This is a genomic window from Nannocystis punicea, from assembly GCF_026965555.1.
Lineage (GTDB): Bacteria > Myxococcota_A > Polyangia > Nannocystales > Nannocystaceae > Nannocystis > Nannocystis punicea.
In genome coordinates, this window is the sequence record NZ_CP114040.1 from 57,672 (window position 1) to 115,342 (window position 57,671).

43 protein-coding genes (2 of these 43 cut by a window edge) are annotated in these 57,671 nt (G+C 71.1%); 18 read left to right on the top strand and 25 right to left on the bottom strand.

Annotated features, from left to right (window positions below; genetic code table 11):
* Window positions 1-1,276, bottom strand: the 5' portion of a protein-coding gene (locus O0S08_RS00195) for an alpha/beta hydrolase family protein (RefSeq protein ID WP_269036889.1). 611 nt of this gene lie to the left of the window's left edge; the window shows 1,276 of its 1,887 coding nt (coding positions 1-1,276); its start codon is at window positions 1,274-1,276; its stop codon lies off the left edge, out of view.
* 516 nt (window positions 1,277-1,792) lie between these two features.
* On the opposite strand from O0S08_RS00195, the gene O0S08_RS00200 reads away from it, so the two are divergent.
* Entirely contained in the window at window positions 1,793-3,274 is a 1,482-nt protein-coding gene (locus O0S08_RS00200) for a hydroxymethylglutaryl-CoA synthase (RefSeq protein ID WP_269036890.1), read from the top strand.
* A gap of 201 nt (window positions 3,275-3,475) precedes the next feature.
* Here O0S08_RS00200 and O0S08_RS00205 read toward each other — a convergent pair whose 3' ends face one another.
* From O0S08_RS00205 to O0S08_RS00225, 5 genes are all read right to left on the bottom strand, one after another.
* Window positions 3,476-4,573 carry a hypothetical protein gene (locus tag O0S08_RS00205; RefSeq protein ID WP_269036891.1) on the bottom strand — a complete coding sequence of 366 codons (1,098 nt, stop codon included), beginning with the start codon at window positions 4,571-4,573 and terminating at the stop codon, window positions 3,476-3,478.
* A gap of 413 nt (window positions 4,574-4,986) precedes the next feature.
* Window positions 4,987-5,415: a hypothetical protein gene (locus O0S08_RS00210; RefSeq protein WP_269036892.1), complete on the bottom strand. Its 429-nt coding sequence runs from the start codon at window positions 5,413-5,415 to the stop codon at window positions 4,987-4,989.
* 11 nt (window positions 5,416-5,426) lie between these two features.
* Window positions 5,427-5,888 (bottom strand): hypothetical protein, encoded by a 462-nt coding sequence (locus O0S08_RS00215; protein ID WP_269036893.1) that lies wholly within the window; start codon window positions 5,886-5,888, stop codon window positions 5,427-5,429.
* 112 nt (window positions 5,889-6,000) lie between these two features.
* Complete coding sequence (locus O0S08_RS00220) at window positions 6,001-8,706, bottom strand: serine/threonine-protein kinase (protein ID WP_269036894.1); 2,706 nt, start codon at window positions 8,704-8,706, stop codon at window positions 6,001-6,003.
* Window positions 8,707-8,718: 12 nt separating this feature from the next.
* The gene (locus O0S08_RS00225; RefSeq protein ID WP_269036895.1) at window positions 8,719-9,339 is read right to left on the bottom strand and encodes an RNA polymerase sigma factor; all 621 of its coding nucleotides are present in this window, start codon (window positions 9,337-9,339) and stop codon (window positions 8,719-8,721) included.
* 137 nt (window positions 9,340-9,476) lie between these two features.
* On the opposite strand from O0S08_RS00225, the gene O0S08_RS00230 reads away from it, so the two are divergent.
* The 3 genes from O0S08_RS00230 to O0S08_RS00240 all read left to right on the top strand — a co-directional run bounded on the left by O0S08_RS00230 (window position 9,477) and on the right by O0S08_RS00240 (window position 11,732).
* A complete protein-coding gene (locus tag O0S08_RS00230) occupies window positions 9,477-9,875 on the top strand; it encodes a hypothetical protein (protein WP_269036896.1) in 399 nt (132 codons plus the stop codon).
* A gap of 419 nt (window positions 9,876-10,294) precedes the next feature.
* Window positions 10,295-10,810 carry a J domain-containing protein gene (locus O0S08_RS00235; protein WP_269036897.1) on the top strand — a complete coding sequence of 172 codons (516 nt, stop codon included), beginning with the start codon at window positions 10,295-10,297 and terminating at the stop codon, window positions 10,808-10,810.
* Between the two features lie 298 nt (window positions 10,811-11,108).
* Window positions 11,109-11,732, top strand: coding sequence for a hypothetical protein (locus O0S08_RS00240; RefSeq protein ID WP_269036898.1), 624 nt, complete (start codon window positions 11,109-11,111; stop codon window positions 11,730-11,732).
* 65 nt (window positions 11,733-11,797) lie between these two features.
* Here O0S08_RS00240 and O0S08_RS00245 read toward each other — a convergent pair whose 3' ends face one another.
* Both O0S08_RS00245 and O0S08_RS00250 read right to left on the bottom strand, forming a co-directional pair.
* Window positions 11,798-12,118 carry a hypothetical protein gene (locus O0S08_RS00245; protein WP_269032845.1) on the bottom strand — a complete coding sequence of 107 codons (321 nt, stop codon included), beginning with the start codon at window positions 12,116-12,118 and terminating at the stop codon, window positions 11,798-11,800.
* On the bottom strand, window positions 12,115-13,221 hold the full coding sequence (locus O0S08_RS00250) for an IS630 family transposase (protein WP_308477865.1): 1,107 nt from the start codon (window positions 13,219-13,221) through the stop codon (window positions 12,115-12,117). The genes O0S08_RS00245 and O0S08_RS00250 overlap by 4 nt, the downstream gene beginning before the upstream one ends.
* A 134-nt stretch (window positions 13,222-13,355) precedes the next feature.
* Here O0S08_RS00250 and O0S08_RS00255 point away from each other — a divergent pair, with 134 nt between their 5' ends.
* Window positions 13,356-13,559 carry a hypothetical protein gene (locus tag O0S08_RS00255; RefSeq protein ID WP_269036899.1) on the top strand — a complete coding sequence of 68 codons (204 nt, stop codon included), beginning with the start codon at window positions 13,356-13,358 and terminating at the stop codon, window positions 13,557-13,559.
* 233 nt (window positions 13,560-13,792) lie between these two features.
* Entirely contained in the window at window positions 13,793-14,476 is a 684-nt protein-coding gene (locus tag O0S08_RS00260) for a hypothetical protein (RefSeq protein ID WP_269036900.1), read from the top strand.
* Between the two features lie 52 nt (window positions 14,477-14,528).
* Here O0S08_RS00260 and O0S08_RS00265 read toward each other — a convergent pair whose 3' ends face one another.
* Both O0S08_RS00265 and O0S08_RS00270 read right to left on the bottom strand, forming a co-directional pair.
* Complete coding sequence (locus O0S08_RS00265) at window positions 14,529-16,199, bottom strand: hypothetical protein (protein WP_269036901.1); 1,671 nt, start codon at window positions 16,197-16,199, stop codon at window positions 14,529-14,531.
* 244 nt (window positions 16,200-16,443) lie between these two features.
* Window positions 16,444-17,226: an SDR family oxidoreductase gene (locus O0S08_RS00270; protein ID WP_269036902.1), complete on the bottom strand. Its 783-nt coding sequence runs from the start codon at window positions 17,224-17,226 to the stop codon at window positions 16,444-16,446.
* A 177-nt stretch (window positions 17,227-17,403) separates the two neighbouring features.
* Here O0S08_RS00270 and O0S08_RS00275 point away from each other — a divergent pair, with 177 nt between their 5' ends.
* On the top strand, window positions 17,404-17,742 hold the full coding sequence (locus O0S08_RS00275) for a hypothetical protein (protein ID WP_269036903.1): 339 nt from the start codon (window positions 17,404-17,406) through the stop codon (window positions 17,740-17,742).
* 76 nt (window positions 17,743-17,818) lie between these two features.
* On the opposite strand, the gene O0S08_RS00280 is transcribed toward O0S08_RS00275, so the two are convergent.
* A complete protein-coding gene (locus tag O0S08_RS00280; RefSeq protein ID WP_269036904.1) occupies window positions 17,819-19,960 on the bottom strand; it encodes a type VI secretion system Vgr family protein in 2,142 nt (713 codons plus the stop codon).
* 524 nt (window positions 19,961-20,484) lie between these two features.
* Here O0S08_RS00280 and O0S08_RS00285 point away from each other — a divergent pair.
* Window positions 20,485-21,972 carry a leucine-rich repeat domain-containing protein gene (locus O0S08_RS00285; RefSeq protein WP_269036905.1) on the top strand — a complete coding sequence of 496 codons (1,488 nt, stop codon included), beginning with the start codon at window positions 20,485-20,487 and terminating at the stop codon, window positions 21,970-21,972.
* Window positions 21,973-21,997: 25 nt separating this feature from the next.
* On the opposite strand, the gene O0S08_RS00290 is transcribed toward O0S08_RS00285, so the two are convergent.
* From O0S08_RS00290 to O0S08_RS00310, 5 genes are all read right to left on the bottom strand, one after another.
* Window positions 21,998-24,145, bottom strand: a complete 2,148-nt coding sequence (locus O0S08_RS00290; RefSeq protein WP_269036907.1) for a redoxin domain-containing protein — start codon at window positions 24,143-24,145, stop codon at window positions 21,998-22,000.
* A 394-nt stretch (window positions 24,146-24,539) separates the two neighbouring features.
* A complete protein-coding gene (locus tag O0S08_RS00295) occupies window positions 24,540-25,709 on the bottom strand; it encodes a Kelch repeat-containing protein (RefSeq protein ID WP_269036908.1) in 1,170 nt (389 codons plus the stop codon).
* A 50-nt stretch (window positions 25,710-25,759) separates the two neighbouring features.
* Entirely contained in the window at window positions 25,760-27,334 is a 1,575-nt protein-coding gene (locus tag O0S08_RS00300; protein WP_269036909.1) for a TolC family protein, read from the bottom strand.
* 145 nt (window positions 27,335-27,479) lie between these two features.
* Window positions 27,480-30,587, bottom strand: coding sequence for an efflux RND transporter permease subunit (locus O0S08_RS00305; RefSeq protein ID WP_269036910.1), 3,108 nt, complete (start codon window positions 30,585-30,587; stop codon window positions 27,480-27,482).
* Entirely contained in the window at window positions 30,584-31,573 is a 990-nt protein-coding gene (locus O0S08_RS00310) for an efflux RND transporter periplasmic adaptor subunit (protein WP_269036911.1), read from the bottom strand. The genes O0S08_RS00305 and O0S08_RS00310 overlap by 4 nt, the downstream gene beginning before the upstream one ends.
* 427 nt (window positions 31,574-32,000) lie before the next feature.
* Between O0S08_RS00310 and O0S08_RS00315 the strand changes: the two genes are divergently transcribed.
* The 4 genes from O0S08_RS00315 to O0S08_RS00330 all read left to right on the top strand — a co-directional run bounded on the left by O0S08_RS00315 (window position 32,001) and on the right by O0S08_RS00330 (window position 39,894).
* Window positions 32,001-32,588, top strand: coding sequence for a TetR/AcrR family transcriptional regulator (locus tag O0S08_RS00315; protein WP_269036912.1), 588 nt, complete (start codon window positions 32,001-32,003; stop codon window positions 32,586-32,588).
* A gap of 333 nt (window positions 32,589-32,921) precedes the next feature.
* Window positions 32,922-38,867 carry an AAA family ATPase gene (locus tag O0S08_RS00320; protein WP_269036913.1) on the top strand — a complete coding sequence of 1,982 codons (5,946 nt, stop codon included), beginning with the start codon at window positions 32,922-32,924 and terminating at the stop codon, window positions 38,865-38,867.
* Window positions 38,867-39,526: a response regulator transcription factor gene (locus tag O0S08_RS00325; protein ID WP_269036914.1), complete on the top strand. Its 660-nt coding sequence runs from the start codon at window positions 38,867-38,869 to the stop codon at window positions 39,524-39,526. The genes O0S08_RS00320 and O0S08_RS00325 overlap by 1 nt, the downstream gene beginning before the upstream one ends.
* On the top strand, window positions 39,523-39,894 hold the full coding sequence (locus O0S08_RS00330) for a response regulator (RefSeq protein ID WP_269036915.1): 372 nt from the start codon (window positions 39,523-39,525) through the stop codon (window positions 39,892-39,894). The genes O0S08_RS00325 and O0S08_RS00330 overlap by 4 nt, the downstream gene beginning before the upstream one ends.
* A gap of 229 nt (window positions 39,895-40,123) precedes the next feature.
* Here the strand turns inward: O0S08_RS00330 and O0S08_RS00335 are convergent, their stop codons facing one another.
* Entirely contained in the window at window positions 40,124-40,426 is a 303-nt protein-coding gene (locus O0S08_RS00335; protein WP_269036916.1) for a hypothetical protein, read from the bottom strand.
* A gap of 702 nt (window positions 40,427-41,128) precedes the next feature.
* On the opposite strand from O0S08_RS00335, the gene roxB reads away from it, so the two are divergent.
* Both roxB and O0S08_RS00345 read left to right on the top strand, forming a co-directional pair.
* A complete protein-coding gene (gene roxB / locus O0S08_RS00340) occupies window positions 41,129-43,405 on the top strand; it encodes a rubber dioxygenase RoxB (protein ID WP_269036917.1) in 2,277 nt (758 codons plus the stop codon).
* Between the two features lie 160 nt (window positions 43,406-43,565).
* A complete protein-coding gene (locus O0S08_RS00345; RefSeq protein WP_269036918.1) occupies window positions 43,566-45,437 on the top strand; it encodes an IgGFc-binding protein in 1,872 nt (623 codons plus the stop codon).
* A gap of 91 nt (window positions 45,438-45,528) precedes the next feature.
* Here O0S08_RS00345 and O0S08_RS00350 read toward each other — a convergent pair whose 3' ends face one another.
* The 3 genes from O0S08_RS00350 to O0S08_RS00360 form a co-directional block, all read right to left on the bottom strand.
* Window positions 45,529-46,872: a multiheme c-type cytochrome gene (locus O0S08_RS00350; RefSeq protein ID WP_269036919.1), complete on the bottom strand. Its 1,344-nt coding sequence runs from the start codon at window positions 46,870-46,872 to the stop codon at window positions 45,529-45,531.
* A gap of 706 nt (window positions 46,873-47,578) precedes the next feature.
* Window positions 47,579-48,007 carry a hypothetical protein gene (locus O0S08_RS00355; RefSeq protein ID WP_269036920.1) on the bottom strand — a complete coding sequence of 143 codons (429 nt, stop codon included), beginning with the start codon at window positions 48,005-48,007 and terminating at the stop codon, window positions 47,579-47,581.
* Between the two features lie 284 nt (window positions 48,008-48,291).
* Window positions 48,292-49,188 carry a LysR family transcriptional regulator gene (locus tag O0S08_RS00360; RefSeq protein WP_269036921.1) on the bottom strand — a complete coding sequence of 299 codons (897 nt, stop codon included), beginning with the start codon at window positions 49,186-49,188 and terminating at the stop codon, window positions 48,292-48,294.
* A gap of 224 nt (window positions 49,189-49,412) precedes the next feature.
* On the opposite strand from O0S08_RS00360, the gene O0S08_RS00365 reads away from it, so the two are divergent.
* Together O0S08_RS00365 and O0S08_RS00370 are read left to right on the top strand one after the other, a co-directional pair.
* Window positions 49,413-49,874 (top strand): MarR family winged helix-turn-helix transcriptional regulator, encoded by a 462-nt coding sequence (locus tag O0S08_RS00365; protein ID WP_269036922.1) that lies wholly within the window; start codon window positions 49,413-49,415, stop codon window positions 49,872-49,874.
* A 22-nt stretch (window positions 49,875-49,896) separates the two neighbouring features.
* Entirely contained in the window at window positions 49,897-50,688 is a 792-nt protein-coding gene (locus O0S08_RS00370) for a nuclear transport factor 2 family protein (protein ID WP_269036923.1), read from the top strand.
* 16 nt (window positions 50,689-50,704) lie between these two features.
* Here the strand turns inward: O0S08_RS00370 and O0S08_RS00375 are convergent, their stop codons facing one another.
* The 4 genes from O0S08_RS00375 to O0S08_RS00390 all read right to left on the bottom strand — a co-directional run bounded on the left by O0S08_RS00375 (window position 50,705) and on the right by O0S08_RS00390 (window position 54,358).
* Entirely contained in the window at window positions 50,705-51,928 is a 1,224-nt protein-coding gene (locus O0S08_RS00375) for an FG-GAP repeat domain-containing protein (RefSeq protein WP_269036924.1), read from the bottom strand.
* Between the two features lie 41 nt (window positions 51,929-51,969).
* Window positions 51,970-52,290 carry a hypothetical protein gene (locus O0S08_RS00380; RefSeq protein WP_269032845.1) on the bottom strand — a complete coding sequence of 107 codons (321 nt, stop codon included), beginning with the start codon at window positions 52,288-52,290 and terminating at the stop codon, window positions 51,970-51,972.
* The gene (locus tag O0S08_RS00385; protein ID WP_308477865.1) at window positions 52,287-53,393 is read right to left on the bottom strand and encodes an IS630 family transposase; all 1,107 of its coding nucleotides are present in this window, start codon (window positions 53,391-53,393) and stop codon (window positions 52,287-52,289) included. The genes O0S08_RS00380 and O0S08_RS00385 overlap by 4 nt, the downstream gene beginning before the upstream one ends.
* A gap of 188 nt (window positions 53,394-53,581) precedes the next feature.
* A complete protein-coding gene (locus tag O0S08_RS00390; protein ID WP_269036925.1) occupies window positions 53,582-54,358 on the bottom strand; it encodes a hypothetical protein in 777 nt (258 codons plus the stop codon).
* An 817-nt stretch (window positions 54,359-55,175) separates the two neighbouring features.
* Here O0S08_RS00390 and O0S08_RS00395 point away from each other — a divergent pair.
* Window positions 55,176-56,027 carry an MYXO-CTERM sorting domain-containing protein gene (locus O0S08_RS00395; RefSeq protein ID WP_269036926.1) on the top strand — a complete coding sequence of 284 codons (852 nt, stop codon included), beginning with the start codon at window positions 55,176-55,178 and terminating at the stop codon, window positions 56,025-56,027.
* A gap of 129 nt (window positions 56,028-56,156) precedes the next feature.
* On the opposite strand, the gene O0S08_RS00400 is transcribed toward O0S08_RS00395, so the two are convergent.
* Entirely contained in the window at window positions 56,157-56,795 is a 639-nt protein-coding gene (locus tag O0S08_RS00400) for a glutathione S-transferase family protein (RefSeq protein ID WP_269036927.1), read from the bottom strand.
* A gap of 387 nt (window positions 56,796-57,182) precedes the next feature.
* On the opposite strand from O0S08_RS00400, the gene nudC reads away from it, so the two are divergent.
* Window positions 57,183-57,671 carry the 5' portion of an NAD(+) diphosphatase gene (gene nudC, locus O0S08_RS00405; RefSeq protein WP_269036928.1) on the top strand. 462 nt of this gene lie beyond the right edge of the window, so 489 of the gene's 951 nt are visible here — the first part of the coding sequence; the start codon lies at window positions 57,183-57,185; its stop codon lies off the right edge, out of view.

Consider the following 57,671-nt stretch of genomic DNA (forward strand, 5'->3'; position numbering starts at 1 on the left):
CGGTGTTGTAGGCGCCCCAGATCGGCGCCGAGGCCGGGTCGAAGCCGGCGGCCTGCATCGCGGCCTGCGCGTTCGAGTACGGCGGGATCTGGGCGTAGTTGGCCGGCGTCGTCTCGGTCAGCGGATCGTAGGCGTAGCGCATCGTCATGGCCGCCGCCTCGTTGGTGCGGATCAGTTGGTCGCCCGCGGCCAGCTCGGCCGGGGTCACCACGTCGTCGGCGTCCTGGTCGAGCACGCGCGCGTCGGGCCAGTAGACGCCGGCCCAGTCGAGGCCGCCGGCGAACACCGCGGGCTCGCCCTCGAGCACGCGCAGGCGGTCGAGCTCGAGCGCGCGGCGGACCTGATAGCCGCCGTTCGACAGGCCGGCCGCGTACACGGCCGCGGGCGCCTCGCCGTAGGCGGCGGTCAGGCGCTCGCCGGCCCACTGCCCGAGGTCGAGCAGCATGGTGCCCCAGTGTTGCGACGGGTGCAGCTTGTTGAGCATGGTCGCGTTGCCGTCGAGGCCGCCGTTGGTCATGCCCTTGTTGCCGACCACCACGGCGTAGCCGCGCGAGACCAGCCACGCCAGCAGGACGCCGTGGCTCGACCACTCGTTGCGCGTGCCCGGCGTGCCGAGCACCACCAGGCGGCCGTTGTAGTCGGTCGGCACCGCCAGCACGATCTCCTGCGTGCGCTCCTCGATCGTCAGCGCGCCGGTGACCTCGACGCCGGGGGTCTCGCTGGTCGGCACCCGCTGCGCGCTGTGCAGCACGCTCGCCTTCATCGCGTCGACCTTCTTCTGCTCGGCCGGCGGGAGGGCGTTGTACTCGGCGCTGCCCTTGACGAGCCCCCAGTAGGTGCTGTGCTCGATGCCGCCGTCGCCGCCGCCGAGCCAGTCGACGCGCACGCCGCCGTCGAGGCCGACCACCAGCGCGTCGAGGTCCGGCGGCAGGTCGCCGGTCGTGCTGGTGGAGTCGCTGGTCATGGTGTCGGGCTCGGTCGAGCTCGACGTCGTGGTCTCGCCGGTGGTCGTCGTCGTGGTGTCGATCGGCTCACCGGTGGTCGTCGTGGTGTCGACGGGCTCGCCGGTGGTGGTGGTATCGCCGGTGGTGGTCGGCTCGCCGGTGGTCGGCGGCGTGACCGTGGTGTCGGTCGTCGTCGTCGTCGTCGTGTCGGCGTCGGTGCCGGTCGAGGTGTCGGTGCCGGTCGAGGTGTCGGTGTCGGTGGTCGTGACCGCCGCGTCGCCGCAGGCGACCAGCAAGGCGAAGGAAGTCGGAAGCGCGCTGCGAATGTGCATAGCGGAGCAGACCACATGGACCCGTGAAAGCAAAGCGCATAAAACCTGGGGCGCGTGGCCCGCTGCGGCAATCACCGCAGCGGCGATCGCTCGCGCGAGCGATGCGACGAGTTCGAAGCAGCCCCGGCGCGATCGCCCTCGCAGACTCGTTAAAAAAAGGAGGCGGCGGGTCGAGAGATATGTCCCTTCGGACAGAGGTAGCGCGAATTCGGCCTGGGCGGCGATTTTGCGAGCGGAGGGCTCGGCGGCGGTGCGAGGTGAACGACCGCGCGAGCGAGCTCGGGGAATCACTGCACCGCGCCGCGTGCCCCGTTGAAACGAGTTTCACCGCGATCGACGCGGCTGCGTCGCGGCGAGCGTTCGCGCGAGCGAGCTCGTGAAAAACCCTGCGCGGAGATTTTCACGCCGGAGCGGGGAATGTCATGAGCGATTAAATCGCAGCAGCGACGTGGCGCGGCGCACAGGCGTGACCGCGTGGGTCGGCGGGTCGCCGCGGACTCGCGTATGGTCCGCGCCATGTCCGAAGTCCTCGCCGCTGCGAATCCCGGCCTCTCGGGGCTCTCGTTGTACGTACCACGGCCGCGCGTCCCGCTGGCCGCGTTCGCCGAATGGACGGGCGCCGATCCGGGCAAGCTCGCGGCGGTGGTCGGCGACGCGTTCCGCGTGCCGCAACCCGACGAGGACGTCTATACGATGGCGGCCGCGGCGGTGCTGCGGCTGTTGCAGCAGCACGACGTCGACCCGGCGCGCGTCGGCATGCTCGCGCTCGGCACCGAGTCGAGCCTCGACAACGCCGTCGGCGCGGTGATCGTGCGCGGCATGGTCGACGACGCGCTGCGCCGCGCGGGGCGGGCTCCGCTGCCGCGCGACGTCGAGGTGCCGGAGGTCAAGCACGCCTGCCTTGGGGGCATGTACGCGCTCAAGAGCGCGCTGCGCTACGTGCAGACCGACGGCGCAGAGCGGGTCGCGGTGGTCGTCGCCGCCGACATCGCCCAGTACGAGCGCGGCAGCTCGGGCGAGCCGACCCAGGGCGCGGGGGCGGTGGCGATGCTGGTCGAGCCGCGGGCCCGACTGCTCGCGCTCGACCTGCGCGCCGCGGGCAGCTCGTCCGACGAGCGCGGCTGGGATTTTCGTAAACCCGTCGCGCGCCACTTCATGGCGGAGTACCCCGAGAGCTGCCGCGGCGAGCGCGACTTCCCGGTGTTCAACGGCAAGTACTCGACGGTGTGTTACGTCGAGGCGGTGGTGCGGGCGCTGCAATCGGCGCACGCGCGCGGCGGCGGCGATCCGCGATCGCTGCTGGGCGAGCCGGCGGCGCTGCTGCTGCACCGGCCCTACGATCGCATGCCGGTCGCGGCGCTCGGGGCCGCGTGGGTGTGGGCGTGCGTGCGGGCCGGCGATCGCGAGGCGCTCGGCGCTGCGTGCCACGCGGCCGACGTCGGCTTCGACGCTCTGGTCGCCGAGCTCGGCGGGGACAGCAGCGCTCGATACGGCGTGCTCGCTCATGGGCCCGAGTTCGATCCGCTCGCGCGCACCCAGGCGGTCGCGCGGCAGCTCGGCAAGGACGAGGCCTTCGCGCGCGTGCTGGCGGCGACCCGGCCCGGCCGCGCGCTGGTCCGGCAGCTCGGCAACCTCTACACCGCGTCGCTGCCGGCGTGGATCGCCGCGGCCTTCGCCGACGCCCACGCGCGCGCGCTCGAGTGGGACGGCGCGGCGGTGACGCTGGTCGGCTACGGCAGCGGCGACGCGGCCGAGGTGTGGTCGGGCCGCGTCGCCCCCGGCTGGCGCGAGGCCGCCGGGCGCAGCGACGTCGCCGGAGCGCTCACCGGCGCGATCGACCTCGGGCGCGAGGAGTACGAGGCGCTGCACGAGCGCCGCGCGCCCGCCCGCGAGCTGCCGCCGCCGGGTCCGTTCGCGATCGCGGGCCGCGGCCGCACGTACGGGCGCGACTGGCAGGACGTCGGGGTGGCGCACTACCGCGTGGTCGAGGCCGGCTGATTTTCAGGACATGTCGGAGCTCGTCTGCGGCGCCTGAAGGTTCTGGAGATGTCTCAATAAGCATGTCCTAAAGGACATGCCGGAGCTCGCCTGCGGCGTCTGAAGGTTCTTCATATGTCTCGATAAGCATGTCCTCAAGGAGATGTCACCCGCGGTCGCCGGCCGCGGGACACGAGCGGATATGGCGACAAGGACATGTTCCTAGCGCCGTGTCGTTCGCCGTCGTCGCCACCACCAGACCGCGCCGAGCACCCACGCGAACCCGGGCTCGCCCACGTTGCAGCCGCGGCTGGCCACGGGTGGCGGCTCCTGGGGCTGGGCGGCCGCGGGCGGTTCGTTCGCGGGCGGTTCGTTCGCGGGCGGTTCGTTCGCGGGCGGTTCGTTCGCGGGCGGTTCGTTCGCGGGCGGCGGGGCGCTGCGTGCGACCAGGGGCGGGGGCGGGGCGCACGCGAGCATGACGTCGATCGCCGGCGTGACGACGACCTGGCGGCGGTCGGGGGTGGCCACCTCGATCTCGACGCGATGGAGTCCGGGCGTCAGACCGTCGAGCGACAGCGCCGCCCTGTACTCGGACTGCGGGTCGCGCTCGCACACCGTGAACAACAGGTCGGTGCCTGCCTCGCGGGTCCACGTGCGGCCGGGATCGATCCATGTGCACGAGCCGGGTCGCGGCGTCCACGGCTTTCCGTCGACACGTGTCGCAAAGACCAGGTGATCGCGCATCGGCTCGACCTCGGGCGGGAGCTCGACCCGCAGCGGCACCACGGCGGCCGTGAAGGTCTCGGAGCAGACGGCCGGCGCGGAGACCGTGAGCGGCCGCTGCGCGGGGGCGCCGGCGTGCAGGCCCGGCTGCGCCAGCTTCAGCGGCGCCGCGGCGATCGTGACAGTCGTCGTCCCCACGGCCGGCGGCATTTCGTCCTGCAACGCGCTCCACTCCCTGCGCGACTGGGCGGCGTACTCCCCCTCGCGGACGGTCACCTCGTACACCTGGCCCGGCGCGAATTTTTTGGCGAGGACGATCCATTCGATGCGGTCCTCCCCGGCGGCGATCCGGTGCTTCACCGGCACCCTGCGCTTGGCCTCGATCCGCACCACCGAGACGCGGCCCGGGGAGCCGACCAGCGGCTCCGGGCCCCCCCAGGCGAACCCGCGCACGTCGGGCGGCAGCGAACCATTCGCGCCGAGGTACAGCCGGCCCGCGCCGGGGCCCCACCACACACACGAGCACGCCCGCGCCTCGCCCTCGCCGATCAGCGCCAGCGCCACGCTCGCCATGACCACGGTCCTCGCCCGCCGCACGAGGCGACCTCAGCACGTCCCGCGAGGTCCGTCAACCTTCGCAGGGGGGTCCGCGAGGTATCCTCTCTCTGGCGCAGCGGAGAGGATGTCTCAAGGGACATGTCGAGGATGCGCGGATCGTCGCGGCCGGTTGGTCGAAGACGTGGAGCTGGACGCGTCACTCGTGCGGCGATCATGGTCCGGCGAGGTCAGCGACGGCGCTCGCCAAGGACGGCATCCATGGTCGTCGAGCGGGGTCGAGCGTCACCGGCCGGGGCCCGTCGGGACCCGCCTGCAGGTCGAATCGGCCGAGCTCGCAGTCAGCCCGGCGAGCGTGATCCTCGACGGTCGCGGCGTGTACGACCTCGGCGCGATCGTCGTGGAAACCGGACGGTGAGCCTCGCGGGCCGCGGCGAGGCCCCCGGCCCGCGGCTCTACTGCCCCGGCTGGGGGGCCGCCGCCTGTCCCTTCGCGCTCGCGGCGGACGACGGGCGCGCGAGCGCGGCCGGGAACATGCCGAGCGCGATGCACAGCGCCTCGCCGGCCTCGATCAACTCGTCGATCAGCATCTCGTCACCGACCGAGGCGTAGACCATCCGGCCGGCGTAGTTGATCATGTCGGTCCCGGCGTAGAGCTGCTCCGTCACGATCTCCGCGTCGACGCCGTCGAGGTCGAGCGCGTTGGGGAGCAGGCGGTTGAACTCGGCCAGGTCCTCGCCGTTGTAGGCCATGTTGCCGGCGAGGTACTGCACGTGCTGGGTCTGGGTCCCGAGGTCGGCGCCGAGGAAGTTGTAGCGAATGTCGGTGTTCGCGACCTCGGCGACCCATTGACTGTCGATGATCTGAATCAGCAGAGCAGGCATGGTGATCCTCCTCAGGCGTCCTGAATGGTGACGGCCACGGACAGGGTGGAGTGGGTCGAAGTCGGCACCGCGGTGATCTTGAAGCCGAGGCTCGACGACCAGGTGTAGTTGTCCGACGGGTCGGAGAGCTTCACCCAGTTGATGTTGCTGTTGTTCAGCGACGAATCGTTCATGTGGTACCAGTCGGGCCGGTCGCCCATGCCGATGACCTGGAGGCCCGCCCACAGCTTGACGCCGAACCGCTGGCTGCCGTTGTTCCAGCAGCACCAGATCCCGGCGTCGCCGTCGGCGATCGCGCCGGCCAGGTCCTGCTCGTATTTCAGGGTCCCCGAGCCCGAGTAGGCCTGCAGCGAGGTCGGCGGCTGCTGGCTGATGCCGGACACGCCTGCCTGGGTCTGCCACCCCATCGTGTCGCGGTGCCACAGGGTCGACGAGTAATTGATGAACGTTGCGGTCAGAACGGTGTTGGACATGATGCGCTCCTGTTCGGCGCTGCGGTGATTCATCCGCCGCGCGCCGCCTCGCCTGGGGAGTCGCGGGTCCCTCCGTTTTGATCAGACCGCGATACGAATTTTTTTCAGCGCGTCAGCGGGCGCGCCCCAGCGCCGAGAGCCGGGCGTCGAGCTCGGCGACCGCCGCGGCGCTGCCGGCGACCCGGGCCGTGGCCGCGCGCGCCTCGACCAGCGCTGCCAGGGCCCGATCGGCCTCGCCCAGGGCCAGGAGCGCCGCGCCCTTGCCGGCCAGGATCAGGCCGAGCAGCTCGTCGTCGACCGTCGGGGCCGCGCGCGCGATCGGCTCGGCCGCGGTGAACTCCGCCAGCGCCTCGGCCGGCCGGTCCAGCGCCAGCAGGCTCTCGCCGATGTTGTTCGCAGTGATCGCGCGGTGCACGTGGCCGGCCGGCAGGCTGCGGTCCTGCAGCGCCGCGGCCTCGCGGTAGGCCGCCAGCGCGCCCTCGTGATCGCCGCGCCAGAACTCCACCACGCCGAGGTTGATCAGCGCCGCCGGCAGGTCCTCGTGGCCCGGCGGCAGCACCCGGCCGTAGATCGCCAGCGCCCGCCGGCTGTGGTGCTCCGCGCGCCCGAATTCGCCGGCCTGCACCGCCTCGTGCGCCAGCGTCGTGTGCACCCGCGCCGCCTCGAGCCCGGCCGCCCCATGCGCCTCGGTCCACACCGCCAGCGCCGCCTCGAGCAGCCCGCGCGCCCGCGCGCCCTCGCCCTGCTGGATCAGCAGCGTCGCCATGTCGTGCGCGACCCGGGCGTACTGAGGGTGGCGGGCGCCGTAGAACGCGTCGGCGGCCGCCAACGCCGCCTCGAAGGTCGCCCGCGCCTCGGCCTCGCGTCCCAGCGCCTCGTAGGCGTTGGCGAGGCCCTGCTGGGCGCGGATCCGCGCGGCCTGCGGCCCGTCCACCGCCTCCAGCCGGGCCAGCACCTCGCGCTCCAGCCGGGCCGTCTCGTCGTGATGCCCGGCGTGGTACGCGGCGATCGCCCGCGCGAACTCCAGCTCGGCCCGGCGCAGACCCTGGTCGCCGAGCCGGTCGAGCGCCGCCGCGGCCCGCCGCGCCCACAGCTGCGCGCGCTCCGGCGCGATCTGCTGGCGCGCCGCCAGGGTCGTCAGCGCCAGCCAGGTGCTCGCCGCCAGGTCGTCCTCGCCGGCCGCCTCGGCCGTGTCGACCGCCTCGAGCAGCGCCGCCTCGGCCGCCTCGATCTCGCCTCGCTCGGCCCGCAGCTCGCCGACTGCGAGGAGCGCGTCCGCGCGGGCCGCGGGGTCGACCGCCAGGTCCGCGCGCGCCAGCGCGCTCTCGGCCAGCCGCCGCGCCTCGGCCAGGTCGCCGGTGGCTGCGTAAGCGCGCGCGGTGATCAAGGTCCGCCGCAGTGCCTCGCCCCCGTCGCGCGCCGGCGCGCCCGTGGAGCGCGACACCAGCGCGGACGCGCCCGTCCCGGCGCACGCCTCCAGCCGCGGCAGCGCCTCGACCGCGGCGATCGAGCGCTCGACCGCCGCGCGCTCGCCGGCCGCCAGCCGCTCGATCAGGGCGGCGACGGCGGCAGCGCTGCGCTCGAGGCAGATCCGGCGCGCCTCGAGCCGGCCGGGCGAGTGCAGCGCCGAGGTCTCGCACAGCTGGCGACGCGCCGCCTGCCACGCCTGGACATAGGCGCCGAGGCTCGCGTCGACGCGCTGCCAGGCGCCGGCCGCCAGCGTCAGCCCCGAGCCGCGGAACGCCGCCGCCAGGGCGGCCCTTTGGGCGGGGTTCCAGGCGGCATCGAGCCCGCGGTCGACCGCCGCGCACGCGTCGATCGCCGCCGGCGGGTCCGGCAGCCACGCCCCGGCCGACCCGCCGAGCGCCAGCAGCCCGCCCGCCAGCCCGATCCGCCGCCGCGTCCGTCCCGGGTCGCGCTCCAGCGCCGCGCACAGCGCCGCGAGCGTCGGGTGCCGCCGCTCGGGCGCGGCCGCCATCCCGCGCGCCAGCTCGCGGTCGAGCCAGCGCGGGTGCTCCGGGCGTCGCCGGGCCGGCGGCGCCGGGTCGCGGCCCGGCACCCAGCCGTGCAGCGCCTCGAACAGCGAGCAGCACAGGCTGTAGATGTCGCTGCGAGCGTCCGGCGCGCGTCCGACCAGCTGCTCCGGCGCCGCGTAGCCGACCGTCCCGCCCAGCGTCGAGCCCACGCCCCCCGGCGACCCGTCCGTGCCCGCCTCCGGCGCCGGACCGGCCACGCGCGCCAGGCCGAAGTCGACCACGTACACGTGCTCGTCGGTGTCGACGAGCGCGTTGTCCGGCTTGAAGTCGCAGTGGACCAGCCCGGCCGCGTGCGCGGCCGCCAACCCGCGCGCGGCCGCCACGTACAGCCGCACCGTCGCCCGCCACGGCCGCGCCGCCTCGCGCTGCCACGCCCGCAGCGTCCGCCCGCGGATCAGCGCCATGGCGATGTACACGTGCCCGTCGACCGCGCCGACCTCGTGGATCTGGACCACGTGCGGGTGCGACAGCCGGGCCAGCAGCCGCGCCTCGCGGAGCAGCCGCGCCTCCTCGCCGGGGCCTGCGCGATCGGAGCGCGTCAGCTTGAGCGCGACCTCGCGGCCGAGCGCCGGATCGTGCGCGGCATAGACCTCGCCCATGCCGCCGGCACCCAGGCGCCGCCGCAGCTCGTAGCGACCGATCGACGGCCGCGGCTGCGGCTCGTCGAACAGCGCCGCCGCCACGGCCGCCTTGCCGCGCGCGTACTCGCGGTCGTGCACCAGCCGCGGAGCCGCCAGCGCGGCCGCCAGCCCGCCCGCGCCGTCGCTCTCGCTCGCCGTCACCTGTCCTCCGGGTCAGTCGATCGATTCGCGCTGGTCTCGCAGCTGCAGCGCCCACCGCTCGAGGTTCTCGCGCGTCGAGGCCAGCCGCGCCGGCGCCTCGCCGAGCCGGTCGAGCGACGCCTCGAGCAGCTCGAGCGCGCGGCGCAGGCGGCTGCGCGCCGTGGGGTGCGGCGTGCGCAGGACCTCCGCGATCTCGGCGGTCGTCATCGACTCCCAGAATCGCAGCTCGATGATCACCTGATAGTTGAGGGGGATCCGCCGCAGCGCCTCGAGCAAGAGCCGCTGGTCCTCGGCCTCGGCGCGCAGGGTGCTGACGCCCGGCGAAAGGTCCTGCAGGGTGGCCTCCTCGCCGATGTCGACCGTCTCGCCGACCCGCTGGCGCCGACGAAAGTGGTCGCGCAGCACGTTGTGGGCGATGGCGAACAGGTACGAGCGGAAGCTCGCGGCCGTGCGCAGGCGATCGCTGCCGGCCACGCAGGCGGCGAAGACCTCCTGCACGAGGTCGTCGCTGCCGTGATCGATCTTGCCGCGGAAGAAGCGGGCGATCGAATCATAGTAGCGCTCGAACAATTGCTTGCCCGCGCCGCGGTCGCCGGCCCGCCACGCGGTGAGGAGCGCGCCGTCGTCCGCCATCCCTCGCTGGGTTACCACGCGCCGCGCGGCCGCGGCAAGCGACCCCGGGTGCGCCGGGCGGGATCGCGCCGCTGCGCGATCCTGAGCCGCAGCGCGGCGCTTCCCCGCGATCGATCGCTTCACTATAGTCACCGTCGATGACCATCTATGAATCGAGCACTCCGGTCTTGATGGAGGTGCAGAGCGACGGGGCCGGCTATGCGCTGATCCTGCTGTCGGCGGCCGCCGGGCCCATGGCGCTCGGCGCCACCGACGCGGCCCGAGCCTCGACCGTGGGCGTCGGCGTCGAGGTCCGCGTCAGCCCCGCCGACCCCGACATCACGATCGACAGCGTCACCGCCACCCCGATCCGCGACGCCCCGAGCACGGTCGCGTGGACCGTCGACAGCGGCACCCAGGTCACCGCATTCCCGGCGCCGGAGACGGAGGGCGAGTACATGTGGGACCTCGTCGTCACCGTCACGGTCGGACCGAGCGTTCACCGCCGAGTCGTGCAGCTCGACCCGAAGATGATCGTCCGCAAGACCTTCCCGTGACGATCCATCCGGCGCGCAGCCCCATGGTGGTGGATGAGGGCTGGTCACCCGGTCGACGATGTCGATATCGGCAGGGCGGCAACCGCCACCGAATGGTGGTGGTTCGCTCGGGAGCAGGCAGACGGGCGCGGAGCGTTCGCGGGCCCTCACAGCATTCATGAGCTCGCCCGATTCGTATGACTTCTGACGGTTCGTCTCGCTCGATGCGCAGGACCGTCAGGTCGGCGGGGACGGCCGCTTCACCGCGAACTGCACACGGGCAGCTGCGAGTCGCGTGGGTCGAGCTCGCAGTGAGCCAGGCGAGCTCGACCCACGACGACCTCGGCACGCGCATCGTGGAGGCGAGGCGGTGAGCCGAGCGCGTCCCGCGGCGAGGCTCCGGTCGTTCGCTGCGACGAAGTTCGGGTACCATCCGCGGCGTGTCCGAGCTGTTCGCCGCAGCCGTCTCGATCGCCCCGACGCGGCGGCGTCGCTTCCTGTGGGCCGCCTGGTGGACCGCGCCGCCGTCGCGGGAGCCGTTTCGCCGGCCGGACGCCTCGGAGGGGGGCGCGCGCACGCGGGACGAGGCGCTGCGCCGGGCCGAGAAGGCGGCAGGGCGCACGTTGGTGCAGATCGAGCCGCTGTGGGCGCGCGCGTGGGGCCGCGTGCTGATGGGCGAGCCGCCGTTCACGCAGGCCACGAGCGAGACGACGCGAGCCGCGCCACGAGCGAGCCGCGAGCCGGAGCCGGCGTCGATCTGGCAGCTCCTCGGGCTCACGCCGCAGGCCAGTGTCGCGGAGATCCGCGCAGCCTTTCGCCAGCGCGCCCTCGTCACCCACCCGGACCGCGGCGGCGATCCGGAGGCCTTCCGCGCGCTCCGCGAGGCCCACGACGAGGCCCTCGCCCGCCGCGCGCGCACCGGCAAGCGACCGCGCCGCAAGCGGCCGGAGTCGTGACCACTTTTTTGAAATTTAAAAGGACGCTCCGTGGGTGAGAGGTCGAAGTCGCTGCTCGTAGTTCGCCCTGCGTGACTCGTCCTGGCTCGGCGCACTGTGCCGCCACATGTGTCAGCGGTGTGCCGGCACCGCAAGCGTGCCGCTTCGGGTGGACGCAGCGGATTCCGCGTCCAAGCCGTGGCACGACGCTTGCTCATACACCTGCGGAGGGCGGTCGTCGCCGCGGCGAATCGCGGCATTACGGCTGCGCCCTCTGAACGTGCTCCACCTGCCCGCGATGCGGGCCATCGAGGTTATCATGTCTCTTCATACCCAGAATGCGTGGTTTGTCCTGCCCCTGCTGGCGGTCTCGCTGCTATGCGCCTGCGACGACGAGCTCGACGTCGGACTCGAAGTGCCGGGCGACGATGTCGAGCTGCGCGACGGGGATCTGAGCCTGTGCGGGAGCGTCCCGGCCCACGCGACGGTGACGCTGAACGGTTCCGGCACCTACGTGGCGAATGCGCCCCAAGCGAGCATGGGCCAGTCCGGTTGTGACCACCGCTTCGTCGTCGACTTCATCAACGCCGGCGGCGGCACGGTCAACCTCATCCCCGACCTGCACCACTTCCTCTGGACGGATGCGAGCTGGCCGTACAGCGACGAGTCGTCCTGCATCAAGGCGTACGCGATCATGGATGTGTACACGATGCCCCAGGTCGGGTTCCTGTCCAAGGACAGCAGCATTGTATACCAGGGTGAGTGGATCGACGGCGCCTGCAAGCCCGTCGCGCTCGAGGGCACCCGAAGGACGAGCGTCCAGGGGGCCTGGAAGATCCGCCTGGCCAATCGCGCCTGGGTGGAGGTGGAAGAATGCACGATCAGCGGCTGCGTCGTCGCCGATCTCGACACGTGGGCCCGCGCGAAGGTCGTCGTCCCCTGAGCCGAAAAGAAACACCGGCGCCGCGTTGCGACTAGTACATCCGGCCCGAAGTTCTCCAGGGGTTGCTAGGCCCTCTCTGCAAGGGTCCAGCCGAAGTTGCCGAGGAGCAGCTCGAGCAGTTCGTCGCGAGAGGCGCGGAAGGGTGTTGGTTCCCAGCGCCCGGTATGGGTAGCCATCTCCAGCTGCCACAAGTTGGCGGCGAGACGGCGCAGGCGCGCGTGCGGGATCGGATCGTGGGTGGGACCGGACTCGAGGGTGATGAGCGGGGCGCGATGCCGGACACGGATATGTGCGAGGCCCTGGTGTTGGCGCAGGAACTGCTCGACAGCGCGAGCGTCATCGTCCGATTTCGCAGCGGCGTTGCGGGTGGTGCGTGGACGGCTCATGCGGCGTGGTGCCGCTGAGTGTGGACGAAGTGACCGCGGAAGGTCCAGTTGAACGGGTGCGCTTCGTCGCTGTTCCAGCGCCGGATGAAGCTCATCACGGCGCGGGGCAAGGCTCCGGCGCAAGGAAAGTCGGCGTAACGAAGGACGCGGCGCTGCAGCAGCGAGAACCAGATCTCGATCTGGTTGACCCACGAGGCATGGATCGGCGTGTATACGAAGTGGAAGCGGTCGCCGTGACGCCGGTTGAAGCGAGCCCAACGCTGGTCCGCACCCTCATAGTGGATGTTGAGGTTATCCCAGACGACGTAGAGCTGGCCGGTAGGGTATTTGCGGGCAAGGCTCTCCATGAAGTCCAAGAGGTCCTCGGCCCGTCGTTGCGGCTTGCACTCGCCCAGGACTTCACCGGTGCGGACGTCGAAGGCCGCGAACAACGACCAGGTACCGCGGCGGACGTACTCGAACTCGAAACGGCCCGCGCGGCCGGGCGCGGGGAGCTTGCTGGGAAATCTCCGTCCGAGCGCCTGCATGCCGGTCTTCTCGTCGACGCAGAGCACATGAGCTCCGTCCGGGGGATGATGGTAGAGATCGCAGATGCGCTGAACCTTGCGACAGAAGTCGGGGTCGGGGCTGTGCAGCCAGAGCCTCATCTTGTGCGGCCGGAAATCCTCGTTGCGCAAGATTCGCCCCACCTCGGACACGCTGAGCCCGACACCTGTCTCATGAAGCAGGCGCCTTGCCAACGTCGCATATGTCCACGTCGAACGGGTCTGCTGGCCATGCCTGGCAGGCTTGTCACAGGCGAGTTTGATGAGCTTGCAGCGTGTCGCCGGCGATACCCGAGGAGGTCGCCCACTTCGCGGACGATCCTCGAGCGTCACGACTCGCCCATCACGCGCGAAGCGCCCACGCCACACCCTCACCGTGTCCACGTGGCAGCCCAATCTCCGCGCAATCTCCTGGTTTGAGTGCCCTTCGGCAGCGAGGAGCACGAGCCTCGCCCGGAGTACGAGGCGTGCCTCGGCGCGGCCACTCCGGGCCAGCACCTCCAGTTCGTCACGGACCGAAGGTGCCAAACGAAGCCGTTGTGCTCGTGGGCCTGGCACATCGACGAGATCGTTTTCGCGCCTCGCCTATTCCACCGCCTATACCGCCCTGGCGATGGATCCAGGACAGAACCCCTGGAGAACTTCGGGCAGGCAGTACTAGTCCCACGACCTCGAGCGCCCGAGCACCTCGCGTGATCGGGCGCTCGATCCAGGCCCGGCAGCTCGGGCCGTGGTGGCTTTCGAAGTTCGTCGACGCCGCGCGCGAGGCCGACCTGCCGCTCGCGTACGTCGTGCTCCGGCCGCCGCTCGACGTGACGCGTCAATCCTCGCCGCGACGGGACTCGCACTCCGAATGGCGCATCGCGCTCGCCGAAGGACTCGCGCCCGCGAGGTGAATCACCGCCTCGACCGGAGTCGCACCGCGGACGCGCGAGGGTGAATCGTCGCCGCGACCGATCCGAGCGCAGCCGCCAGCGAGGCCCTCGCGCCCGCGAGCGTGCATCGTGGCCGACGGACTCGGTCCATTCGTGGCCGCGCGCCCGCCGAATCCTCGCCCGCAGGGTCCGTGCGCCTATGGTCTGCGAAGGCGGGGCTGCCGGGGAATGCGAGAACCCACGACAATCCTCGCATGCGGCACCGGGTGCATCGCGCGTACGCGGGTGAGACAAAATCGCCGGTGCTGGTGCGCGACGCGGACGAGCGGCTCCCCTATTACGAGGGTGACGAGCCGCCCACGGCGCCGGCCGGCGCTGTGATCGAGACGCGCACGCAGGCGAACTGGGACGGCGGGCCGCCGCTCGTCGAGCGCGTGGCGATCGTCGAGGAGGAGCTGTCGCTGCCGGCCGAGCGGCGTGCCGCGGTGGAGGCGGCGCTGGCCGCCGTGGTGCCCGTGATGGCGGCGTGGGGCGTCGGCCCGCTCGCCACCTGCACGTGGGTCGTCGGCGAGCCGCGCGCGCTCTCGCTGGCGGCGCAGCGCCGCGGGGACTGTCTGCGCGCGCTGCACGAGGTGGTCTGGGAGGTCGCGTCGGATCACGGCCTGAACCTCGGCAACGAGTATGGCTCGGCCGCGCGCGCGCAGGAGTGGGAGCGGATGGCCCACGCCGACGTGGTGTTCCCCGAGGAGCTCGAAGATCCGTACTACGCGTACGGCCCGTCGGGGCCGCCGGTCGTGCCGAAGGGGTGGCGCCGTCGGCCAGTGCGCGAGCTGGAGGACCCCTTCGCGCCGCTGCTGGCGCTGGCGTCGGCGGGCTTCCAGCTGCTGAAGCTGGCCGGCGACGAGGCCGTGCTGTGCCTCCCCGCGGCGGACTCGTGAACCGGCCGACCTCGAGAATCATCGTACATGTCTTCGTGGACATGTACGATGATTACTCGACGACGACGAGCCGATGCGCCAGCGTCGCGTCGACGATGTGGATCTCGAGCTGACGGGCGGCCGCGTCGCCGGTGATCCACGCCGCCGCGCCTGCGAGCGGGAAGGCGTCGTCGCCGCGCGGGAGGTGAGTGTCCGTGACCATCGCCGCGGGCACCAGCGCCTCGCCCGTCGCGTCGATGACCATGCCCCACGTCCCGGCGAAGGCCGGCTGGGCGCCGTCCCAGCGCTCCCACAGCACCGCGTAGGTGTCGTCGCCGAGGGGCACCAGCTTGGGTCGCTCGGCGTGCGCCTGGCCGTCGGCCTCGGTCTGATAGTGGGTGAGCCAGCGCAGCCGGTTTTGCCGCGGCTCGCCGCCGGAGTCGACCTCGAGGACGTCCGGCAGGGCAGGGTCGAGGTGCATCCCGCTGTCGGCGGGCACCGCCTCGAAGTCCCGGCGCACGCGCACGAGCGCCAGCTCGCGCGAGCCGGACACCAGCTCGCCGGTGACGGTCGTCGACTCGGTGGCGAACAGGGCGAGGTAGCCGTAAGTGGGGTCGCCGTCGATCGGCGCGGCGTTGCCCAGGCGCGTGAAGGTGTTGTTGTTGCCGGTGTTGCCCTTGATCGCCAGCAGCGAGTAGGTCTCGCTGTCGGGCTCGACGCGGGCGAACGCGAGGTCGCGGGGGTAGGAGTCGCCGAGGTGCAGCTCGACGAAGCCGGTGCCGTCGTGGAACAGCCGCTGGTCGAAGGAGTGACTGACCCAGATCGACGAGGTGCGCGTGACGGCGCCCGAGCCGGCGTCGAGGTGGGTGGTGAGCGCCTTCTGGTGGCGCGCCATGATGTTCCAGTCGGTGTCGGTGTTGTTGCCGTGCACGAGGGCCAACGCGCCGGCGCCCCAGGCCAGGCGCGCGGTGCCGGCGACCATGGGATTGACGATCGGCTCGGAGTCCGGCGCGAGGGCCTCGCGGCCGAGGTCGACGTCGGTGTCGAAGTGCACCGTGCCGTCCCACGACTGTTTGACGACGCGGACGATCCCGCCGCGGTGCTCGCCCGGCTGCGGGTCGTCGAGGGTGAGGGTGTCGCCCTCGGCGACGCCGCTGGCGACGTAGAGCTGGCCCTCGGGGTCGCGCGCGAGGCCCATGACGCGATCGAGCATCGGCGGCTCGAGCACCGCGGTGATCACGTAGTCGTCGGCGAGCGGCTCCAGGCGCAGGACGTAGGCGTGACCCTCGGGCTGCTCGGCGTAGTCCTGGACCAGGACGTCGATGGTGGCCCCGAGCGGCACCGCGACGATCTCGGGCGACTTGCCGTACTGCGCCTCCCAGCTGTCGGGGCCGGCGAGGTCCTGCTGGTCGACGTCGAACGGCACGAGCAGCTCGGCGATCGTGCCGACGGGCATCGGCAACGGCTCGCCGGTGTCCGTGGTGCCCGCGGTGGTGGGATCGACGTCGGTGGTGGCGGGCCCGGTCGGCTCGGGCCCGGTCGGGTCGGTGGTGGCGGGCTCGCTCGTGCCGCCGGTGGTCGGCGGGTCGGCGGTCCCGCCCGTGGTGTTCGTGGAGGCCTCGCCGGTCGCGTCGGTCGCGGCGTTCATGGTCTCGCTCTCGTTCGGAGCGCCGACCTCGCCGCACGCAGCCGCCCACGAGAGTCCGAGTGCCACCCACATGCCCCGCTTCACGTCGATCGCCATGGTCCAACGGTAGAGCACCGACACCAGTGAAGTCGAGAGGTCATGAACACAGTGGCTCGAGGCCGCAACCGTGCGGGCCGTGGACCTCATGCGCGCGAGCGAATGTGTCCGCGAGGAAAATCTACGCATGGTCCATGGGACATGTCCTTAAAAATGCGTTCACAGGTGGGGACTTGCAGGCGCCGATCCCGCCTCGAAGGGGTACGAATCGGCGCACTCAATCGCCACAGCTGCGACTCGCGGGTCAGCGCGACGGCGGCGGGCCGCCGAAGGTGGCCTCGATGGTCGCGATGTCCTCGGCCGCGTAGAATTTCGCCTGCATCGCGTGCATCTCGGGGCGGGTGAACACCTCGGCGCGCGGCTGTTCGATGGCGCCGGCGATGATCTCCGCGACCTCCTCGACGGGCTGCGCGCCGGGGAGCTTGCGGGAGTCGAGGCCGCCGTGCAGCGCGTTGCTGCCGAAGTCGGTCGCGACCACGCCGGGCAACACCGTGGTCGCGTGAATCTCGGGGCCCTGCGCTCGCAGCTCGACGCGCACGCTGGCCATCAGCGAGTTGACGGCCGCCTTGGCCGCGCTGTAGGCGCTGCGGACGGGCGTGAACGGGATCCGCCCGAGCATCGACGAGACCGCGACGATTTGCCCGCGGCGCTGCTCCTTGAAGTGGGGCAGCACCGCCTGCACGGCGTAGAGCACGGACTTGAAGTTGGTGGCGATCATGTCGTCGACGTCGGCGTCGGTCAGCTGCGAGGGCAGGCGGGAGATCCCGCGACCGGCGTTGGCGACGAACACGTCGAGTCGGCCGAATTGCTCGAGGGTGCGCTGCACCAGGCGCTCGTTGTCCTCGCGCCGCGAGACGTCGGTGGGGACGGCGAGGGCGCGCTCGCCGAGGCGACCGGCGACCGCGGCCAGCGCCTCGGGGTTGCGGGCCGCGAGCACGACCGTCGCGCCGCGCGCGTGACAGACGTTCGCCAGCGCCTCGCCGATCCCCATCGACGCGCCGGTGATGATGATGACCTTGTCCTTCATGCCCGGCATCGTAGGCAATCTCCGCGCGAGAATCAGCCGGATATCGCGGCGCCGCAGGGCGGCGGACTGGCGGCGCGCGGCGGCCGGGCGCGCCGCCGAGGCCGCTGGACGCGAAGACCTCCCGCGTCATCCTCCGAGGTCGTCGCCCGTGAGCGGCGCGGCAGGAAGCGATTCTTCATGTTCAAGCTCTGGGTACTCCTCGGCGTCCTCGCCTCGCCGGACGGCGCGACGTCCTCCCACCAATCGAGCCCGGCGAGCGAGTTCACGGAGGCGGCCGAGCCCGCGTCGGCCGGCAGCTGGGGCTGCATTCAGGACATCCTCTCGGAGGAAGACGCCGCCTACTGCCTGGCCAACTGCGAGGGCTTCGCCCCCGACGCCGGGCGGCCCGCCTATCGTCACAAGGTCCGCGTGGGCCACGTCCCCGCCGATTGGTGCGCGGACAGGGCGAGGAAATACTGCCACCGGCGCGGCCTGGAATTGAACTACGCGTGCTGGGGCGATTATTTCTCGTGGTGACGAGGCGCCCGAGGTGTCGGCGCGCCGGGTCCCACCGGCGCGTCGGCATGGCGCTCCGCGAGGCGGAGCGAGCAGGTCACTTCGAGCCGCGCTCGGAGGGCGTCGCCTCGATCGGGGCGGCGTCGTTGGCGTCGCTCGCCGTATTCGGGGCGGCGTCCGTCCCGCGCAGCGGCGCCCCGGCGCTGTTGATGTAGACCATGTTGCCCTTGATGTAGATCCCGCCGGCGTTGATCGTGATGAAGCCGCCCGGGCCCTGGATGGTCAGGCCGCTGCCGGCGTCGAGGACGATCTTGCTCGACCGCAGGTGGATCTCGTCGGCGGCCTCGATCGCCAGGCGGCCGCCGATGGTCGTCTGCTCGTTGGCGCCGACGATCCGCGAGACCGAGCCGTCGACCTTCTCCAGCGTGTTCTTGCGGGTATGCTCGTGGCGGTCGCCGTCGATGAGCTCGAGCTTGTCGCCGAGCACGTGCATGTCGACGCGGCCGACCCCGTCGATGCCGCCGACCAGCAGCTCGACGTCGCCGCCGAGGTGGGCCTTGGTGTGGCGGTGGATCTTCAGGTGATGGTCGTGGAACAGCTGGACGAAGCTGTCGCCGGCGGTGCCGCCCTCCGAGTGGCCGACGGTCACGTGCGAGTTGTTCCACACCGTCGAGAAGGAGTCGTTGTTGACGCGGATGTCGATGTTGCGCTCGGCGTGGAGGAAGATCTGCTCCTCCTTCTTCTTGTCCTCGAAGCGCAGCTCGTTGTAGCCGCCGCCGCCGAGCGAGCTGTCGGACTTGATCGTGCTCTTGGTCTTCTGCTCCGGCAGCGGGTAGGGGACCTCGTTCTGCCCGTGGTAGATGCGCCCGGTGATGATCGGCCGGTCGGGGTCGCCCTCGAGGAAGTCGACCAGCACCTCGTGGCCGATCCGCGGGATGAACATCGCGCCCCAGGCGTTGCCGGCCCACAGCTGGCTGACGCGGACCCAGCACGTGCTCGTGTCGTCGAACTTGCCCTCGCGGTCCCAGTGGAACTGGATCCGCACGCGGCCCCACTTGTCGACGTGGACCTCCTCGCCCTCGGGCCCGGTGACGACCGCCGACTGCAGGCCGCGCATCACCGGCCGCGGGGTCACGCGGGCCGGCCGGAACGGGACCTTGAGCTCGGTCACCGCAAAGTCGTTATCGTAGGCGCTGGCCTTCTGCCCGTCGTGGTCGAGCACCTGCTGCTGCTCGCCGCGGTGCCGGACCTCGATGATGCGATACTGGGTGTTGAGCTCCTGCTGCGTGTGCCCGGTCAGCGTCATCGTCATGCCGGGCGTCAGCCGCGGGCAATCGCTGATGCCGCTGCCCCTGCGGCGAGCGGCCTGCAGCTCCTCGAGGCGGATCTTCGCCAGCACCTGGCCCTCGTGCGGGCCGGCGCGGCCGGGGTCCTGATATTCGCCGGGGAAGTCGTAGGCCTCGAGCTCGGGCTTGGCCTTGGCCGTCTCCTTGGCCTCCATCGCCATGTCGGTCTTGTGCAGGTTCTTGTCGCGGAGCGAGACGGTGCCGGTGCGGATCCGTCCGCCGAACCGGAACTCCTTGATGTGCTCGCGGTCCTGGATCGCGCCGTCGGGCGGGTTGAACCACACCTCCGAGCTGCCGGTGATCGCGGGGTGCGCCTGGCTGCTGTCGGCCATCACCCAGACGTGCCGGTTCTCGTCGTGCTCGAACCAGTAGCAGATGCCGTCCTCCTCGAGCAGGCGGCTGACGAACGCGAGGTCGGTCTCGCGGTATTGCACGCAGTAGTTGCGCGGCTCGTACTTGGCCGACAGCGCGAAGCGGAACCGGTCCTTCGCCACGCCGCCCTTGATCAGCACCTCGCTGACGATCTGCTCGGTGGTCTTGTCCTGGAAGATCCGGCAGTCGGCGCGGTGCAGCAGCAGGTGCGCCGAGGGGCCGAGCTTCAGCTCGTAGAGGTCGAACTCGCGGGTGTGGCCGATGTACTCGGCGTCGTAGATGATGCCGTGCACGTGCCGCGGGACCTCGGCGCCCTCGATCGTCAGCAGCGCGGACTGGCCGAGGATCGACTCGGTGTCGAGGTCGATGCCCGCGACCTCGATCCGAAACTCGAACGGACTCGAGATCGCCTCGTGCCCGGTGAAGCGGACCACCCGCAGCGACGTGCCGCCGACGTCCAGAGTGAAGATCGCGTCGCTCGACTGCAGCACCGAAGTGAATTTGGAAACGTCGACAGCCATCGGAACGGGCTCGAACCCTTGATTCGCAAGATAGGTTCAGCGGCGAGAGCCCGTCAACACGCGGCCTCCAGGGCAGCGACGTTCGACTGCGGGCATACGCTGCCGGACTAAGAAGATCCCCGCGCACGGATCCGCGCGCGCAGGGCGATGCTGCGCAGCGACGCCCAGTTCGTGGGCCGGCGCGCGCGTTCACGCCCGGACACTCGTCACAGTGCACATACGCGGGCGCCCGCCGCCCCGATGGCGCGGGCCGAGTTCTCCGCAGCGCGGCCGCGGCGCAAGGTGACGCGGCCGTCACACTCGCGCGCTGCCGGCGATCTTCGCTCGCGCGGCGCGATTCGTGGGACACGCCAATCGCCGGTGAGTCGATGCATTCGAATGATGCATGAGGGTGACCGGTCGCGGCGAGCACCTCGTGCAGAGCGATTCGCGGCGAATGCCCGCGGCTCGTCGGCCCGTCGGCCCGACCGCGCGGCCGGGCGCGGCGTCGACGCGGCGTCGGGGTCGCGCTATCGTCGGGGACGATGCGCGTTTCGTGGTTCCTCGTCGCCTCGCTCGTTCCCGTCCTGGTCGGGTGCCGCGGACCGTCGCTCGACGGCGAGACGGACAGCGACGGCGGCGAGACGGGCGGCGAGACGGGCACGACGGGCGGCGAGACGGACGGCGCGAGCCCCTGCCCCACCGAGCGGATCCAGACCTCCATCGGCTCGGACGGCGAGCCCTTCCGCTACCTCAGCCTCTACACCCAGGAGGATGTCGCCGCGCTCGCCGGGTGCACCGATGTCGACGCGGATCTCCACATCGAATCGGGCGTCACCGACCTGAGGCCGCTGGCGAGCCTGCGCCGGGTCGACGGGGCGCTGCGGATCTACGGCGGCTACAACCTGCCCACGAACGAGCCGCCGCTGCCCAGCCTCGCCGGCCTGGAGGGCCTCGACTCGGTGGAGGCGCTGTCCGTCGAGCGCCTCGGCGTGGCCAGCCTCGAGGTCTTCTCCGGCCTGACGACGATCCCCGGCGGGCTCAGGGTCGACTTCCTTCCGCACCTCGAGTCGCTCGAGGGCCTCCACAACATCGAGTCCGTCGGCGGCGAGCTCGCCATTCAGGACTGCGAGAAGCTCACCTCGCTCGCGGGGCTGCGCAGCGTTCAGCGCGTGGGGCACCTCAACCTCGGCAAGCTGCGGGTCACCACGCTGCAAGGCCTGGAGAGCCTGGCGGAGGTCGGCGTCCCCGGCGGTGAACCGACGCGCGTCGACATCTATTACCTCACCGAGCTCGCCTCGCTCGACGCCCTCGACATCGACTGGCACCCGCAGCTCGGGCTCCAGCTGTTCGGCACCGACGTCGAGGACCTCGACCTCCTGAGCGGCGTCGACGAGATGCACATGCTGGGCCTCTACGACAACTCGCGGCTCGCCGACCTCTCCGGTCTCGAGGCGCTGGAGGTCGTCCACGAGCAGCTGCATTTCATCGGCGACGCCGCGCTCGTCGATCTCGGCGCGCTCCTCGGGCTGCGCTCCGTCGGCGCGCTGATCGCCCGGGAGACGGCGTTTACCGATCTGGGCCCGCTCCCGGCGCTGGGGCACGTCGGCGACCTCCAGCTCAGCGGCAACGAGCAGCTCGCGTCGCTCTCGGGCCTGGCCGGGCTGAGCGAGCTCGGCTCGCTGGTGCTCGAGCACAGCCCGGCGATCGGCGGGCTGCCCGAGCTCGCCGGGCTCACGCGGGTGACTGGCGACTTCGAGCTGCGCGACCTCGGCATCACTGCGCTGGGCGACCTGGCGGCGATCACCGAGGTCGGCGGTCGGCTCGTCGTGGTCCACAACGCCTCGCTCCTGCAAGCCGACGCCGAGGCCTGGGCCGAGGCGATCGCGGTCGGCGAGGAGCGCAAGGTCGCGGGCAACAAGGACGACCCGAATTCGCCCTTCTCCCCGTGCCCGTGGCCGGACGACGGCGAGTGCGATCACGACACGATCTGCCTCGACGGCGACGACGAGGATTGTGTGATCGGCGAGTGACGGGGTTTCCCGTCGCCGCGCTCCGTCAGCCGCGCAGCGACTCGATGCGCCAGGCGAACTCCTCGCGCATGTTGGGCGCGGCGCCGGGCAGCGAGTAGGCGAGGCCGCCGTCGCGGTCGAGGATCCAGAAGGTCGGGAACGCGGCGATGCCGGCCTTTTGGCAGAAGCCGCGGTCGAGCAGCACCGGGAAGGCGTGCTTGTGCTCGCGCATCCACTGCGCGACCTCTTCGGTCTCGCCGCCGCTGTGGATCGTCAAGAACTCGACCTCGCGGTCGCGGGCGTAGTCCTTGATCAGTTTCTCGAATTCGGGCAGCTCGTCGATGCACGGCTTGCAGGTGGTGAACCAGAACTTGATGACTGCGATCTTGCCGCGCAGCGTGTCGTTGCCGACCTTGGTGCCGTCGAGGCGTTCGAGCGCGAAGGCCGGGGCAGGGGCGGGCGAGGCGGCCTTGCCCGCGATCACCTTGGCGCGGCGGATGTCCCGGGCGCGCGCCTTGATCTTCTCGACGAACTTTTCATAGCCCTTCAGGTCGCCGTGCTCCTCGCGGTAGATCTGCTCGAGCATGACCTTGCACGGGTTCTCGCGGCCGGGGACGTCCTGCTCGAAGCCGGCCGCGAGGTAGCCTTCTGCCGCGTCCATGTCCCCGCGCTTGCGCGCGAGGGCGGCCAGGCGCGCGAGGCTCTTCGGGTAGCCGGGGCTCACCTCCTGCGATTGCTTGAGCGCTGCCTCGGCCTCGTCGAGGCGGCCGGCGGCGAGCAGCACCGCGCCGAGAGCGTCGTAGTTCAGGCCGAGCCGGTCGCGGCGGAGGATGTCGCACACCTCGAGCGCGAGGCCGGTGGCCCGCAGCTCGGCGCCGAAGCGCTCGATCGCGGCGGCGCCCTCACGCGCGAGCGCCTCGGCGCGCTCGAGGTGCACGCCGCGTTCGGCCAGGGCGATCGGCCCGTCGGTGTGAGCGCTCTCGAGGTCGGTGCGACCCGCGACGCGCATGAACTCGATCGCCGCGAGCAGCTCGTCGGGCGGGGTGGCCGGGTCGGCGCGCAGGAGCTCGAAGCGCAGGCGGCCGGCCTCCTCGCGCAGCGACGGCTCGTGCAGCTGCGGGCGGGCGAGGAAGCCGGCGAGCTCGGCCCGCAGCTCGGCGGTGCGCTCGGGCCTGGGTGCGCCGTCAGGCCCGAGCTCGGCGGCGATCCGCCGGTAGAGCAGCTTCTCGTTGGCGGGGCTGTCGGTGAACTCGCCGGCGATCCGGCGCTCGAGAGTGTCGGCGCGCTCGACCTGGCCGAGCTCGCGGAGGATAGCGGCGGCGGCGAGCAAGGCCGAGGGCTGCTGCCCGCGCAGCTCGAGCAAGGCGTCGACGTCGCGGACGATCGCCTCGCGCTTCTCGTCGTCGCTGCGGCCGGGCGCCTGCTGCCAGAGCTGCCAGCGCTGCTGTCGCAGTCGCACGGAGGCCGGCGAGGCGGCGATCGCCTTCTCCATCCACTTCAAGGCGTCGTCGTGGCGCTCGGCCTGCGTGAGCGCCTGGGCGGCCGCCGCCGCGGCGTCGACCGCGGGGACACCCTGGGCTTTCTCGGCCTCTGCGAGGGCCGCGGGCAGCTGGTCGCGGGCGTCGTTGCTGCGCTTGAAGAGCGCCCGCAGGTGGATCGGCTGCAGCGCTTCGGGGTGCGCGACTGCCAGCGTCGTCGCGTCGTCGGTGCGGTCGAACGCCAGCAACGCGCGCGCCCGCAGCTGCAGGACGTCGGGGTGATACGCCAGCGCCGTCGTCAGCGGCTCCGAGGCGATCAGCGCCCCGGCGTCCGGGAAGTCGCGATCGACGAGGCCGACGGCGACGCGAGCGAACGCCGCCCACGGTTCGTCGGGCAGCTCGGCGATCATCTTGTCGGCGAGCGCCTCGGCCTCGAGTCGGCGGCCGCTGTCGGCGACGCAGGCGATGGTCCACGCGCGGGCGCGATGGTCGTTCGGCTGCACGCGCAGCAGCGCCTCGCCCTCGGTGACGCACTGCTCCGGGTCGTAGGCGTACTGCAGGTCGCGCACGCGATCGGCGTCGGCAGCGTCGGCGGTCGGGGCCACCGGCCGCGCGACCTTGGGCGCCTCCCGCGGCGCCGGCGGCTGCGGCTGAGTGCAGGCGCAGACGAGCGCGACGAACAGGAGGGCTCGAGAGACGCGGTGGGAGTCGGCCATGACGCGACAGTAACAAGTCACCCGTTCGCTGTCGCGCTCACGCGGACTCCCGGCCCACGCGTCGGGTGTTCTACGTGTCGCCGCCATGCCTCGCACGATCGCGTTGTGACGAGATCGCCGTCATGCGCTCCGACAACACTTTTTAAAAATAGAAATCAGCGCATCGAAGATTGCGGCGGACACAGCCGTGGCGAGGTCGGAGGACAAGCCGTCGAGCGCTTGCTTCGAGGACATCGACCTCCTGCCCTGCGTGGGTCTGTGCCGCGCGCGAGGCGGCCTCTCATGGACGTCGTTGAAGCCGCCGCTCGACGCGGCTGTGTCGGGGCGATGGCGGTCACCGCCGCCGGCGGGCGCCGGAATCGGCCCCTGATGTGAATCGCGCGCGCCAGCCGGCTCACAGCCGCGTCATCGAATAGTCGCAGTGCTCGAGGCGAGACAGCCTCTCGCGCAGCTCCTCGGCGATCGCGTCGACCGTGGCCTCGGGCAGCTCGCCCTCGACGGTCATCTGCAGCGAATAGGAGCTGCGGACGAAGCGGACGATCACGCCGTCGACGAGGATGCGGGTGGTGTCGTACGAGTCCTCCTCCTCGGGGCACGCCTCGTGGGCGATCGACGGCCGGAACAGCTGCTCGGCGAGGTCGAGGTCGGGCGGGACGCCGAGGCCCTCGTCGAGCGAGGCGAGCTCCTCGGCGAGCTGATCGGCCCAGCCGATCTTGCGGTACCAGCAGGCTTGCTGCATGTTCCACACGTAGTTGGGCTTGCCGTCGCTGCGGGCGAATTCTCGGCGCGGCCAGCGGCGGTCGGTGAGGCGCTGCCACTCCCAGGTGTCGAGGTCGAGGCGCCAGTCGTCGATGTTCTCGACCATGGAGCGGTCCTCGCCCGGGTCGAGCTTGCCGTGCTGCACCACGATCGCGCGGCCGTCGTCCGTCAGGGTCGCTGTGTGCCTGCAGATCCACCCGGGTGGGGTGCCGCCGGTGGGGATGGTGGCGATCGCGAAGGTCGCGAGGTCGAGCGCGAGCACCTGAGTGTGGCCAGGCCTGCGCTCGCCGGCGTAGCCGATGCTGCCGATGAGGATGAGGCGGTCGCCCACCAGGGTGGCAGAGTGGAAGTCGGTCGGCGGGAACACCTCGCGCGGGTAGCCGAAGATCTCCACGCGGCCGTCGGGGTGGCGCACGACCACGTCGTTGTAGATGAAGAAGTCGGGGTCGTAGTAATCCTCGTGCTCGCCGCCGATGAGGAGCGTGCGACCGTCGGGCAGCGCGGTGGTGCTGCGGCCGAAGCGATCGAAGCACCAGCCGGGGCCGGCGCCGAGGGCCGAGGGGCCGTCGAAGCGCTTGTTGGCGGCCCACGCGTTGATGCCGGCGTCGACGAGCCAGGCCCACACCGGATTGGTCAATCGCTCCGGGTTGGTGGCGCCGTACCGCGGCGAGCGCCACTCGAGGAATTCTTCTCGACCGAAGGGCGGAGGCGTCGGCTCGGCCGCGACCTCTTCCTCGCCGTCTCCTTCGTTGTCGGCGTCGGCCTCGGCTTCGCTCGGAACGTCATCGTCGTCGGCGCTGGACATGGTCGTCTCGCGCCGATTCTTAGCACGGCGGGTCGCGCCGTCGGCGGGCGCTATTGCCCCGGCTTCGACCTGGGGTTGAGGCGGCCGGTGGCGTAGAGCAGGCGGGTGGTGGCGACGTGGAGGTCGATGCGCGAATTCACGGCGCGCAGGGCCGCTTGCACCTGTTCGCCCTCGGCGGCGATGATCTCGTTGGTGGTCGCGGCGCCCAGCTTGTAGTTCTCGCTGGCGACGCGATACGCCTCGGTGGAGGAGGCGAGGCCGCGGGTGCTGAGCTCGATGGCCGTGACGGCGCGCTCGCGGTCGTGATAGGCCTGGGCGACCTCCATGGCGATCGCGCGTCGCATCAATTCGGCCTGCAGCACCAGCTCGCGCTTCTGCGTCTTGAGCTCGCGGACCTGGGCCTTGGTGCGCAGGCTCTGGTTGATCGTGTAGCTCAGCTGCACGCCGACTGACCACGACCCGCGCCACACCGGCGACAGCGGGAAGAAGCGCTGGTTGGGGTTGGCGTACAGGGCGTCGGCGAACGCGTCGAGGCGCGGGTAGTACTGGGCCCGGGTGGCGCGGATGTTCTCGTGCATGCCGTCGGCGGCCCGCTCGAGCGAGCGGATCTCGAGGCGATTGGTCTGGGCCTCGGCGATGAGGTCGTCGAGGGCCGGCAGCTCGCCGAGGTCGGCCGGCGGGGCGAGCACGTCCTCGCCGACGTCGTAGGCGCGGGTCGGCTCGCTCATCATGACGGCGAGTTGGCGCTCGGCGACGCGACGGAACGCGCGCGCGTCGGCGATCGCCGATTGCTGCGAGGACACCAGCGCGTCGACGCGGAGCACGTCGGAGCGGGTCGCGGAGCCGGCGGCGAACAGGTTCTCGGCGTCGACGAGGCGCGACTGGGTCCGCTGCAGCGAGTCCTCGATGACGACCAGCGAGGCGATGCCGCGCAGCCAGTTGAAGTAGGCCAGGCGGGCGTCGGTCTGCACCTTGACGCGCTCGGCGTCGCGGGCGTGGACGGCCGACTCGCGGGCGGCGAGGGTGCCCTTGCGGGCGGGCGCGAGCGAGAGGATGTAGTCGGAGATCGGGACGGAGAGGTTGGCCGACAGCGAGTAGGAGTTGAGGGGGATCTGGATCTTGAACGGCGGGGTGATGACGAGCGGGACGCCCTGCGGGTCGAGCGCGCACTGGCCCTGGCCGCCGGGGCAGTCGCCGACGGTGATCGGCGCGACGCCCTCGGAGGGGCCGTTGACGGCGGCCACGCTGGCGCCGCCGCCGAAGTTGATCGCGGCCTTCGACAGCCGCGAGTAGCTGGCCTTGACGCCGATCGTCGGCAAGAAGCTGACGATCGCCTGGTCGACGCGGGCGGCGGCGCGCTCGATCGCCTCCTGCTTGATCTGCAGCGACGGCGACACGGCCTCGGCCCGCTGGGCGACCATGTCGTCGGTGAGCCCGCCGGCCACCGGCGCGAGGCCCTTGCCGAGCGGGCTCTCGCGCAAGATCCGCTCGAGCTCGTCGAGGTCGACGGCCACGGTCTGGTTCGCCGGGCCGGGGACCGCGGCGCGGCGCGGGTCGGGCACGGCGCCGACGTCGGTCGGCGGGGCGGCGAGGGCAACCACGAAGAGAGAGGCGATGGCGAACATGCGGCAGTGCTCGATCTGGCGCCGCCGCGGCGGGCGGCGCCTGGATGTCCGAAGTGACAGTGATGGGAGGTGCTATCCGTCGCGGGGGCGGCGGCGGGATGGCCCGAGATACCTACTGTCTCTCGGGACATGTTTAAAAATGAGGCTAGTCCTCGAGCTTCTCGGCCGGGGCGTCGCCGAACAGCTTGCGGGCGATCCAGCGGGTCGAGCGGGCGGTCACCATGCGGTCGAACAGGAGGTACGAGACCGGGACGACGACGAGGGTGAGGACGGTCGAGGTGATCATGCCGCCGATGACGATGACGGCCATCGGCGCGCGGGCCTCGCCGCCTTCGCCGAGGGCGAGGGCGACGGGGACCATGCCGAAGATGGTGGCGGCGGCGGTCATGACGATCGGGCGCAGGCGGACGCGGCCGGCGCTGACGAGGGCGGGGACGATCTCCTGGCCGCGCTTGCGCTCGTCGTTGGTGAAGTCGACCAGGAGGATCGCGGTCTTGGTGACGAGGCCCATCAGCATGATGAGGCCGATGAACGAGAAGACGTTCAGGGTCATGCCGGCGAGGTAGATGCCGCCGAAGGCGCCGATCACCGACAGCGGCAGCGAGATCATGATGACGACCGGCTGAACGAAGCTGTTGAACTGGGCGGCGAGGATCATGTAGACGAGCACGATCGCCAGGCCGAGCGCGAGCAGCATCGCCTCGAACGACTCCTTCATCATCTCGGCGTTGCCGATGTAGCCGGTGTTGAGGTGGCCGGGGATCAGGCGGGCGGCGGCCTCGTCGAGCAGCTTCTGCGCCTCGCCGAGGGTGGCGCCGCGCAGGTTGGCCAGCAGCAGCACCTGGCGCTGGCGGTTCTGCCGCTCGATCTCGCTGGGGCCCGACTCGCGCTCGACGTGGACCACGCTGGCGAGGTCGATCATCTGCCCGGTGGTGGCGCGGACCTTGAGGTTGCTGAGCGCCTCGATCTGGGCCCGCTGGGCCTCCGGCATCTGCACGATCACGTCGTAGATGTCGGCGCCGTCCTTGAGGTCGGAGATGGTGTCGCCGGCCATGAGCGAGCGGATGGTGCGGGCGACGGAGGCGATCGGGACGCCGAGGTCGGCGGCCTTGTTGCGGTCGACGTGGACGGCGAGCTCGGGCTTGCCGCCGCGGAAGGTGATGTCGAGGTCGACGAACTTGCCGGTCTGGGCCAGCTCGTCGCGCAGGGCGGTGGCGGCGGCGGTGATCTCGGCGAGGTCGTTGCCGCGGATCGAGAACTGGATCGGCTGGCTGCGGCCGCCCTCGCCGCCGAGCGGGCTGATCTCGGCGACCGTGACCTGCACGCCGTCGATGCCGAGCATGCGGTCGCGGACCCACTGCATGGCGTCGCGCTGGCCGAAGCCGCGGTCGTGGCGGCCGATCATGATGACCTGGATCTCGGCCTTGTTGACCTGGGCCTGCTGGCCGCCGCCGATGGTGGTGAAGGTGGTCTTGACGCCGGGCAGGTGCTCGCGCAGGTCGGCGGCGACGGCCTCGGCGGTGGCGATGGTGGCGTCGAGGCCGGTGCCGGTCGGCAGCTCGACCTGGACGGCGAACTGCGAGCGGTCCTGGCTCGGCATGAACTCGCCGGGCACGCGGGTGACGAGGGCGACCGAGCCGACCAGCGACAGGACCGCCAGCAGGACGGTGGTCCACGGCCAGCGCAGGGCCCACCGGAGCACGGCGGTGTAGATGCGCTCGAACACGCCGAAGGCGCCGTTGAAGGCGCGGGCGAACCAGCCGGGCTTGTGCTCGTGGCCGTGGCGCATCAGCACCGACGACAGCATCGGCGTGAGGGTGAAGGAGACCAGCATCGACAGCAGGACGGCGACCGAGACGGTGATGCCGAACTGGAAGAAGAAGCGGCCGATGATGCCCTTCATGAAGGCGACCGGCACGAACACCGCGACCAGCGAGAGGGTGGTGGCGATGACGGCGAGGCCGATCTCCGACGTCGCGTCGAGGGCGGCGCGCATGCGGCCCTTGCCCATCTCGAGGTGGCGGTAGATGTTCTCGATGACGACGATCGCGTCGTCGACCAGGATGCCGATCGACAGCGACAGCGCCAGCATCGAGATGTTGTTGAAGGTGAACCCCAGGTAGCTCATGAACGCGAAGGTCGCGACGATGCTGGTGGGGATCGCCACCGCGGCGATGAAGGTCGCGCGGAAGTCGTGGAGGAAGATCAAGATCAGGAGGACGGTCAGCGCCGCGCCGAGGGCGAGGTCGAACTGCACGTCGTGGATCGCGTGCTCGGTGAACACCGAGTTGTCGGTCGGGATCGCCGCGGTGATGCCGTGCTTGCTCAGGAGCGGCTCCATCTCGGCCAGCTCCTCGCGGATCCGCTCGGCCAGGGCGACGACGTTGGCGCCGCTCTGCTTGCGGACGATGAGGCCGATGGCGCTGTTGCCGTCGAGGTAGGAGGCGGAGCGGGCGTCCTCGACGTCGTCGAGGACCTCGGCGCAGTCCTTGACGCGGATCGCGGCGCCGCCGACCCCGACGATGACGATGTCGCCGATCTCCTCGGCGCTCTTGATCTCGCCCTTGGTCTTGATCGTCAGCTCGTTGCCGCCGCTCTTGATGTAGCCGGCCGGGAGCTCGAGGTTGCCGGCCTTGATCGCGTTGATGACGTCGTCGACGGTGAGGCCGAAGCCGGTCATGCGCGCGGGGTTGACGAGGACCTTGATCTCGCGCTCGCGGCCGCCGATGACGTCGACGATGCCGACGCCGGGGATCTGCTGGATCCGCTGCTTGACCTCGTCCTTGGCCAGCCGCGTCAGCTCGCCGATCGGCAGGTCGCCGGCGAGGGCGACCGAGAGCACCGGGGTGGCGCCGACGTCGAGCTTCTGCACCGTCGGCGGGTCGATGCCGGTCGGCAGCTCGCGCTCGATCGCGGCGACCTTGTCGCGGACGTCCTGCACCGCCTGGTCGCCGTTGACCTCGAGCTCGAACTCGAGGATCACGGCGGTCACGCCCTCGTAGTTGCGCGAGGTCATGCGCTTGACGCCGCTCAGCGACTGCAGCGCCTCCTCGATCGGGTCGGCGACCTTGGACTCCATGGTCGCAGGGTCGGCGCCGGGATAGACGACGGTGGTCGTCACGACCGGGAACTCGACGCTCGGGAACATCTCGACCCCGATGCGCGGCAGCGCGTAGAGGCCGAACACCATGAGCGCGGCGATCAGCATCGCCGCGAACACGGGCTGTTTGATGGAGATCTCGGCGAGCTTCACAGCTTGTCCCCCGCGTTGCTCGGCCGCTTGCGCTTGGCGCTGGCGACGGGCTGGTCCTTGTCGGCCTTGGCGGGCGCGGCGGCGACCTCGGTGGTCGGCGGGGCCAGCTCGACCTCGACGTACATGCCGGGGCGCAGCAGGTTGTCGGCGTTGTCGACGTCGGCGACGATCTCGATGGTGCGGGTCTGCGGGTCGACGGTCGGCTGGATGCGCACGACGGTGGCGCTGCGGGCCAGCTCGAGCGCGCTGAAGTGGGCGGTGATCGTCTGGCCCTCACGGATGGTCTTGAGGGCGCTCTCGGGGATCCGCGCCCGCAGCTCGATGACCGACTGGTCCTGGACGACCATCACGACGGTCGGCGGCATCATCGTCACCGACTCGCCGACGTTCTTGGCCTTCTTGGTGACGACGCCGTCGATCGGCGAGACGACGGTGGAGTCGCCGCTGTTGCGCTTGGCCATCGACAGGGCGACCTCGGCCTGGCTGATGCCGTTGTTGGCCGCCGTGTAGGCGTGCTCGGCCCGCTCGAGCACGGCGGCGGAGATGCTGCCGCTCTGGGCCAGCTTGCGCTGGCGCTCGAGCTCGCGCTCGGCGTTGTCGCGGCTGATCGTGGCGCCCTGCAGGGCAGTCTCGGCCTGGCTGACGCCGAGGCGGCTGGCGCGGGCGTCGAGGCGGAACAGCATTTGGCCCTTCTTGACCCGCTCGCCCTCCTCCACCATGACGTCGGTGAGGGTGCCGCTCATGCGCGGGCTGAGGTCGGCGCTGTGCTTCGGCAGGGCGGTGGAGACGTAGCGACCGGCGGCGCTGGCCACCGCCGGACCGGCTACCGCGCCCGGCTCCGGCCGCGGCGGGGGGCCCGGGACCTTGGGCGCGTCGGCGCCGTCGGCCGCGCTCGCTGGCGGGAGTCCGATCTTCGGCTGGTCGCCGCTGTCGCACGCGGATGGAATGAACAGCGCCGCCGTGACGAGCAGGCGCGTGAGGTGCACGGATTTCATGGTGCTGGGCCGCCTCGGATTGTGAGTAGCTACGATTGTCCGCGCGCGTGCCATTCACGCGACGCAATGCATCGACCAGGGCCGTATCATCACAGGGGATGACAGTGTCCGGCGATTTTGGACAGGCGCAAACGCGCGCCTTTTGGGGGCTTAGTTAGTGAGTGAGCACGTTCTAACTCGGGCTCATGACGGATGCAAGAAAAATAAATGAGCAATCACTTACTTTGAATTCTGCGGCCCAGGCGGGCCTGGCTGGCCGTTGGCTGCATGTGCGAAATCGCGCATGGACTCGCGGCGCCCGAGCCGGCCGCCGCGGCCGAGCGCGTCCACACGCGCAGCGCCGCCCGCGCGGGCGTGAGCGACCGATGATTGACGAGGGTGGCGTGTTATTCAGAAGGTGGCACCCTCCAATCGGCCGATGCGACCGCGTTCCTTTACCGATGATGAGCTCCTCGAGACCGCGCGCCGGTGCTTCCTCGAGCACGGCCCGAGCGTGTCGACGGACGTCATCGCCCAGGAGCTCGGCGTGTCGCAGGCGGCGCTGTTCAAGCGCTTCCGGACCAAGCAAGAGCTGATGGTGCGCTCGCTGATGCCGCGCAATCCGCCGTGGGTCGCGGAGATCGAGCGCGGCCCCGACGAGCGCCCGGTGCTCGAGCAGATGCGCGAGCTGGCGGCCAAGATCGACGCGTTCCTGGTCCAGCAGCTGCCGTGCATCTCGGTGCTGTCGGCGGCCAAGACCCGCCCGGCCAAGGTGCTCAACTGGGAGAAGGAAGGCTGGCCGGGGATGCCGGCCCACCGCGCGCTGGTCGGATGGTTCGCCCAGCTGGCGGCGCAGGGCCGGATCGTCGCGCCCTCGCCGGTCGCCCTCGCCACCGCCTTCAGCTCGAGCCTGCAGGTGCCTCACTTCATGAAGCACGCGCTCGGCTCCGCCAGCCCCGAGTTCGGCGACGACTACCGCGACCGCGTGGTCGAGATGTTCTGGCGAGGCATCGAGCCGCGCGGCTGATTATCTTTTAAAACTTTGAGACATGTCCGTAGAGACATGTCGGCGCGGCGCTCGCCAGGTCGGTCGTCCGGCGGCGCTGCCGCTGCTTCGTCGGCGGCGCGCGATCGCGGGGACGTCGGCGTCCGCGGCCGTCGTCGCTCTCGTGAGCGCGCCGCTCGAGAGCGAACTGCTTTCATCTCGGGACGGCTACCCGACCAAGGTCGGGGTTCACGGCGAGCCCGGTGGTTCGTCGCCCTCGGGTAGACTCCGAGCCGCCCGGGCGACTCTTTGCGGGCGACGAACATGGCAGCACCCATGCCCGACAGTCCTGGTGGAGACGGCACAGCCCTGCCGATGCCCCTCGATCTGGCACGTTCGACGCCGATCTGGGAGGACGGCGAGGTCGTCCTGTCGCGGGCGGTCCGTCGCGGCGACGGGGCGGCCGTCCTCGTCGCGCTCGGGCCGGTCGCGCGGCTCGAGCACGAGCTGGCGCTGCGCCACGCGATCGCGCCGACGTGGGGCGCGCGGCCCCTCGAGCTGGCGCGCGACGGCCATCGACCGGCGCTCGTCCTCGCCGATCCGGGCGGCGAGATCCTGGCGAGCCTCGTCGGTCGTGCGTGGGAGCTGACGGCCTTCCTGCGCGTGGCGATCGGGATCGGCATCGCCCTCGACCGCGTCCACGACCGCGGCATCACCCACAAGGATCTCAAGCCGGCCAACATCCTCGTCGATGTCCGGGCCGGTGCGGCGTGGCTCACCGGCTTCGGCAGCGCGTCGCTGTCGCTGCGCGAGCCGCAGCACCACGGCGGCCCGCTGTCGGCGCGGACGCTGGCCTACGTGGCCCCGGAGCAGACCGGCCGCATGAACCGGTCGATCGACGCGCGCAGCGACCTCTATTCGTTCGGCGTCACGCTCTACCAGCTGCTCACCGGGGTGCTGCCGTTCAGCGCGACCGACCCGGCGGAGCTGCTGCACCGGCACCTCGCGCGCGAGCCGACGCCGCCGCACGAGCTGGTGCCCGCGATCCCGCGGCCGATCTCGGCGATCGTGACGAAGCTGCTGGCGAAGACGCCCGAGGATCGCTACCAGTCGGCCCGCGGCGTGCTCACCGATCTGCGGCGGTGCCTGGCCGAGTGGGAGGTGTTCGGGCGCGTCGAGCCGTTCAGGCTCGGGGCGCAGGACGTCGCGCGGCGGCTCCGCGTGCCGGAGAAGCTGTACGGCCGCGAGCGCGAGACCGACGCGCTGCTGCAGGCCTTCGACCGCGTGGCGACGGTCGGGGCCAAGGAGCTGGTGCTCGTCACCGGCTATCCGGGCGCGGGCAAGTCGTCGCTGGTGAACGAGCTGCGGCGGGCGCTGCTGCCGGGGCGGGCGCTGTTCGCCAGCGGCAAGGCCGACGAGTCGACCCGCGCCGTCCCGTACGCGCCGTTCGCCCAGGGCCTGCGCACCGTGATGCGCGGGATCCTGGCGCAGAGCGAGGGCGAGGTGGTGGGCTGGCGCGAGTCGCTGCAGCGCGCGCTGGGGCCGAACGCGAGGTTGATCGTCGACCTCGTGCCCGAGCTGGCGCTCGTCATCGGCGAGCAGGCGCCGGTGGCCGAGCTGGGCCCGGAGGAGGCGAACAACCGCTTCTGCGCGGTGTTCCGCCGGTTCCTCGGGGTGTTCGCGACCGCCGAGCGCCCGCTCGTGCTGTTCCTCGACGACCTGCAGTGGGCCGACGAGGCGACCCTGGCCCTGCTCGAGCACGTGGTGCGACAGGACGACGTGAAGCACCTGCTGGTCGTCGGCGCCTATCGCGACCTGGAGGTCGGCGCCGCGCACCCGCTGGCGCGGGCGCTCGAGCGGATGACCGCGGCAGGGGCGACGCTGCGGGAGATCGCGGTGCCGCCGCTGCAGGTGCAGGACGTCGAGAAGCTCTTCGGCGGGGCGCTGGGCTGCAGTCGCGAGCACGTGCGACCGCTGGCGCGGCTCGTCTACGAGAAGACCAGCGGCAACCCGTTCTTCGCCATCCAGTTCGTCACTGCGCTCTACGACGACGCGCTGATCGGCGTCGACCCGGCGAGCGGCAGCTGGACCTGGGATGTCGCGCGGATCCAGGCCCAGAACTTCACCGACAACGTGGTCGAGCTGATGATGACGCGCTTCGGCGGCCTGCCCTCGGCCACGCGCGAGGCGCTGAAAGACCTCGCGTGCCTCGGACGCACCGCGCCGGCGCGGACCCTCGAGGTCGTGCACGGCGAGCACATCCACGCGGCGCTGGCGGAGGCGATCCGGTCGGGCCTGGTGTACCAGTTGGGCGGCGCCTACTCGTTCCTGCACGACCGCGTGCGCGAGGCCTCGTACGCGCTGCTCGCCGAGTCGGAGCGCGCGGCGGCCCACCGGCGGATCGCGCGGCGGCTGCTGGCCGGCACGCCGGGCGAGCGGCGCGAGGAGGCGGTGTTCGACATCGTCCACCAGTACAACGGCGGCTCGTCGCTGGTGGTGGAGGACGACGAGCGGCTGCTGCTGGCGGAGCTCAACCTGCTCGCGGGCAGGCGGGCCAAGGCCTCGAGCGCGTACGCCCAGGCGCTGGGGTACCTGACGCAGGCGAGCGCGCTGCTGCCGGCCGATCGCTGGCTGCGCTGTCCGCAGCTGGCGTTCCCGGTGGCGCAGGCGCTCGCCGAGTGCGAGTGGCTGAGCGGCGCCACCGATTCGGCCGAGGCGCGGCTGACCCAGCTGGCGTCGCGCGTGACCGACCCGATCGACCGCGCGGCGATCGTGTGCTTGCAGATCCACCTGTACACGACCACCGACCGGTTCGATCAGGTGGTGCCGATCTGCCTCGATTACCTGCGCGGCGTCGGCATCGCGCTGCGCCCCGGGCCGAGCGACGAGGAGGTGCGGGCGCACTATCAGGGCATGCGCGCGCGGATCGGCGAGCGCTCGATCGAGTCGCTGCTCGACCTGCCGCGGATGACCGACCCGCGGCGTCGGGCCGTGGTCGACGTGCTGTCGCTGTTCGCGACGCCGGCGTACTTCGTCGACAAGAACCTCTACGCGCTGCTCATCATCCACATCGTCCTGCTCAGCCTCGAGCACGGCAGCACCGACGGCTCGGCGCTGGCCTTCTCGCTGCTCGCCAGCGTGATCGGGCCGCGCTTCGCCGCGTATCGCGACGGCTTCCGGTTCGGCCGGCTGAGCGCCGACCTGGTCGAGAGCCGCGGGCTCGACCGCTACGCGGCGCGCGTGCTGATGGTGTTCGCGATCAACGTGATCCCGTGGACCAGCCACCTGCGGGCCAGCCACGCGATCATCGGCCGGGCCCGCGAGACGGCGCTCGAGGGCGGCGACCCGTACGCGGCGTACTGCGCCGGGTTCGCGGTCACGTACCTGCTGGCCGCGGGCGCGCCGCTGACCGAGGTCCAGCGCGAGGCCGAGACCGCGCTGAGCCTGGCCCGCCAGTTCGGCTCCGCGTTCGCGACGGAGCTGATCGGCGCCCAGCTCGGTCTGATCCGGGCCCTCCGCGCGTCGATCGGCGGCGGCGAGGCCCCGGCGGCCGCCGAGGAGCGGCTCTTCAGCGACCCGTACGACTCGGGGGCCCTGCTCGCGGTGTTCCGCACGGTCCGCGAGCTCCAGGCCTGCTTCCATCGCGAGCGCTACGACGAGGCCGTGGCCCTGGCCGCGCGGGCGCGCGAGCGCATCGCCGTCGCGGCGCAGTTCTACGAGGAGGCGGAGTTTCACCTGTACTCCGCGCTGGCCCACGCGGCGGTCGGCGACGTCGAGCGGGTGGCGGCGCACCACGCCCAGCTGGCCGCGTGGGCCGAGGATTCGCCGCAGACGTTCGGCTGTCAGGTGGCGCTGGTCGAGGCGGAGCTGGCCCGCCTGCAGGGCCGCGAGCCGGCGGCGGAGCAGCTCTACGAGCAGGCGATCCGGCGCGCGCGCGCGGACGGCTTCGTGCAGTTCGAGGCGGTCGCCCACGAGCTGGCGGGGCGCTTCTGGGAGCGCCGCGGGTTCGCCACGATCGCGGCGGCGTACACCCGCGAGGCGCAGGGCCTCTACGACCGCTGGGGCGCGCGCGGCAAGGTCGAGCTGCTGGCGCGGCGGCTGCGGGTCGGTCGTCCGGTGGTGCCCGCGAGCGAGACGCTGCTCGAGCGGCTCGACGCGGCGGCGGTGATCCGCGCGTCGCAGGCGCTGTCGAGCGAGATCGTCCTCGAGCGATTGATCGAGGCGTTGATGCGCACGACGGTCGAGAGCGCCGGGGCGACGCGCGGGGTGCTGGTGACCCTGGCGCGCGGCGAGCTCGAGGTCGCCGCGGTGGCGACGACCCGCGAGGAGGGCGTGGCGGTGCAGCTGCGCGGCGCCGGAGCGCCGGCGGAGGAGCTGCCGGAGACGGTGATCCAGTACGTCGTGCGCACCCGCGAGAGCGTGCTCCTCGACGACGCCCTGCAGGCGCACCCGTTCGCGGGCGACCCGTACGTCGCCGAGCGCCGCTGCCGCTCGCTGCTGTGCCTGCCGATCGCCAAGCAGTCGCAGCTGGTGGCGGTCCTGCAGCTCGAGAACACGCTCACGCCGCACGCCTTCACGTCGGAGCGGATCGCGGTGCTGACGTTGCTCGCGTCGCAGGCGGCGATCTCGCTGGAGAACGCGCGCCTCTACGCCGAGGTCGGTCGCTCCGAGGGGCGGCTGACGCGGATCATCGACACCATCCCGACGCTCGCCTGGTCGGCGCGGCCCGACGGCTCGGCGATGTTCTTCAACCGCCAGTGGCTCGATTACACCGGGCTGTCGCTGACGGAGGCGCAGGCGCAGCGCCACCCGAGCGCGACCCACCCCGACGACACGGAGGCCGCGCGCTCGCACTGGCAGCGGCTGGTGCGGTCGGGCGAGCCGGGCTCGTTCGAGGCCCGCCTGCGCCGCGCCGACGGGGTCTATCGCTGGTTCTTGACGCGGGTGCAGCCGCTCTACGACGAGCACGGGATCGTCGAGTGGTACGGCACCAGCACCGACATCGAAGACCGCAAGCAGGCCGAGGTGGAGCTCGACTCGCGGGTCCGCTTCTGGACGCTGCGCTCGTCGATCTCGAGCCGGCTGGCGGCCTCGCCGACCGACCGCCTCGACGCGGAGATCGACAAGGCGCTGGCCGAGGTCGGCAGCTTCTTCGAGGTCGACAGCATCTTCATCTTCTGGTTCTCGCACTCCGGCGCCGCCGCGGTCAGCACGCACACGTGGGCCAGGTCGGGCGTGGCGCTGCCGCCGAACACGACGGCGGTGTTCCCCGAGAGCGTGGACGAGATGCGCCGCGGCGAGGACGTGCCGGTCCACGACGTGAAGCGGATGCCGGAGCACAAGCGCGAGGAGCGGCGCGCGCTCGAGGCGATGGGGATAAAGTCGGTGATCGCGATCCCGCTGGCGGTCGGCGGGGTGACGAGCGCGTCGCTCAACCTGGCGTGCACCTCGCGGTACATGCACTGGTCCGACCAGGTCCGCCAGCGCCTGCGGATGCTCGGCGAGGTGTTCGCCAACGCCCTGGCGCAGCGCCGGGCCGAGCTCGACCTCGAGCGCTCCGAGTCGGCGCTCCACCGGGCGCAGACCGACCTCGCCCACGTCACCCGCGTCACCACGCTCGGCGAGCTGGCGGCGTCGATCGCCCACGAGATCAACCAGCCGCTGACCGCGATCATCGCCGAGGCGGCGGCGTGCACCAACTGGTTGTCGGCGCCGCAGCCGAAGCTCGACAACGTCCGCGAGTCGCTGGCGGCGATCGCCAGCGAGAGCAGCCGCGCCGGCGAGATCTTGCGGCGGATCCGGGCCCTGCTGTCGCGCTCGTCGATCGAGACCAACCCCTGCGACCTCACGGCCGTCGTCCACGCGGTGCTGCCGGTCGTGCGCCGGCAATTGCTGCAGGCCGAGGTGGTGCTCGAGACGGCGCTGCAGCCGAGCCTGCCGGGGGTCGTCGGCGACCCCGTCCAGCTGCAGCAGGTGGTCCTGAATCTGATCCTCAACGCGAACGAAGCCTCACGCGACGTCGAGCCCGGTCGCCGCCGCATCACAGTTCGTACGTTCGTCGAGTGGGGCGACGCCGAGGCGTCGGTCGTCGTCGAGGTCGAGGACTGCGGCGTCGGCATCGGCGGCGCCGACCTGGCGAACATGTTCCAGCCGTTCTTCACCACCAAGGCCCACGGCCTGGGGATGGGACTGGCGATCAGCCGCTCGATCATCGAGCGCCACGGCGGGCGCCTGTGGGCCCGGCCCAACCCGTCCGGCGTCGGTGCTACATTCGGCTTCTCGCTCACGGCGATCTCACGCACCTCGCAGCGGAGCTCCTGATGAACGCGACCTCGACCCTTTCTCCCGCGGCCCCCAAGGTCTTCGTCGTCGACGACGACCCGTCCGTGCGCGCCGGCCTGAGCCGGCTGCTCGCGTCGGTCGACCTCGACGTCGAGACCTTCCCGTGCGCCGAGAGCTTCCTGTCGGCCGACCGCTCCGACGCGCGCGGCTGCGCGGTGCTCGACGTCAAGCTGCCGCAGCTCGACGGCCTCGAGCTGCAGCGCCGGCTGGTCGACGCGCGGGTCACGTTGCCGGTCATTTTTCTCACCGGGCAGGGCGACATCCCGATGTCGGTGCGGGCGATGAAGGCGGGGGCGGTCGAGTTCATGACCAAGCCGTTCCAGCCGGCCGACCTGATCGCGGCGGTGCGCGAGGCGATCGAGCGCGACCGCGTGGCCCGGCTCGAGCGCGACGACCTGGCGGCGCTGACGGGCCGCTACGAGTCGCTCACCGCCCGCGAGCGCGAGGTGATGCGCGGGGTGGTGGCCGGTCAGCTCAACAAGCAGATCGCGGCGGAGTTCGGCACGCGCGAGGCGACGGTGAAGGAGCAGCGGGCGAAGGTGATGGAGAAGATGCGGGCCGGTTCGGTCGCCGAGCTGGTGCGCTTCGCCCTGCGCCTCGCGCACCTCGAAGCGGCCGACGAAGGACGAGGCAAATGAGCGACGAACGGCTGATTGCGATCGTCGACGACGACGCGTCGCTGCGCCGCTCGCTCGGCAACCTGCTCGGGTCGACGGGCTTCAACGTCGAGACGTTCGCCTCGGCCGAGGCGTTCCTGGCCGCCGGCAAGGTCGAGGCGATGGACGCGCTGGTCCTCGACGTGCGCATGCCGGGGATGAGCGGCGTCGACCTGCTGGTCGAACTCGGCCGCCGCTCGGCGCGCTTGCCGGTGGTGGTCCTCACCGCCCACGGCGACGAGGACGTGCGCAAGCAGTGCTTCCGCGCCGGCGCGCTGGCCTTCCTGACCAAGCCGTTCCAGGCCAAGGACCTGCTCGACGCGATCGAGCAGGTCACGAGCGGCGATTGACGCGCCGGCACGGCCGAGTCCGCCGTCGCGACGTAACGTCACGACCCCGCGCCGCGGCGGTGCGACTCGATGCCGCGGCGTCGCCCCGCGCAGGAGCACTCTGCTAGCGTCATGACGATGGACTCTCCCGCCGAGGCTCGTCGTGCGCTGCTCCTGCTCGTGGCCTTCGTGGCGACCGGCGTGGCGATCTTCCTGATGTTCGTGCAGCCGAGCGGATAGCGGTGGCCGCTCACGCGCAGCCGATGTCGACCCGGCACTCCATGGTCACGATCTTGGCCCCGACGACGTCGATGATGCAGTCGGGCCCCTGGACCTCCTCGGGGCCGCCCGAGTCCTCGACGTCGAGGAACTCGTTGCACAGCTCCTCGCACTCCTCCGCGGACAGCTCGCCGTCCTCCTCGGCCGCGTCGTAATCGGCGCGGGGCACCTCGACCTGGGGGCTGTAATAGCACTCCCCGCCCTCGGTGTTGCCGCCGTCGTTGCACGCCCCGATCAGGAGCAGGAAAGAAATAAGCCCGAGCGTCTTCGCCATGATGCCGGGGTAGCTGCCAGGCGTGGCGCGGCGGATCGAGGCGCTCTTGGTCGGGCTCTCACGACGTCGACGTCACTGGCGTCCATGACCGACATGACATCGGTGGGGGGCGCTCCTGCCCGCGAGACAGGCGGTCCGGGTGTGCGAACGCGGACGTGGGAGATGGGTGCGTGGGGCCGGTGATATCGGGGTGTTCCACCAGTATGTTCAGGGGTGATACCGGCCACGTGTCGTCCAACGCGATCGCCAGGTCGGGGTCGGTCGCTTCGATCCGGCGCTCGCGGCTAGCGACCCGGTGACCGGCTTCGTGGCGGCATCTACATGGCTGAAAGGACAGGAGACATGATGGCGGTGGCGTCGAACGACGGCGTCGACTCGGCCGCTTGTTCGATTGGCAGTCCGGCTTCATGTGGGCGGTGAACTACGCCGAGACCGGCTCGCAGTGCGAGGTCGTCGGCCGATCGAACAATGTTGGAGGTCCGGGCGGTCGAGTGCGCGGGGTTTAACCGCAGTTCAAAAATTCTCCAGAAAACGGCCAGCCATGGTCTCGAGGCCACAGTTTGGGAATATTTTTTAATCCGTTGTAAAAAATCGCCGCGTCTTCTATCTTGCCGGGATGGTCCGGTGGCGCGTCGATCGATGAGGCGATGCGCGCTCCGTGGGCCTGTGTCCGTCACCCTGCACACCTCGAGGAGGTCTCCGATGCTTCGATGTCCACGCGTCGCGTCACGCTGTTCCTTCGTCCTCTCCACGCTGCTGCTACCGACGCTCGGGTGCGGCGACACGCCGCCTGCCGAGAGCACGGGCACCGGCGAGGGCGTCACGACCGGCGACACCACCGAGGGAGTCGCCACGACCGACGAGAGCGTCCCGACCACGAGCGAGGCCAGCAGCAGCGACGGCAGCAGCAGCGACGGCAGCAGCAGCGACGGCAGCAGCACCGGGGGCGAGCCGGCGGGCTGCGACGCGTCGAGCCCCTATTACGTCGAGCCCTATTTCGACCCGACGCCGCCGGCGCCCGACGAACTGCTGTGGAGCAGCCACGGCGGCTGGGCGCTGTGGGACTTCTGTCAGTGCAAGCCGGACGACACCGCGCTCCCGGAGGACCCGCGCGCGATGGTGCAGCCGGGCGTCAGCGACGGCCGGGCGGTCGCGTTCAACGCGTTCTGGAAGGACTGCCACGTCGATCCGGCGCTCGTGCAGGAGGTCGGCGCGGCCAAGACCTGCGGCGAGCTGCGCGAGCGCGCGAAGCGGGGCAGCGCCCTCCTCACGCCGAGCGAGATCGGCTCGGGCGCGCTCTTCTCGGGGACGGAGCCGCAGGACATCACGGCCGGCTTCGGCATCGCCACGTTCCCGGCGACCCAGTACAACAAGCTCTGGCAGATCTGGGGCTTCCAGTCGCGCCCCGACAACTTCGACGAGCTGGTCTCGCAGCGCTACGGAGCGCCCTTCGGACCGACGCCGAACCCCTATCCGTTGCCCGGCGAGGATCCGAACCTCACGAACGGCGGCTCGGGTCGGCTCCCGCAGTTCTTCACCCACCTGCGCGGGCCCGACGGCACCTGGACCGGCAAGATCGGCATCACCTGCCAGGGCTGCCACTCCGGCAGCATCGGCGCCCCGGAGGACGGCCCCGGTCTCGGCATGCTGCTCGGCAGCGGCAGCCCGCTCGCCGATCACAACCTGTTCCTCCGCGACATGCTCCCGCTCGGCTACCTCGCCTCGGCGGCGACGATCGCCAACCTCAACCGCACCCGCGGGGTCAACAACGCGAGCGACGTGAACCTCGCCTTCCTGTTCCCGGACGAGGAGCTGTACGACTTCCAGACGCTGTGGGGGGTGCTCACCTCCGGCTCGACCGCCGGCATGAACACGCCGTCGTGGTGGAACATGGGCCACCGGGCGCTGAAGTTCGTCGACGGGACGTTCCCGATGGACGCGCCGCGCGTCGACATGGTGTTCTACACCCCGTTCTTCGGCCTCTTCGGCGGCATCCTCGGCCAGCTCAGCGAGTCCGGCCAGGCATGGATGCGCCAGCACGGCCCCGACGCGAACGACTGGATCGTGACGCTCAAGGCGCCGAGGTACCCGTTCGCGATCGACGAGGGGCTGGCGCGCAGCGGCGCCGTCTTCTTTCACACTGTCGACCTGTGGGCGCCGGCGCGCAACAACCCGGTGAAGAACCCCAAGGTCGGCAACGGCTCGTGCTCGAGCTGCCACGGGGCGTACGCGCCGCGCTTCTTCAACGACCCGGCGTGGCTCGCCCGACCGGAGCTCGAGGGCGTCGCCAGCTACATCACGCCGCTCGACGTCATCGGCACCGACCCGGTGCGGATGGAGACCAACAACGAGGCGGTGCAGGTGGCCGGCGCGAAGAACTTCTTCGGCTACCCCGAGACCGCGGGCACCGACCAGGACTGCGGACCGCAGAACCGCGCGGACCTGCGCGGCGATCGTGAGCTCGGCTACCTCGCGCCGCCGCTCCACGGGGTGTGGGCCACCGCGCCGTACCTCCACAACGGCTCGGTGCCCAACATCTGGGAGATCTTGCAGCCGTCGGCGCGCAAGAACATCTGGCTGCGCCTGTCGGCGCCGCCGCGGCCGGACCAGGCCGGCGACGTGGTGATGGGCTACGACACCAGCCTGACCGCATACGACACCGAACGCGTCGGTTGGTACTACCAGGAGATCCCGTGCGAGATGAAAGGCTTGAACCAGCCGGACGTGTCGCCATACATCGACTGCGTCCCCGGCAGCGACAACGACCCGCTGCTCCAATTGCTCCTCAGCACGCTGTACTCCAACTTCATCGGGGTGTGGAACATCCTCTATCCGCCGATCCTCACCGAGGAGCAGATGGAGGAGCGGAAGATCTACAATACGCATATGCACGGCCAGGGCAACGAGGGCCACGAGTTCACGTCGGTGCTCACCGACGACGAGAGGCTGGCGATCCTCGAGTACCTCAAGACGCTCTGAGGTCGCGGGTCGTCCCCGCGCAGGCCGACTGTCGCAATCGGCGGGGAGCCCCTCGCGCGAGCTCGCCCGGCCGTCGTGAGGCGCGCCGGCGGCGCGCGGCGAAAAGTCGTCGCGTCCGCAATTGTCGAGAGCTCGGCGGGGACTACCGTTCGAGGGCTCCATGCAGCTGATCCGCACCGTCATCGATGAGCGTCGAATCCCGCGTTCTCGCCGCGTCCTCGCGTTCTCGATCGTGTCGCTCCTCGGGGCGTGCAGCGATGACGTCGGGACGGCCACCGAGGGCGAGACCGGGAGCACGAGCGCTCCTGGCAGTACGAGCACCGGCGAGCCAGCCAGCACGACGTCGACCGGCGAGCCGACCACCAGCACGACCGGCTCGGCGAGCACGACCGGCCAGGCGAGCGAGACCAGCGCCGGCGAGCTCACCACCGACGATGTCCCGGGCGAGGAGAGCGGCTCCACCGGCGCGCCGATCTGCCCCGACGGCGAGGTGATCTGCGAGGGCGACACGGTCAAGGTGTGCGACGGCGCGGGCGGCTTCAAGTTCGAGGAGGCCTGCTCCAAGGGCTGCTTCGCGGGCTACGGCTGCCAGATCTGCGTCCCGAATACCACCGCCTGCGGCGGGCCGACGGTGTATCTGTGCAACGAAAAGGGCAACAAGCAGACCGAGGTCGACTACTGCGATCCGTTCCAGGGGATGGAGTGCGACCCCGGCATCGGTCAGTGCGTCGGTGACTGCTCGGCGGACGCTCTGGGGCGCTCCAACGTCGGTTGCGACTTCCACCTGGCGAACGGTCTGCAGCACGACCTGCACAACCAGGAGCCGGACCGTACCGGGTATGTGATCGCCAACATGGGCGATCAGCCGATCGTGCTCACGCTGACCTGGCCCGGCAGTGTGGCCAAGGCCCATTTCGGGACCGTGCCTCCCGAGGGGACGTCGACGTTCTACCTGGGATGGAACGAGGCGCTGGTCGCGGGCACCGGGCCGACCGCGCGGGTGGAGGACGCCGCGGTCCGACTGCGCGCGACCGGGCCGATCGCGCTCAATCAATTCAACACCTTCGATCCGACCGGCAGCAGCGACGCCTCGACGGTGCTGCCCGTCACTGCCTGGTCGGACCGCTACGTCGTCGCCAGCTGGGCCTCGTCGGGCGGGCTGCCCGGCTTCTACACCGTGACGGCCGCGCACGACGACACGACGATCACCCTGACGCCGTCGGCCACCGGCAAGGCAGTGCAGGCCGGGGCGGGGGTCGCGGCCGACGGGTCCGGCGTGGTGACGCTCGACGCCGGCGAGGTGCTGCAGGTGGTCGCGCAGCTCGACGACGCGGCCGACCTCACCGGCACGATCGTCGCCGCGGACAAGCCGGTGCAGGTGAGCGGCGGGCACAAATGCGCGGACATCCCCGCGGGCCGCGAGAGCTGCGATCACCTCGAGGAGGCGATGCTCCCGCTCGGCGACCTCGCCACGGAGTACCTTGTCGTCCCGCCGCTGGACGAGTCCGGGCAGCGGATCGTCCGCATCGTCGCCAGCGAGGACGACACGAGCCTGAGCTTCAGCCCCGATCAGCAGGTCGCCAAGACGCTCGCCAAGGCCGGCGACTTCGTCGACCTCGGGCCGACGAGCGCGGCGTTCGTGGTCGCTGCCGACAAGAAGATCCTCGTCTCGCAGTACATGCTCGGCCAGCCGGACGCCGACGGCGACCCGTCGATGATCCTGGCCGTCAGTCCGCAGCACTGGCGAGAGCGTTACGTCATCCAGGCGCTGTCCGACTGGACGGCCCAGTTCGCCGAGATCGTCGCCAAGGACGGCGCACAGGTCACGTTCGACGGCCTGCCCGTCGGCGGCTGGCAGCCGCTCGCCGGCACCGGCTACTCCGTCGCCCGCGTCGAGATCGACGACGCGGTCCCGCCGGGCAACCACGTCCTCCTCGCCGATCAGGGGGTCGGCCTCGCGGTCCGCGGCGTGGCCGATCTCGTCAGCTACTGGTACCCGGGCGGCTTCGAGATCCACGAGCCGCCGCAGTGAGCGGGCGATCGAGATGTCCTGACGTCGTGCGAGATCGGGCTTCCGCGGAAGACGTCGCTCGGGCGTCGCTGCGCCCGAAGAGCGCGCGTCGTCATGGCGGGCGGAGCTCGACGCGGATGCGGTCGCGCGAGACCTCGTGGATCTCGAGCCCGGCGGCGTATTCGTCGAGGCCGAGGGCGCGCAGCGCGGTGGGGGAGAAGGCGCGGAACAGGATCCGCGCCTCCGCCGAGAGCGGCCCGCGAGCGGCGCGCCCCGTCGGTACGCGGAGCCGGAACACCCGCTCGCGCAGCGGCCCCAGGGCGTTCGACACGTGCTCGGCCGCGCGCCAGGGAAACAGCACCGGCTCGCCGCGTTCGTCGACGAGGATCGAGCCGAGCCGCAGGAGCTCGGGGGCGCCCGGCGCGGCGAGGGAGGAGCCGCTCGGCTCGCCGCCGGCGTCGAGGGTCCCGGTGGCGAACACGATTCGACCGTCGCTGTCGCGGACGACGACCTCGACCCAGGCCTGCCGGTTGAAGGTCGAGCCGGTGGGGAAGTTGTGGGCGGCGATGTTGTTCGTGACGGCGACGAAGAGGTCGACGACGTCGCCGGCGCGGACGGACGTGTCGGCGGTGATGTCGACTCGCGCCGCGCTTGCGAGCAGCCGCTTGACCTCCGCGCGCAACGAGGCTTTCTCCTCCGCGGTGAGGAAGCCCTCCAGGAGCGGGATGCCGGCGCCGATCCAGGTGTGCCGGTGGAGCCTGCGCGTCGGCCCGCCGACGACCGCCGGGCCCTCGTAGCTGGGCATGTGGCAGCCCTGGCACTGGACTCCGGCCGCCGCGGCGGGGGACCCCTGCCATTCGCCGTACGGGCGCTCCAGCACGAGGCCGCTCACCTCGCGGAGGTCGTGGCAGCCCGCGCAGAAGCTCGCGGCGCCGTGGAGCGGCGAGAACTGTGATTCGTGGGCCGCGCTGATGATCGGCTCGGCGATCGTGCCGCGCATCGGCCCGTCCGGGTCGAGCACGTGGCCGCTGTTGTAGGGACGGGCCAGGGACGCCACCTTGTGGCAGCTCTCGCAGGTCACGCCCTCGAGGGTGATCGGCTGCAGGTCGGCGAAGTCGAAGCCGGGCACGATGTCGCCGCCGCGGGTGCCGATCGGGCTGTGGCACTGCAAGCAGAACATGTCCTGCTTGCCGCCGTAGTGCTCCTGGCGCACGGCGACGAACGCCCGAAACACGGGATCGATCATCGCATAGGCGTGACCCGAGGTGCTCCACTCGAGGTAATGGGCCTCGTGGCACAGACCGCACTGCTCCGCCGAGGCGAAGCCGTCGAGCGCGACGGTCGGCTCCCGCGGCATCGACAGCTCGTCGGACAGGAGCTCGTCCGGGCCGCTCGGGCTGCCGCCGCCGCCGCAGGCGAGCGGAATCAGGGTCAGGATCGTGCGGAGCGTTTTCATGCGTCACTTGGCCTCGAGGCCGAATCTCGGCCGCGAGTCGCCAGGATGTTGCGCGGCAGATGTATCACCCGATCATTGGCGGGCAACGGACGCGCCATGCGCCGGTGAGGGGTGACACGGCGCGCCATTCGCCTTTATGCACTGGATGACCCGAGAGACATGTACCATGAAACGCGCGACCACCGGGCCCCATTCGTCGGACAGGGCGGCGCACGGGTCCGACGCATAACATGTCTGTCGAGACATGCGACCCCGGAGGGCGTGAACGCGCGCCACTTATTAAATGTCATGAGCACCGATTCGTGCGCTCAGGTGCTCCGCGGACCCACGAAGGGCGTTCGCGGCTCGGCGGCCGCCAGCGGCGCCGTGCGTGCCCGTCGCGCCGGCGCGTGGCCCATGCCGCTCGCTGCGGGCGGCTGCACCCCGTCGGGGCGGCGCTCGCGAGGAGCGCAGGCGTTCAAGGCGCGCCAGCCTCGCGGCCGCCGCCCGTCGATCCTCGCACACGCCGAGGAGGGGTGCGAGGACCGACGAGCGCGCAGTCGCTGGCCCTGCGGCGCGCGCGAGGGTCCATCCCGATCCGCGCCGTCGCTGCCGCGCGTGTCGTCACTCGGTCACGAGCTCATGCAGCTGTCTTTGAGCGCAGGTCCTACCATGCACGTCGCGGCTGTCGTGAGCGACGGCCGCCGCGACGCCGCGGAGAGGCGCCTCAGGCGTCCTCGCGGTTCGGGTTGTCGAGGCGGAAGAAGGTGCTGGTGTCGCCGTTGGCCTTGTGCTCCTGATATAAAAACACCAGGCGCCGCTCGTCGAAGGGCTTGAACCACTCCTCCCATTCGATCTCCTCGAGGTTCTCCCCCCCGAAGCCAGGGAAGTCGAAGCGGAGGACGCCGGCTCTTCCCTCGTGCTCGGTGCTGCTCACCGTGGCGGGGTTGGCTCCGCGCGCCTCGGCCCAGCGGCAGATCACGTCGTGGTTGCGCGTCGCCAGAGTCTGCCCGGGCCGGTCCTCGTGCTCGTCGACCGAGCGGATCCACTTGGCCCGCTGCGTCGACCGGGACCGGCCTTCTTCCCCCTCTTCTGCCTGGTCGTCGCTGCGCCTGCGCGGCTCCTCTTCGTCTCGATCCCTGTCCCGCTTCGTCATCAGCGCTCCTCCTGCGGATATGTGGACTGCGGAGGTTCGTAGCATCGCCGCCCTCGCCGTCAAGCGAGCCTGGCGGTGCCGGTCGCGTCCGCTCGCCGAACCGCGGGGCGAGAGGCCGCCGGCGTCCGCCGGGTGGAATGATGAGACCGGCCTGCGGGCGGCGAGCGGGCGCGTGGACCAGGTCGTTCGCGGCGTGTGCGAGCCGGCCACGCGAGGTCCGCGAATGCGCGGACGTGGGCGCGGGTTCGCCGGGCGAATTGGACATGTCTTTGGAGACATGTCGGTCACGGCGCGGCGGCGAACAGCGCGGCGACCCAGTCGACGAACACCCGCAGCTTGGCGCTCAGGTGGCGGTTCTGCGGGTATCCGAGGTAGATCGGGTGCGAGGGGCGCTGCCAGTCGGTCAGGACGGGGACCAGCTCGCCGCGCTCGAGGTAGGGGCGAGCCATGCACTCGAGGGCCTGCAGCACGCCGAGGCCGGCCGCGCCGGCGGCGAGGTGGGCGTTGCTGTCGTTGACGCCGAGCCGGCAGCGGCCGCGGATCGCCAGGGATTCGCCGTCGCGCTCGAATTGCAGGACCATCGGCCGGGCGGCGCGCGGCGAGACGTAGGTGACGACGAAGTGGTCGCCCTCGAGGTCGCGCGGGTGCTGCGGCGCGCCGTGTCGCTCGAGGTAGCCGGGCGAGGCGCAGGTGACCCACCGGATCGAGGCGAGCTCGCGCGACACGTGGGTCACGTCGTAGGCGGTGCCCCGGATCACACAATCGATGTTGTCGCCGATCTCGTCGGCGGCGCGGTCGCTGACCTCGAGCACGAGCTCGATGTCCGGGTAGAGCGCGTAGAACCGCGGCAGCGCCGGAATGACGACGATGCTGGCGGTGGTCCCGCCGAGGTCGACCCGCAGCTTGCCTCGCGGGCTCTTCTGCGCGTTGCTCAGCGTCGTCTCGATCTCGTCCAGCTCGCCGAGCAGGCGGCCCGTCTGCTCGTAATAGGCGGCCCCGTCGGCGGTCACTGCCACCCGCCGCGTGGTCCGCTCCAGCAGCTGGACCCGCAGGTGCGCCTCCAGGCCCTGCACCAATTTGGTCACCGTGGCCTTGGGCATCTGCAGCGAGGCCGCCGCCCGGGTGAAACTGCCGGCCTCGACGACTCGCGCGAACACGCGCATCGCTAACAAGTGATCCATCGCTCCCGGGCTTCTCCACGGCAGACTATTCCCGACGGGGAACAAAGAAGCCATAAGAACTCCTTTTGTTTCCGAGAAGGAAGCAATTGCAGGCCTCTTCGGAGGCGGTCCTGCCGCCGCCGGTCCGGCGCCAGGGCCGCCGGGGAGCCGTGCGCGCGGCCTGACGGCGGCGGGGCCGAGGGGGACTTGCAATCAGTTTCCGAGGAAACTATCATGACCGGGCGATGGCGGCGAAGCGGGAGGTCAGCGGGCTCGAGGCGCACCTCGGCTATTGGCTGCGGCGGGTGTCCAACCAGGTCTCGCACGCGTTCCGGCTCAAGGTCGAGGCGTGCGGCGTCAGCGTCTCGGAGTGGGTCGTGCTGCGCGAGCTGTACCGCCCCGAGGGCGCGTCGCCGGGGGCGCTGGCGCAGTCGCTGGGGATGACGAAGGGGGCGGTGTCGAAGCTGGTGGGCCGCCTCGAGGACAAGGGGCTGGCGACCCGCTCGCCGTCCGAGGTCGACCGCCGGCAGCAGGCGGTCGCGCTCACGGCGAACGGGCGGGCGCTGGTGCCCCGGCTGGCCCACCTGGCCGACGCCAACGACGAGGAATTCTTCGGCCACCTGCCGCGACCGGTCCGCGACGAGCTCATGCGCGTGCTGCGGGAGCTGGCGCGGACCCACCACCTCGACAGCGCCCCGATCGATTAGGGGCAGGAGAGAGCGACCAGCGATGACGAACGACAGCGCGAATGTTCAGACGATCGAGGACTGCGCCCGGCAGTCGCACGCAGGGACCATCGACTTCGGCACCGTGGTCACGCGCCTGGCAGCGGCCGGGGTCGAGTCGTACCACGTCGATTACCGGGTCGGCCGGACCACGTATTACACCGCGGCGGGCCAGGTGCACACGTTCGAGCTGCACCTGCAGGAGCCGGCCATCGCCGCCGAATTCGACGGCGCCGCCGTCCAGGCGGCCGTGCGCGGGGCCCAGCAGGGCGAGGTGAAGTACCCCGAATTCGTCCGCCGCACCCGCGCCGCCGGCTGCGTCGGCTACGACGTGTGGATCGCCGGCAGGCACGTCGTCTACCACGGCCGCCGCGGCGAGCGGCACGTCGAGCACTTCCCCGGCGGGCCGGCCGGGCGCGACAACGTCGAGGTGGTGAAGCAGGTGTACGCGGCGTTCGGCCGCCGCGACCTGGCGGCGGTGCTGGCCCTGTATGCGGCCGACGTGCAGATCGATCAATCGCCGGAGGTGCCGTGGGGCGACCACTACGAGGGCCATGCGGGCGCACAGGCGTTCTTCGCCCGGCTCCTGCAGGCGGTCGATTCGACGCTGGCGCTCGAGCGCTTCATCGACGCCGGCGAGCACGTGGTCGCGCTCGGCCGCACCCGCGGCGTCCTGCGGGCCAGCGGTCATCGCTTCGACGTGCCCATCGCCCACGTGTGGCAGATCCGCGACGGCCTGGTCGTGCGGATCCGCTACTGCATCGACAACCCGACGATGCTCGCGGCGATGTCCTGAGGGACATGTCCTCTCGTCAAGGTTGGATCACGGGGGCGAGGTAGACGTCGACGCGGGGCGGGTAGCCGCTCGCGTGGGTGACGAGGTCGGCCCGGCCGTCGCCGTCGACGTCGCCGAGCTCGAAGCGGAAGAAGTTGTAGCCCTCGCGGGCCCCGGCGTCGCTCCAGCCGTCGGCGCCGGCGAGGTAGAGCTGGAAGCGCCACTCGTTGTTCGGGATGTCGGCGGCGGCGTCGGCTCGCCCGTCGCCGTCGAGGTCGCCGAGGTCGAACCACGAGAGGTCCCAGATCTCGCTGATCTGCGGCTCGCCGAAGCCGCCGTCGCCGTCGCCGGGGTGGATGTAGAACTGCGGCGGGAATTCGGTGCTGGCGGTGACGACGTCGACGCGGCCGTCGCCGGTGACGTCGCCGCTGCGCAGCAAGGCGAAGGCCCACGGGTCGGCCTCGAAGAGCGGCGCGTCGGCGATCCCCTCGGCGGTGCCGGGCCACACCTGCAGCCACGGCCACGAGACGAGGCCGTCGCCGATCAGGAGGTCGGCCCGACCGTCGCCGGTCAGGTCTCCGGCCTGCATGTGCGTGAACTCGAACACGTCGGTGGTGGCCAGCTCGGTCACTGCGAGGTCGCCCCCGCCGGCGTAGACGGTGACGCGCGGCGGGTAACCTGTCCCTTGAGCCAGGACGTCGGCGCGGCCGTCCCCGGTGACGTCGGCGACGACGAACTGCGAGAAGTCCCACAGCTCGCTGACGACGACAGCGTCGCGGTCGAAGCTGCCGTCGCCCAGGCCCGGGTAGACGTCGACGCGCGGCGGATACCCCGTCCCCGAGGTAATGAGGTCGAGGCGACCGTCACCGTCGACGTCGCCGAGGTCCAGCGCCTCGAAGTCCCACACCTCGGTGACGACGGGCGTCAGCGAGTCGGGCCAGCCGTCGTCGGGGCCGGTGTCGTCGTCGCCGGTGTCGTCGTCGCCGGTGTCGTCGTCGCCGGTGTCGTCGTCGCCGGTGTCGTCGTCGCCGGTGTCGTCGCCGGTCGTGGGCGCGCCGGTGGAGGTCGTGGGCGCGCTGGTGCCGGCCGGGGACGTGCCGCCGGTGGGGTCGGCTTCGCTCGTGGCGGGATCGAGGTCGCTCGTGGCGGTGGTGATGGGCGCGGCGGTGCTCGCGTCGGCGGCGGTCGGATCGAAGGAGAGCGGGCAGCCGGCGTTGGCGAGGAGCAGCACCGCGGCGGCGCGAGGGAGGCGGCGAGTCACGAGGGATCTAGTACATCCGGCCCGAAGTTCTCCAGGGGTTGCTAGGCCCTCTCTGCAAGGGTCCAGCCGAAGTTGCCGAGGAGCAGCTCGAGCAGTTCGTCGCGAGAGGCGCGGAAGGGTGTTGGTTCCCAGCGCCCGGTATGGGTAGCCATCTCCAGCTGCCACAAGTTGGCGGCGAGACGGCGCAGGCGCGCGTGCGGGATCGGATCGTGGGTGGGGCCGGACTCGAGGGTGATGAGCGGGGCGCGATGCCGGACACGGATATGTGCGAGGCCCTGGTGTTGGCGCAGGAACTGCTCGACAGCGCGAGCGTCATCGTCCGATTTCGCAGCGGCGTTGCGGGTGGTGCGTGGACGGCTCATGCGGCGTGGTGCCGCTGAGTGTGGACGAAGTGACCGCGGAAGGTCCAGTTGAACGGGTGCGCTTCGTCGCTGTTCCAGCGCCGGATGAAGCTCATCACGGCGCGGGGCAAGGCTCCGGCGCAAGGAAAGTCGGCGTAACGAAGGACGCGGCGCTGCAGCAGCGAGAACCAGATCTCGATCTGGTTGACCCACGAGGCATGGATCGGCGTGTATACGAAGTGGAAGCGGTCGCCGTGACGCCGGTTGAAGCGAGCCCAACGCTGGTCCGCACCCTCATAGTGGATGTTGAGGTTATCCCAGACGACGTAGAGCTGGCCGGTAGGATATTTGCGGGCAAGGCTCTCCATGAAGTCCAAGAGGTCCTCGGCCCGTCGTTGCGGCTTGCACTCGCCCAGGACTTCACCGGTGCGGACGTCGAAGGCCGCGAACAACGACCAGGTACCGCGGCGGACGTACTCGAACTCGAAACGGCCCGCGCGGCCGGGCGCGGGGAGCTTGCTGGGAAATCTCCGTCCGAGCGCCTGCATGCCGGTCTTCTCGTCGACGCAGAGCACATGAGCTCCGTCCGGGGGATGATGGTAGAGATCGCAGATGCGCTGAACCTTGCGACAGAAGTCGGGGTCGGGGCTGTGCAGCCAGAGCCTCATCTTGTGCGGCCGGAAATCCTCGTTGCGCAAGATTCGCCCCACCTCGGACACGCTGAGCCCGACACCTGTCTCATGAAGCAGGCGCCTTGCCAACGTCGCATATGTCCACGTCGAACGGGTCTGCTGGCCATGCCTGGCAGGCTTGTCACAGGCGAGTTTGATGAGCTTGCAGCGTGTCGCCGGCGATACCCGAGGAGGTCGCCCACTTCGCGGACGATCCTCGAGCGTCACGACTCGCCCATCACGCGCGAAGCGCCCACGCCACACCCTCACCGTGTCCACGTGGCAGCCCAATCTCCGCGCAATCTCCTGGTTTGAGTGCCCTTCGGCAGCGAGGAGCACGAGCCTCGCCCGGAGTACGAGGCGTGCCTCGGCGCGGCCACTCCGGGCCAGCACCTCCAGTTCGTCACGGACCGAAGGTGCCAAACGAAGCCGTTGTGCTCGTGGGCCTGGCACATCGACGAGATCGTTTTCGCGCCTCGCCTATTCCACCGCCTATACCGCCCTGGCGATGGATCCAGGACAGAACCCCTGGAGAACTTCGGGCAGGCAGTACTAGCGTGGCACGCCGCGCCGGCCGCGGCAAACCGGGCGCGGATGCACGCGCTCGGATGTCCAGAAGGACAGGTTATCTTTTCGAGGATCTAGAAATAGAAGGTGAGGCCGAGCTGGCCGCCTGCGGCCATCATCGCCCGCGCGACGAACTGCACCGACTGGCGGGTGAACTGGGGGCCGATGCCGATGATCCCCTGGCCGTAGAGGCTGACGCGGTCGGCGAGGAAGTACTCGATGCCGAGGATCGGTCCGACGCTGAGGTTGACGAGCCAGTTGTTGGGGCCGGGCGAGTCGAGGTAGTGCACGTGCAGGAAGGCGCCGGTGTACGGGGCGATCCGTCGCCACACGCGGAAGCCCTTGAGGACGGCGATCGATCCGCTCACGCCCGCCGAGACCTCCGGGCGGGACGTGCCCTCGCGCGTGCGGTGGGTGATGCCGGCGCCGAACGAGAACGGCAGGACGAATTTCTTGAAGACGCGACGAACGCCGATCTCGGTGAACATCATGCCGTCGGCCAGCGGCTGATCGCCGAGGCCGGCGACCGACAGCGGACCGAGCCCGCCGAAGATGAAGGTCATGCCCCAGTTGCCGGGCGCGGCTCGCACCACCGGCTGCGTGTCCGGCAGCTTGCCGTCGCCGGCAGGAGCGGGCGGCGAGGGCGTGGCGGCGGGCGGGGCAGTGGCCACCGAAGCGGGCTCGGGTGTGGCGGTCGATGAACTGTCCCCAGAGACAGGTGAATCGACAGGCGGCGTCGCGGACGGCTCGGCGGCTGGTTGCCACGCGGCCATGGAGGGATCGGCGGCAGCGGTCGCGGCTTCGGCGGGAGCGCAGAGGAGGGCGAGCGTCAGGAGGGGGAGGGAGGCCATTGTCCCGATGTTATCGATCGCTTCGACCGAGGTGAGCGGCCTGCCTCGGCGGAGCGTGATCGCGGCCACGGACGGCCGCCCCGGCGGCGAGGCGCGCTCTCGCTCGATTCGCCGGGAGGACGGGCGGCCTGATGGCACGCATGGACGCTCGACGATTCGCGGTCGGTGTGGGTACATGAGAGTCGAGTGTATGTGTGGTGATTTGCCGGAATACTCGACGGAATGGCGAGAGAGCGGCTTCTTTCGGGATGTACGGCCCACGGTCGCACCACTCGCAGGTCGCCCGTGCCCGGCCCTCTCCGTCGCGACTTCGTTGCCTTACCCGCTGGCCAGCGAAGGGAGGGTGCGAGCGAGGGATCGCAGAGCCGCGGAGACACCGGGCATGACGTCCAGTCACGGAGATCGGCACACCCGTCCTTGCGGGCCGCCGGCGATCCACTTCGCGGCGTGTCGGGGTGATTCGTCGAGAGATCGCAATGCGTCGACGGTCGGCCGGCGCTCGCGCGGCGCCCGGGGCCGGCGTGCTCGCGCGGGGGATCGTCGATCGTCGCGGTCGAACTCGATGGCGGGTGCAGACGCAAAGATCGGTGAGGCCGCGACTTGCGCCGGACGCGTCCGCGGGGGACCGAGACCGGGCTCGGCGGGTGGATCGGCGACGGCTGGCCGCGAGGCGCCGATCGGACGGACGTCCAGGTGTTCCTCCGCCTCGACGGTGCGGTCCCGGCTGGGCTCGCTCGCCGAATTTTCAGCGTGCTCGTCGGCGCTGGCCCGGAGACCGATCGCGTGCAATTGCATCGGCGCCCCCCGAGGTCTCATCATGCGACGCACATTCTCCGTCCTTCTCCGATCATTGGCCCTCGCGACCCCGCTGCTGCTGGCCGCCGAGGTGCAGGCCGCGTCCAGCCTGGCGCCGTGCGGCGAGATCTTCGTGCAGGGCGGGGCCGAATGCACGGTGTACGTCGGCCCCGTGTGCGAGGGCATGTGCAAGCCGGTGAGCTTGACGGCCGCCTGCGCCGCGGAGCTGCGGGCCGAATGCGAGGGGGAGTGCAAGGCGGAGGCCAGCGTCGAGTGCGTCGGCGGCTGCGAGGCCGATTGCCGCGCCGACTGCGAGGTCGACCCGGGTGAATTCAACTGCCAGCTGGCCTGCCAGGCCGACTGCAGCGCCAACTGCGACGGACACTGCTCGGCCTCGACGAACATGGGCGAGTGCAAGGCCTCGTGCGAGGCGACCTGCTCGGGCGATTGCGACGGGCAGTGCAAGGTGACGCCGCCCGAGGTCGACTGCGAGGCCAAGTGCCAGGCGGCGTGCACCGGCTCGTGCGACGCGCAGGCCAACATCGACTGCCAGGTCGATTGCCAGGCCGGCGGCTACGCCAATTGCCGCGCCGACCTCGAGGGCGGCTGCAAGCTGCACTGCCAGCGGCCGGAAGGCGCGCTGTTCTGCGACGGCCAATTCGTCGACGTCGGCGGCCAGCTCGACGCCTGCGTCGACGCCCTGAAGGCCCTGCTCGAGGTCGAGGTGTACGCGGAGGGCAACGCCGAGTGCTCCGGCAACACCTGCCATGCGGAGGGCGAGATCGGCTGCCAGTGCGACGCCGGCGGCTCGCCTGCCGGCGGCCTGGCGCTGATGGGCCTGGGGCTGCTCGCGTGGCGGCGGCGTCGATCGTAAAGGCGCCGCCTCGAAGGGTGCTCCGGGCGAATCATGAGACCGCGGGCCACGAGCTCGCGGGAATCATGGCACCGCCCGGTGAGCGCCGGGCTCGTTCGCGCCGCAGAGGGAGGGCGGCGCGGAGCCGGCTCAGTGGGCCGGCTTCTCCGCTTCCATCATCGCGCAGCCGGCGGGGCGCTTCTTGCCGCGCTCCAGCCAGTTGTTCAGGTTGGCGTACTTGGCGGTGTCGATCTTGGCCATTTGCAGGCCCCAGCCCAGCACGCTCCACACGTCGGAGTCGACGAGGGTCCACTTGTCGTGGACGATGTTGCCGACCTCGCCGATGCGGGCGTCGAGGATCTGCAGAGAATTCTGGACCTCGGCCAGGGCGGTCTCGGCCTGCTTGGCGTTGCGCGCCTCGGGGGGGAACCACTCGCTGGTGTTGTGCATGTAGGTGAACAGCGGGCCGCCCAGCGAGACCTGCGCCCAGCACAGCCAGGTGAGCGCCTGCATGTGCTCGCGCGAGCCCAGAGCCGGCCACAGGCCGCGCTCGACGCCGAAGCGCTCGCCCAGGTAGATCTGGATGGCGATCGACTCGAACATCGGCTGGCCGTCGATGACGATCGTCGGGATCTTGCCGTTCGGGTTGAGCTTGAGGAACTCCGGCTTGCGCTGATCCTTGGCCTGCAGGTCGACGAACACCTTCTCGTGGGGGATGTCGAGCTCCGCGAGGGTGAGCTGGACGCGAGAGGCCGAGGACATGGGGTTGTAGTAGAACGTGATCGACATGGTGGGGTGTCTCCGCGCCCCTTGTACGCGATAACGCGCGCCGGTGCTAGTCTTTTGTTCAGGGGTTTGTCGGCGACACTTCTGCGGATGAGGGATGATACGGGCCTGCGTGACGTGCGCGAGGTCGGAGATTCGCGTGGGGGTTTTTCCGTGAATGTGTGGATGTCCGATGGGACATGTCATGAGATTGGCGCCCGCGGGGTCGCCGCGAGCCCGGTGGCCCGGGGCGATCGAGGCCGGCGCGCCCGGCGACGGCGAGCGAGTCGCCGGGGCTGCTGGCGCGGCGGTGACGGACGCGGCATGCTGCCCGCCGCCGATGCACCCGCGTCCATGCCGAGGTCCGGGCCGCGCTCGCTCGCGGCCGTGCGCGCAGGAGGAAGGTTGACCGTGGCGGCCAGCGCCCGCAGCCGCAACAACGTGTTCGCCGCGCTGGCGCTCGACCGCGCGAGCGAGCGGCGCGACGACGTGGGGTGGATCGAGACGCGCAGGGTGGCCGCGTCGACGCGGTTCGCGGTGGTCCGGCCCGACGGCAAGGCGCTGGTCGACGCGGCCCGCCGCGGGCTGCGAATGCTCGCGGAGGCGGAGCGCGCGGCGTGGTTGGCGGCGGAGCCGGTGTACTACCTCGGCGAGGCCGACGAGGTGGCCCACTTCGCGGTCGCCCCCGCGGGCGGCGACGACGAGCCGCTGGCGGGCGCGCTCGGGGGGCAATGGATGGACCTGCGCGCGGCCGGCCTGGCGCTGCCGGCCTTCGACGCCGGGCTGTTCGCGTACGCCCGCGGCCTGCTCCACTGGCAGACGCGGGCCCGCTTCTGCGGCGCGTGCGGGTCGCCGACGATCTTCGTGTCGGCCGGCCACCGCGCCCGCTGCACCAACCCG

What these genes read in the sequence shown, in the direction of transcription:
- O0S08_RS00260 (WP_269036900.1), top strand. Translation starts at nt 13,793, where the DNA reads ATGCGGCACCGGGTGCATCGCGCGTACGCGGGTGAGACAAAATCGCCG.
- O0S08_RS00315 (WP_269036912.1), top strand. Translation starts at nt 32,001, where the DNA reads ATGCGACCGCGTTCCTTTACCGATGATGAGCTCCTCGAGACCGCGCGC.
- O0S08_RS00240 (WP_269036898.1), top strand. Translation starts at nt 11,109, where the DNA reads ATGTCTCTTCATACCCAGAATGCGTGGTTTGTCCTGCCCCTGCTGGCG.
- O0S08_RS00280 (WP_269036904.1), bottom strand. Translation starts at nt 19,960, where the DNA reads ATGGCTGTCGACGTTTCCAAATTCACTTCGGTGCTGCAGTCGAGCGAC.
- O0S08_RS00210 (WP_269036892.1), bottom strand. Translation starts at nt 5,415, where the DNA reads ATGCCTGCTCTGCTGATTCAGATCATCGACAGTCAATGGGTCGCCGAG.
- O0S08_RS00295 (WP_269036908.1), bottom strand. Translation starts at nt 25,709, where the DNA reads ATGTCCAGCGCCGACGACGATGACGTTCCGAGCGAAGCCGAGGCCGAC.
- O0S08_RS00225 (WP_269036895.1), bottom strand. Translation starts at nt 9,339, where the DNA reads ATGGCGGACGACGGCGCGCTCCTCACCGCGTGGCGGGCCGGCGACCGC.
- roxB (WP_269036917.1), top strand. Translation starts at nt 41,129, where the DNA reads ATGCTTCGATGTCCACGCGTCGCGTCACGCTGTTCCTTCGTCCTCTCC.
- O0S08_RS00245 (WP_269032845.1), bottom strand. Translation starts at nt 12,118, where the DNA reads ATGAGCCGTCCACGCACCACCCGCAACGCCGCTGCGAAATCGGACGAT.
- O0S08_RS00320 (WP_269036913.1), top strand. Translation starts at nt 32,922, where the DNA reads ATGCCCCTCGATCTGGCACGTTCGACGCCGATCTGGGAGGACGGCGAG.
- O0S08_RS00230 (WP_269036896.1), top strand. Translation starts at nt 9,477, where the DNA reads ATGACCATCTATGAATCGAGCACTCCGGTCTTGATGGAGGTGCAGAGC.
- O0S08_RS00275 (WP_269036903.1), top strand. Translation starts at nt 17,404, where the DNA reads ATGTTCAAGCTCTGGGTACTCCTCGGCGTCCTCGCCTCGCCGGACGGC.
- O0S08_RS00200 (WP_269036890.1), top strand. Translation starts at nt 1,793, where the DNA reads ATGTCCGAAGTCCTCGCCGCTGCGAATCCCGGCCTCTCGGGGCTCTCG.
- O0S08_RS00300 (WP_269036909.1), bottom strand. Translation starts at nt 27,334, where the DNA reads ATGTTCGCCATCGCCTCTCTCTTCGTGGTTGCCCTCGCCGCCCCGCCG.
- O0S08_RS00390 (WP_269036925.1), bottom strand. Translation starts at nt 54,358, where the DNA reads ATGGCCTCCCTCCCCCTCCTGACGCTCGCCCTCCTCTGCGCTCCCGCC.
- O0S08_RS00290 (WP_269036907.1), bottom strand. Translation starts at nt 24,145, where the DNA reads ATGGCCGACTCCCACCGCGTCTCTCGAGCCCTCCTGTTCGTCGCGCTC.
- O0S08_RS00395 (WP_269036926.1), top strand. Translation starts at nt 55,176, where the DNA reads ATGCGACGCACATTCTCCGTCCTTCTCCGATCATTGGCCCTCGCGACC.
- O0S08_RS00335 (WP_269036916.1), bottom strand. Translation starts at nt 40,426, where the DNA reads ATGGCGAAGACGCTCGGGCTTATTTCTTTCCTGCTCCTGATCGGGGCG.
- O0S08_RS00265 (WP_269036901.1), bottom strand. Translation starts at nt 16,199, where the DNA reads ATGGCGATCGACGTGAAGCGGGGCATGTGGGTGGCACTCGGACTCTCG.
- O0S08_RS00215 (WP_269036893.1), bottom strand. Translation starts at nt 5,888, where the DNA reads ATGTCCAACACCGTTCTGACCGCAACGTTCATCAATTACTCGTCGACC.
- O0S08_RS00380 (WP_269032845.1), bottom strand. Translation starts at nt 52,290, where the DNA reads ATGAGCCGTCCACGCACCACCCGCAACGCCGCTGCGAAATCGGACGAT.
- O0S08_RS00350 (WP_269036919.1), bottom strand. Translation starts at nt 46,872, where the DNA reads ATGAAAACGCTCCGCACGATCCTGACCCTGATTCCGCTCGCCTGCGGC.
- O0S08_RS00400 (WP_269036927.1), bottom strand. Translation starts at nt 56,795, where the DNA reads ATGTCGATCACGTTCTACTACAACCCCATGTCCTCGGCCTCTCGCGTC.
- O0S08_RS00330 (WP_269036915.1), top strand. Translation starts at nt 39,523, where the DNA reads ATGAGCGACGAACGGCTGATTGCGATCGTCGACGACGACGCGTCGCTG.
- O0S08_RS00370 (WP_269036923.1), top strand. Translation starts at nt 49,897, where the DNA reads ATGACGAACGACAGCGCGAATGTTCAGACGATCGAGGACTGCGCCCGG.
- O0S08_RS00270 (WP_269036902.1), bottom strand. Translation starts at nt 17,226, where the DNA reads ATGAAGGACAAGGTCATCATCATCACCGGCGCGTCGATGGGGATCGGC.
- O0S08_RS00355 (WP_269036920.1), bottom strand. Translation starts at nt 48,007, where the DNA reads ATGACGAAGCGGGACAGGGATCGAGACGAAGAGGAGCCGCGCAGGCGC.
- O0S08_RS00285 (WP_269036905.1), top strand. Translation starts at nt 20,485, where the DNA reads ATGCGCGTTTCGTGGTTCCTCGTCGCCTCGCTCGTTCCCGTCCTGGTC.
- O0S08_RS00325 (WP_269036914.1), top strand. Translation starts at nt 38,867, where the DNA reads ATGAACGCGACCTCGACCCTTTCTCCCGCGGCCCCCAAGGTCTTCGTC.
- O0S08_RS00345 (WP_269036918.1), top strand. Translation starts at nt 43,566, where the DNA reads ATGCAGCTGATCCGCACCGTCATCGATGAGCGTCGAATCCCGCGTTCT.
- O0S08_RS00365 (WP_269036922.1), top strand. Translation starts at nt 49,413, where the DNA reads ATGGCGGCGAAGCGGGAGGTCAGCGGGCTCGAGGCGCACCTCGGCTAT.
- O0S08_RS00360 (WP_269036921.1), bottom strand. Translation starts at nt 49,188, where the DNA reads ATGGATCACTTGTTAGCGATGCGCGTGTTCGCGCGAGTCGTCGAGGCC.